Genomic DNA, 57,671 nt, shown 5'->3' on the forward strand with positions numbered 1-57,671 from the left:
AAAATATTTATATAAAGACTGATCATTTGCTTCTATATCTACCTGCGAATTCATTTCAGAGAATGTCAACAATATTGTCGGTTCCTGAAACTGCGATAATATTTTTTTTTCATATTCGTACATCGTCATATTCTTTGGCAGTTCTTTAAGCATCATCAGGCGTAAAGAAATCCCTGTTTTCTTATAAAGCGTACTCCCTAAGGTTTCCACCTCTTCCGTGAATTTTGGGTTGTGTATCACTTCATCTTTATATAAATACTCTGCAAATAAATGTGTTTGAAATAACAGTATGAGGGTGAGGGCATAAAGCCCTCTTCTTAAAAGTTTCAAATAAACTTCCTAACCAACATAAAGATGATTTGGAGTTACAACAGCCCAAAGAGTATATGCAGCCATAATTACAAGGCCCCAAGAAATAATTTTTTCCATTCTAAACTCCTTACTTCACATCAACAACATGCTTAGCATTTTCAGTACTAAACATCTTAATTGATTTTTCATCTTTTATCTTATAAAAGTTTTCAGCTTGAGCATGTTGTACACTTACAGCATTGACACTTAAAAAAGCCAATATGCTAAGTAGTAAAACAGTTGCAATCAGCATACCCGTTACACCGTCAAGAGCAAAAACACTTCTATTTTCATTCATGCTACTCTCCTTTACTTAAGCTCATCACATATGCTGCAATAGCTTCTTTTTGTTTAGGGTTCAGTCTGTCCATTGCTGGCATTTTACCAATAGCCCCTGTTTTACCGTTATCAAGAACATTGATGATCAGTTGTTGATTCCAAGTTGCAATATCCGGAGCAACGTATGCCATGCCTTTTCCGTCAGGACCGTGACATGCAGCACATACATTAGCAAATACTGCCGCACCTGCACTGTTTGCATCTTTTAATCCGCCTGCAACATAATCAGCCACTTCATCAATCTCTTTGTCTGTAATCAATGCACCGGTTGCTGCATTGAAAAGACCGTTTCTATCAGGCATCGGCATCTCTGTTCCTAAAAGTTTGTTGTTTGAACCGTGATTGATAACATACTTCACACTTTTAGCAGATATTCTGCGGTTTAAATCTGCCGCATCAACTTCATTATTGCCGTCAGCATTCAAACCGTGACAAGCAACACACTCAACAAGGTAAACTGATTCACCCATATTTACAAGTTGCTCGCCTTTGATGTTTGCATATTGTTTTTCAAATTCAGCATTTTTTTCTGCAACTTCTTCATTGTACTGACCGATTTGAGAAAATGCATTTACCGGATACCCGATTGTAAAATACCACATACCCCAAATCATTGTACCTAAAAACATAATTGCCCAACCAAAAGGTACCGGGTTTTTATATTCACCTATGTTGTCCCATGACTCATCTGCCAATTCACCAGTTGCCTGATCAACCTGCATCTGACGAACATACTTGATAACCACAAATACTGTAATTATTACAAGTGCCACAGCCCCTGCAATAGCAAGCATATTGACGATATCATCATTGAGACCGCCTTTTTGGTATCCAACTGTTACATATGTTGCAGCCAACATTGCAACAGTTATGATAATTCCCCAAAGATAAAGCTTATTCATATATCTCTCCTATTTTTCTTCTGTCTTTGATACAGGTTTTACCGGAGTATCCCCTATATCATCCTTCAGTGCCATATTACTATAGTGTTCATAATCAACTCCGGTAGCATCTTTCTTTTTTGTATAAAGATGATAAACATAAGAGTATGTCCCGACAACCAAAAATACTATTAAAAAGAAGTACGCATACGCTGCAAATTCATTAAAGTCCACTATATACACCTTTGCTATTTAAGACTGTTTAAATATGCAATTAATGCAACTATTTCAGGTATTTCACCACGTGCCACTGCATCTTTAACGTCTTGATCTTTCATTTTCGCTGTAATTTTTTTCGCTTCTTCCAGTGCCATAGCATGTGCTTGAGCAACAGAATCTGCCATTTTAACTACTGTAGTTGAGCCGTCTTTCATAGGAACAGGCTTGTTATACGGTACACCAAAGAACTGAGCATTTGTCAATTGTGTTGCATACGCAGTATCTATGTCTGCAGTATTTGCAAACATCCACGGATAACCAGGCATAATACTTGAAGGCATTACAGACTTTGGATCTTTCATGTGGTTTTCATGCCACTCCGTTGTTCTGTAATTTCCTACTCTATGTAAATCCGGACCTGTTCTTTTTGAACCCCAAAGGAATGGTCTGTCATACGCATACTCTCCACTTAAAGAGTAGTGACCGTAACGGTCAGTCTCCGCTTTAAACGGACGAATCAGCTGTGAATGACAGGCATTACAGCTGTTTTTGATATAAACATCACGACCGGCCTGTTCTAACAGACTTATCGGTTTAGTTCCGATAACAGGACGAGAAGCCTGTGCAAAGTTTGGAACGATTTCAATCAAACCTGCAAAAGCAATTACTACAAATACACCTACCGCAAAAAAGAACGGGTGTTTTTCTAACCAATGAAACATAATATAATCCTCCCTTTCTTAAGCGCCCATAGGCGAAGCATTTTGTAATTCAGACTCTTCCACAGGACGAGACGACATAGTTTTGTAAATATTATAAGCAAACATAAAGAAACCGATAAGATATAACAATCCACCTGTACCGCGAAGTGCGTAGTATGGATGCAATACATCAACAGTATCCATAAATGAATATGCCAGGTTTCCAAACTCATCGTGAGCACGCCACATCATACCCTGTGTAATACCTGCAATCCACATAGAAGTAAAGTAAAGAACGATACCTAAAGTTTGAATCCAGAATTGTGCAGCCATAAGACTTTTAGAATACAGTTCACGTTTGAATACACGCGGAGCCATATGGTAAAGCGCAGCAATAATCATAAATCCGACCCAACCAAGAGTACCGTCATGTACGTGACCGACAATCCAGTCAGTAAAGTGTGCAATAGCATTAACAGATTTAATCGCCTGGATAGGACCTTCTAGTGTAGAGAACATATAGAAAGTTGAAGCAAGAACCATAAACTTAATCAATGGAGATGCTGCAACCTGTTGCCATTCACCCTTCATTGTCAAAAGCATATTGATCGCTGAACCCCAAGACGGTAAAATCAAGACTACTGAGAAGATAGAACCCATAGTTTGCATCCAGTCAGGAACAGTTGAATAAAGAAGGTGGTGACCACCTGCCCAAAGATAAACAAACATTAAACCCCAAAATGATAGTAAAGACAATTTGTATGAATAAATCGCCTGTCCGGACTCTTTTGGTAAAAAGTAGTAAATCATAGCAATAATAGGCACTGTAAATACAAATGCAACCGCATTGTGTCCATACCACCACTGTACAAGCGCATCATTTGTACCTGCATACATTGAAATTGAATGGAACCAATCACCAATGTTTGTCTCACCTGCAGCAGAAGTTGCCAGCATTGTAGGTATTTCCATATTGTTAAAAAGATACAACATAGCCACACCTAAGAATGTAGCAATATAATACCATACAGAGATATATAAACTTTTCTCACGGCGAATACCGATAAGACCAAAAATACTTACACCCCACAGTACCCATACAACAACAATGGCAATGTCAATAGGCCATTCAAATTCTGCATACTCTTTTGAAGATGTATAGCCCATAAAAAGCGTTACAACTGCTGCTGCAACACCGATAACATATAACCAAAATTGAAGTTTACCGATAAACATCAAAAATTTTGATTCTGCCATAGATACTTTCAGTACCCTCTGACCAACATAAAACCAAGTAGCAAAAATACCACTTACTGTAAAACCAAATGCAACACTGTCTGTGTGCAATGGACGAAGACGACTAAAGTTTGTATATTCAGCCAAACCAGCACCAAAGATTGTATTCAATCCCGGGAATGCAAGTTCAAATGCAATAAATACACCGATGGTCATGCCAACAATTCCTAAAACAATTGTTGTCAACATGAACATCTTTGCAACCGTATAGTCGTACTCTAATGGACGATTCTCCATATATAGCCTCCTTAAGATTCAAAGCAATTAAGTCTTTTAAATGTATAAATACACTCAAAAGACTAATCAACATTTGTATATTAACAATAGATTTGTTTAATCTATCTTAAAAGTGACATAAAAATGACACTTTTTTTAATATCATTCTAAAAGGAAGCAATTAATTAGGAATTATGTGTTTGCTATAAGAAAATTACGAGAAAAGAGAGAGTTTTATCTTCTTATCAAAGATAAAAACTCACTGAATATATAGCGGCTCTCTTTGGGACCGGGGGAAGCTTCCGGGTGATGCTGGACTGAAAATACAGGCGCTTCATGATAACGTAAGCCTTCAATGGTTCCGTCAAAAAGATTTGTATGTGTCACCTCTGCAATCTCTGTAATAGTGTCCGGAACATTATAGTTATGGTTTTGTGCTGTAATCTCAACCAGTCCGGTTTTTTCGTTTTTGACAGGATGGTTGCCGCCGTGATGTCCGAACTTTAATTTAAAAGTATCATACCCGTGAGCAATTGAGAGCAGTTGATGCCCCAGACATATTCCAAACATCGGCACTTTTGCATCTATAAGCTTTTTAATCTGCTCCTGTTCGCGTTTAAGCACCAGAGGATCTCCGGGACCGTTTGACAAAAAGACGCCGTCAATTAATTTTGCATGATATTTTTCTATCAGGTCTTCGGCTATAAAATCATTTGGGATGACTTCTGCCTCGATGCCTGCACTCACAAGTTCATTTAAAATATTACGCTTGACACCAAAGTCAATGACAACGATTTTTGCTTCTGCTTTTGGTGCTTCGTCATACTTGAATGCTCTGTATGAAAAAGTGCTTGAAGTATGCTGATACGGCTCTTTTGTGCTGACCTGTTCTATATAGTTTACATCTTCAATGCGGGGAGCGTTTTGGAGAATCTGTTTCAGCTCTTCTTTGTCGCTTATTTGTGTTGAAGCAACCATCATCATGGAACCTTCGCTTCTGAGCATTTTTGTCAGATAGCGTGTGTCAATATCACAAATACCCATCACACTGTTCTCAATCAAAAAATCATGCAAGGAGTTTTGTGCACGAAAATTTGAATAACGCCCCTGGTATTTTCGCACTATCATTCCCTTGGCATGCGCCTTGGCGCTCTCCATATCCTGCTCATTCACACCGACATTTCCGATCTCCGGCATTGTAAAAGTAACAAACTGTCCGGCATACGAGGGATCACTCATTATCTCCTGATAGCCGCTCATTGAGGTATTAAAAACGATTTCGCCGACCTCTGTTTTGTCTGCACCAAAACTGTTTGCTTCCAAAAAAGTACCGTTCTCCAAATATATCCAGGCTTTTTTCAATGAATAACTCATACGCTTACTCCATTCCTCTTTTCATTAATTCTTCTCTGTAAAGTTTTTCATGCAAGATGTCAAACTCATCTGTTCCGGGAATAAATTTTCTCTTGTACGAACGAATTTTGTCCATTACAGCATCTTCAATTTCCGACGCATCCGCAATAAAAGAAGTAATGGCATTGTAAATAATATTTTTAATACGATTTTCCGTTACTTCAAAATGAATCAAATCTTCTTCATAAAGTTCATCAAGAATTTTGTGCGATATATCCGAGTACCGCTCCTCATAATCTAAAATCACCCCGTATTCGGGAGCCAGTTTTTTCTTAATCATAAAGAAAAGCTGTCTCTCGTCTGCAAGCATAAACTCAATCTCTTCTTCATTGTCCATACAGATCTCATCTACTTTTTTCTCAAGAGCCATCTCCTGCTTGACATTCTCTTCCAATACTTTCTGTGCCTCAAGTGCGACATTTTCAAGCCCTTTTGTCATTGTAACAGCACCGCTTTTGTTTAAATCAACAGCAATTTTATTTGCGATATGGGGAATAGTTTTAAGAGATATTTTCATAGATTCAGCCTGCTTATAAATTAAATTTAAGTATTTTACAATTATTTAGCTAATAGTTGCGTTAACTTTGATGCTTTTTTTGGATCCATCTTGGTTAATATTTTTCCTACTACTTTTGGTTTGAGAGACTGCAAAATAGCCACTGCTTCTATTTCGTCCATGTCCGAGAGTACATTTGCCGCAGCCCCTGCTTTCATTTTTGCAAATGTTTGCGATATTTTATTCATCTTTGTCGATTTCAGCTCTTTGAGAATTTGCGCATCTTTTTCAAGCATTGCTTTTATTTTCTTCTCTTTTTCGCTGATCTGCTCCAGTTTGGCATTCACTTCCTCTTCTTTCAAAGAAAGTTTTGCCTCTTTTTGTTTCAATAACTCTTCAGTAGCCGTTTTCAAGGCATTTAATGCCTGTTTTTGCTCATCTATACGTTCAAGTTCAACCAAAAGTTCATTTTTTCTTTCGTTGAATATTTGTGTGCATTCAAAAAGTTTGTCACTGTTTTGTATCGAAAAAAGTGAAGAGCAGAGAAATGCTGTAAGTAAAAGATATCTCAAGAGGCTTCCTTGCTTTTGTTTGTATAGGTCATTAGAGCAATTTCATCCAAATCTTTTGCCTCTTTGATTTTTATTTTTTTGAGTGCTTTTTTTATCTCTTCATATTCTAAATATTTATACTTTTCATACTCTGTCATGTTTTTTTTCAATGCCTCTTTTGCCTGTTCTACTTCGTTTTTTGCATATTGCAACCATTCCTGGTTATGCTGTATCACGGCTCTTTGTGCATCCAAAAGTGCCCTTCCTGCCATAAATTCTGCTATTTTTCCATGTGAGGGGAGAGAAATTTCCTGCAAAAACACCAGAGAGTCTTCCAGCGCTTTTTTTGCTTTTTGCAGGTTTGTATTTGCCTCTTGCAAAACACGTTCACTCTTTTGCATAATGTTTTTCTTTACATGTACCAAAGAGGTAAAACGTGTTTTCACGGCGTATCCTTATAAAATTATTGTATCTTCTCTTTCCGGTGATGTAGAAATTATACCGACTTTTGTTTTACTTATCTCTTCAATAAGTTTCACATAATCCTGCGCAGATGCCGGCAACTCTTCAAAAGTTCTCACGCCCACTGAATTGTCCCAGCCTTTAAAAGTTTTGTAAACCGGTTTGACATTTTCCAGATCAATCGGTACATAATCTATAGTCTTGCCCTTATATTCATAGGCAACACATACTTTTACCTCATCAAAACCGTCAAGAACATCAAGTTTCATCAGTGCAAGTTCGTCACATCCGTTCAGACGGCTTGCATAACGGGTTGCAACCGCATCAAACCAGCCACAGCGTCTTGCCCGGCCTGTAGTCGTTCCAAACTCATTCCCCTGTTCACCAAGACGTCTACCGGCTTCACCAAGGTCTTCACTCGGAAAAGGCCCGTTGCCTACACGGGTACAGTAGGCTTTTACAATACCTGTCACCTTCCCGATATCTTTGGCATTTAAACCCAGACCTGTACATGCTCCCGCACTTACGGTAGACGAAGAGGTCACATACGGATAGGTTCCGTGGTCAATATCAAGCATTGTTCCCTGGGCACCCTCAAGCAACACACGTTTGCCTTCACTGTCCAGAGCCCGCCATACCATCTGTGTTGTATCCGTAATATAAGGTGCCAACTTTTCTTTATAGCCTTTAAGCTCTGCCAAAAGTTCCTCTTTTTTCGGTGCATGCAGATCCATAACATCAAAAATAGGCTTGTTAAGCGCAAAATAGTCCAAAATAGTCTGACACAACTTCTCAGGATCCAGCAGTTCGCCCACACGATGTCCGATGCGGTTGATTTTGTCAGAGTAGGCAGGTCCTATCCCTTTTCCTGTTGTTCCAATTGCTTTATCGCCTTTGAGCTTCTCTTTTGCCTGGTCAATCTCTGCATGGTATGCAAGATTGAGATGTGCTTTATCTGAAATATAAAGACGTCCCTCAAGATTTTCAAACTGCTCCATCTCTTTGATAATAGAAACAGGAGAGAGAACAACACCGTTACCCACTACATTGACGGCTTTTGGATTCAAAACACCCGAAGGAATGAGATGCAGTGCATATTTGACTCCGTCCACCCAAATCGTATGTCCCGCATTGTGCCCGCCCTGGGAGCGACAAACCATATCATATTCCATTGCAAGTTTATCAACAATCTTGCCTTTGCCTTCGTCTCCCCACTGGATTCCGACAATCACATCTGCTTTATTTGTATACATATTTTCTTTTCCTCTTTTTCTATTGCTCTAATGCTTCACACAAAGTATCTGTATAAATTGCAAACCCTACAGATGTTAAATCTGAATCTTTATATCTTCCGCCCCGTGCATAGACTTCATTGCCTACTATGCATCTGAAAAACAGCTCATCATAATAAAGCATTTTTGCATAATACATTGGTGCCAAAACAGCATTTTCACAGGCAATTTCCGCGCACAGTTCTTTCATCTTCAAGAGTTCTTTTTTGATTGCTTCGGGTACCTTATGAAGCACATCATCTATCTGCTCCACATACTGCAGATAAACAAGTTCGCTCAGCCATTCGACTTTGAGATTCAAAAACTTGTCAATGTTGATATGTCTGAAATCATCTATAGTCAGTTCATCAAACATTGCAACCAGCAACTCGGGTATCTTAATATTGGAAATCTGCATCAGAGGCTTTACATGTAAGCGTTCAAAAATCTCTATTGCCAGTGTTGCCACACAAGAGAGTTTTTTCTCCCCCATAAATTCCACACCGACCTGATACTGTTCGTTTGTCGGGTAGGTAAACACAGGCTGGATATAAAACCACTTTTTCTGTTTCGTATTGCTTCCGAGTCTTTTTTTTATAATGCGTACAACATCTATTGTCGAGTCTGCACGTAAAGAAAGCGCATTGTTCTTTTCATCATTTATACGAATCAGCTCTCTTTGATCTGCAATACTTTGATGCTGATGGTAGGAAAACACAGGAGTTACTATCTCTTCGTAGCCATTTGCATCAAGAATATCACTTGCAGTTTTTTCTATCTGGCGTTTTATCTTGGCGGATTTGCCAAAATAAAGCTTTGAACCATTGGGTATTTCATGTTCAAGTATCATTTATATCTCTTTTTTTTCTAATGCGGTTTTAAAATAAACCTCATTATAAACTTTTGAAGCAATGCCCGCATACTCCAAACGTCCCAAACGGTGCAAGATCAACTCTATCGCATTGACAACCCAGAGAGATTCATGCGGTGCAATCAAGCCCATCTGGTTTATACGGAATATTTTACCTTTTAAATGGTCCTGTCCGCCGGCTACATTTACCCCGTACTCCTCTTTTAAAGCGGAGCGGATTTTTGCCGCATCTTTGTCATCAATGGTTGTCATGCTTTTAGCAGGCACTTTGGGGTAAGAGTGCAGACCTATCGCTTCGAGTGCTGCTCTTGTCGCTTTGGCACGTCTGGCTGTATTGCAATACAGCACGCCGAAACCACCCTCTTTTTTTATTGTCTCCAAAACTTCCAAAAGACCGATAACAAGTGTCGTAGCAGCAGTATAGGCTGTCGTGTTCTGGCGCTGCTTTTTGATTTCGGACGCAAGGTTAAAATAGTAGCCTTTGCCCTCGCCGATTTTATCTATCGCGGCATTGCTGAGTCCGATAATGGCAAGTCCCGGAGGCAGCATAAGTGCTTTTTGACTGCCTGCAATCAACGCATCAATATTTGTCACATCTATACGTTCAACACCGACAGCGGTAATCCCGTCCGCAATAATCATAATATCCGGATTGATTGCCTTGAGCGCCTCTGCTATCTCTTCCACGGGATGTCTCAGTCCGCCCGCACTCTCAGAAATCTGCACAGCCACAGCATCAATGTCGCTGTTGGATTTTACAACGGCAACAACATCTTCAACACTGACAGGTGTGTCCCACTCATTTTTTATCTCAATATTTTTGAGTCCGTGTGCTTTGGCAATTTTTCCAAAACGCTCGCCGAATTTTCCTGAATTGACACTTAAAAGTGTATTTTTACACAGGTTGACTACTGTTGCTTCCATAGCGCCTGTTCCGCTTGATGCAATCATAACAACTTCATCAGTAGCAAAAAGTTCAAAAAGATGTTTTCGTGTTTTTTCAAAAATAGCTTCAAATTCAGGGGTACGATGGTGCATTGTCTCATCAGCCATGGCATTTCTAACATTTTGCGGTACTGGTGTAGGACCGGGTGTAAAAAGTAACATATGTAATTTCCTGTGAGTTTTAGGTTGTTTAAAAATAAAACCTCGTATTATATCGAAATAAGTTTAAATTTTAAAAAAGAAGGTTCTTTCATGACATTGTCTGACTCTGTTTTACTAGGTATAATTGAAGGTTTTACCGAATTTCTTCCCATATCTTCAACCGGTCATCTGATTGTAGCGAGTCAATTTTTGGGTATAGACCAGACAAATGTCACCAAAGCGTATGAAGTTATCATCCAGTTTGCAGCTATTTTGGCTGTTGTTCTCAACTACAGAGAAAAATTTACATTCAAACATATTTCATTATGGACAAAAGTTTTTCTTGCCTTTTTGCCTATCGGTGCCGTCGGTTTTGTCTTCTCACATCAAATCAAAGAACTTTTTAGCATTACTATCGTTGCAACTATGTTCATTATAGGCGGATTTATCTTTTTATTGGTTGAAAAATTTTATATACCCAAAGAAAAAGAGCTCATAACAAATGTTGAAGATGTAACGCTCAAACAATCACTCTGGATAGGAATTGCTCAAATTTTTGCTCTCATTCCCGGAACTTCACGTGCGGGAGCAACAATCATCGGGGCCTTACTGGTCGGTTTGAACAGAAAGGCCAGTGCGGAATTCAGTTTTTTGCTTGCTTTTCCCGTAATGAGTGCCGTGAGTGGATATGATCTGCTCAAACATTATCATGAATTTTCTTCTGCAAACATCGAAGCTTTGGCGGTCGGCTTTGTTGTTGCTTTTGCTGTTGCCTATCTGACAATCAAGCTCTTTTTGAAATTTTTGGAAAAATTCACCTTTGTTGCCTTTGGTGTATACAGAATTCTTTTTGGTGTGATACTTTTAACGCTATTTAACTAATGGTACACTTTTTGCTGAGTCTCTCCTGTGAGACATTTTAAATCTATAAGGAGATATCATGCAAAGAATCAGCCGATACAGCGATCACTTACATGTATTGCTCAGTAAATTAGAAAAAACATTCTATCTGGCAAGCCGTAAATTCTTATAAGCTTTTTAAAATTTTACCCGCCAGTTTTAAAGCCTGGGAGCGGTGAGAAAGCTCTTTTTTGACTTTTTCATCCAACTCGCCCAGTGTTTTTTCATACCCCAGCGGTACAAACATCGGGTCATATCCAAAACCGCCTTCCCCTTTTGCCTCAGTAATCGCCTCTCCGTGCATCCATCCGTGTACTGTTTTTTCAATGCCTTTTGTTACAATGGCAATGGCTGCCGTATAATGTGCAGGAGAGTTTGTCACACCTTTTGCTTTGATATCCTGCATAAGCTTGTGCAGGTTCTCTTTGTCATCTGCCCCTTCTCCTCCGTATCTGGCACTGTAAATTCCCGGTGCACCTTCAAGCACATCCACACTTATGCCACTGTCATCAGCCAGTACAATTGCATTTTCATTACCCAAAGCCTTATAAACCGCACGTGCTTTAATCAGTGCATTCTCCTGAAAAGTATCGGCATCTTCTATAATTTCAAAAGCATCGATTAAATCTGTATAGGGCACTACTTCATATTCACTGCAAAGTTCTTTGATCTCTCTGACTTTTCCCTTGTTTGATGTTGCTAAAACCAGTTGTTTCAATTTCTTTCCTTAAATTATCTTTTAAATTATATTATTTATCTTTTGCAAATCAATTATAAATAATAGTTGCTCTATAATTACAAAATTATACACTAAAACAAAAGGATTTTTATGTTCAAAAAAGTTTTACCACTCTCCAGTATTCTTTTTCTCAGATTTTTAGGACTTTTTCTCGTTTTACCGGTTCTTTCCGTTTATGCTCTTGACCTGGAAGGGGCCACACCTTTTCTTGTCGGTGTTGTTGTCGGTGGCTATGCCCTGACACAGGCTGTTTTTCAGGTTCCTTTTGGAAGCATGAGTGATAAAATCGGAAGAAAACCGACGATACTCTTCGGTCTGATCATCTTTTTGGTCGGTTCGCTTATCTGTGCCTACTCAACAGATATATATACCTTGATGTTTGGGCGTTTTTTGCAGGGAGCCGGCGCTATCGGTTCTGTTGTCACTGCTATGATTGCCGATTTGGTTGAAGAGAAGCAGCGCGGCCATGCAATGGCAATCATGGGCGGGTTTATCGCTATGAGTTTTGCTGCTGCTATGGCACTCGGTCCGGTTATCGCCGCAGAATTCGGTATCAGTGTTATCTTCGTTATTACGGCGATCTTGTCACTTGTTGCCATTGTTATTCTATTTGTCAAAGTACCGACACCGCCAAAGATAAAACATATCTACCACGGAAAAACAAAAACGGCAGATATACTTAAAGATCCGAATCTCTTAAGTATGATTATTATCAATGCAATGCAAAAAGGTCTGATGACTGCCGCATTTGTCATCATTCCCGTTTTTTTGACCAAGCCGGAATACGGTTTTGGCTGGGAAAAGAGTGATCTGTGGATGGTCTATGTGCCTGCAATGATCGCAGGACTTATTGCGATGGGACCGGCTGCTGTATTTGGAGAAAAAAGAAATATTCCAAAACAGATATTTTTGCTTTCTATTGTGTTGTTTATCGCTTCATTTGTGATGATGGGAACAACAACTTCAAGTGCCGTATTTATCACTGCCGTTATCTTCTTTTTTGTGGCCTTTAATATGATGGAACCGCTTGTGCAGTCTATGATCAGCAAGTTTGCCAAAGTACACCAAAAAGGTGCCGCTTTGGGTATAGCAAACTCTGCGGCATATTTTGCAACCTTTTTGGGCGGTACCTTTGCCGGACTCTATCTTGATGTCAGCTCCAGAGAGACTTTGGGACTCACCATCGGTGCCATTGGTCTTTTATGGCTTCTGTGGACACTCTTGAAAATGAAAAATCCTACAAGATATTCTCATTTGATTATTCCACAAAATGAAGTCGACTTTGATAAACTCAATGCCCTGGAAAGCGAACATATTGCAGAGTGGTTCATCAATGAAACAGAGCATGTCGTCGTCATAAAATATGCAACGGAAAAACTCGAAGAAGAGACTCTCAAAGCGCAGATAATTAAATAATACTTGACATATATCATCTTCTAAAGAACAGGAATAAGTTAGAATAATCAAAAAGGGATTTGCCTATGCGATTATTCTTCTTGTCAGTCACGCTTGTTTTGGGCCTGCTGAGTATAACCGGATGTGAAAAAAAGTCTGCCGTACAGGCCCACGAAGTCCATTTTGACAGAGATATGTGTGCACGCTGTGCAATGGTTGTCAGTGACCGGAAAAACACGGTCCAGGTCATCAACCCCTCAAACGGAAAATATTACCCCTTTGATGATATTGGCTGCATGGTTCTTTGGTTTCATGATGAACAGATTCCCTGGAAGGACAAAGCTGTTATCTGGGTGACAGATGCAAAAACAGGAAAATGGATTAATGCAAGAACTGCCTACTATGACACTGAAAACATTACCCCAATGGCATACGGATTTTCTGCTCATGCTTCCAAAAATGATATAGCAAAAGATCAGGAGATTATAGATTTCAATGAAGTGCTCAGACGTGTCAAAAAGATCGGAAGATAGGTTTTTTGTCCTCCATAATTAAATCCGGCTCGATAAAAGGAGCAAGTTTGAGCAAAAAATCAAGCAGACTCATCACCGGAGCCGCGTAAAAGAACTTGACTTTGTTGTTCTCCTGCCACAGCAGATCAGCATGCTGGTAGACACGGTAGGGTGTATCGCCTATACCGTCACTGTTTGCATCAAAACCGTCATACCTGTCCCAGTAATTATACTCCACAACATTGGAAGCATCAAAATCACCTCCGATATCCTTGAGCACATCATCAATATTTCCAAAAAATTTATTATGTACAATCATGTTGTCTCTGATAGAGGCGTGAAAATGCAGTGCTTCGGCATTATAGGCTATTTCATTGTTTTTAAAAAAGCGTTTCATTCCCCGCGCTTTTTCAGCCCCTTGAATATAAATACCTTTTGCGTTATAACGCACACTGTTGCCTGTAAATACAAAATTGGAAACACTGCCTATCATCACGCCGATTCCGGCTGCTCCTGTTGAACTGTAAATTTTATTTGCAATAACCTGCGTATCTTTTGCACCCATAAACATCATGCCCACAGAATTATACATGTAGCTGTTGTTTTTAAATATATTTGCATTACTGAGTTCGAGATGTGTTGCAAACCTGTTATGTGCAAATTTATTTTTCTGAAAAAGATTATGATGCGAATAGCGCAGTGTCACATCCCGTGCATCATGAATGTTGTTTGCTTCAATGGTGTTGTAGTGCGAATAGTACAGCTTCAAAGCATTCCCGCGCAAGGCAATATCATTTTTTGCAACAGTGATATCATTTTGCAAAACCAAAGAGTTTTGCACCATATCCATGTCAATTCCATACAATACATTTTTCAGTGTACAGTGGCTGATTTCACAGTACTTTACCTGTTTCAGGCTAATTGCTGCATCAATAGAGCGCATGTTTTTTCCGCTGTTTGTGATAATTATGTTTTTTAAACGTACATGTGCGCTTTGTATCCTGACAACAGAACCTCTTCCTTCTCCCCTGATTTCAACCTGATTGCCAACCCCGATAATTGTCAGCGGTTTCTTAATAAGAATATTTCCATGATAAATACCGTTTTGAAGCTTAATGACGGCACCCGCGGATGCCTGATCAACAGCTTCCTGCAAGGAGTTTGCAAAAAGAGAGGAGATAAAAATTACAAAAAGTATGAGGAATTTCATTCTGTTTTGTACCTCAACATCAGTAAAACTTGTGAATCTCTTCCATAATATCTGCAAATTCTATTGTTTCGCCTTTTTCTTTTAAAAACGAGATAAGATATTTTTCGCTTGCTGCAAGACCCTCTTTTTTCTCTATTTCCAAAAGTCTGGCATACAGGTCCGCTATGATTTCAATAACATGCCTTGATATGGTCTTTCTTGAAGCATGATACCCTATGATTTTCCCGGTGTCTGTGTCTTTTCTGATTTCAAACTCGGTAAATATCCAATAGTAGCGCCCGTCTTTTGCCAGATTTTTCACAACAGCATTAATGTTTTTTCCCTGTTTTATCGTCTCCCATAACAGTTTAAATACTACTTTTGGCATATCCGGATGGCGCACAATACTGTGAGGCTGTCCCAACAGTTCTTCTTCCGTATACCCTGAAACTTCCTGAAAATAATCATTGGCATAAGTGATCTTTCCTTTTTCGTCTGTTTCACTGACGATGTATCGTTTCGGATCCAGCTGAATCTCTTCATCTATTGGTGTCGGTTTTGTCATTTTTTTCTCCTACAGGCTGTCGTTGAGCCAGTTGATAAGTCCTCTGTTAATCTCTCTGAATCCGAGAATGCGTTTTCCCTTGTGCCTTTTTGCAAACTCTTCCGCTCTTTTATATGAGTCAAAAGGCACCAGGTCATCACCCGAAGGAGAGGTCGTATCACTTCCGTACACATAAAAGGCACCTTTGGCTTTGATAGGTTCTGCCGTTGCAAAATCAGTCACATAGATGTTTTTGAAATCACTCTCCTGTTTTATGCCGTATTCAGGCCATGCGGCAGGCCGAAAATAAAATTCAAACATGGATTTTGGAGAAACAAAAAATATTTTCTTTCCGCTTGCCAGTTCTATCTTCGCGACCCATGTCGGATATTTGTAGACTTTCATCTGTCTTATCAGCCCTGTCGTATTTTTGTCATAATTCATCTCATACGAAAACAACAGTGTTGCAAACAGGACCATACTCATAATTTTTTTCATAACAGCTCCTAGACCAAATCTTTTTTCTCAAATATTTTATATCCAAGATACGCAAACCCAATCCCCAAAACAAGAGGATACCCAATAGCAAGCAGTACAAAAGTTGTCTGACTTACAGAGTCAAGTATATAATAGGCAACCGGGCCCATCACTGTCAACTGTGGATCAAACAGTGATATGGCTGCCACCCGGAAAATCTCCATAGGGTTTAACAGTGCTATGGTGATAATCAAACCTTCACTAAAACGCTCCTGCATCATCAGTGATATAAGGGCAATGTCTATAAATGCCAGTAAAAATATCCAAATAAAAAATGCGATACCCAAAGCCACTTCGGATGATTTTACAAAAGAGGAGATAAAAAAAGCAATGCCAAGAAATGTGGCACTCATCGCAAACAAAAGCCCGGTATACAAAAAGAAAATACCCCAGGGAATTTCGGCTCCCTTAAAAGCACCGTAGACAACGGCAATCACCATCGCAAAAACAACAGGCAGATAGACGGTAATAAAACGCCCGATAATCTTCCCCCAGTAATACTGCTTTAAAGAGATAGGGAAAGAGAGCATATACTCCAAAATATGACTGTCTCTGTCCCCCGAGATGGAACGAACCGTAGTAATCAAAATAAATATAGGCAAAATAACAATCGTTATCTGAATATACATCAACAGCAGACGGCTCAGCCCGCTGAATCCCATTACCTGCGATTCCGTCACCCCTGCTATAAAAAACAGGGCAATCAGACCGCCAAACACAAGGGAATAGACTAAAAACCATTTCGCCCGGATTGACTCTTTTAAATCCAAATATGCAATTAAATATAAATTTTTCATTTAAAATCTCTCATCTGATACAATTTTTCCCATATCCATATAGATCTGCCTGTTGACCAACTCTCTTACCTCTTCAAGCCTGTGCGTTACAAAGAGCAAAACTTTCTCCTGCTCATTTTGCCTGAGCAGTCTGTAAAAATCATCTCTGGCTTTTGGATCAAGGTTTGCCGTCGGTTCATCATATATGATAATGTCACTCTTCTTTGCCAAAGAGATTGCGATAAGAAGCTTCTGTTTCATTCCTCCGCTGAGTTTGAAAAATGATTTGTTCAAATTGGCATTTATATCGAGTTTCATTTCATTCGCATAATGTTTCACCAACTCTTTGTCCACCTCGGCACTCACACAGACATACTGTATCAGTTCGTCAATACTGAGCTTGATAGGCGGAGGAAGCTGCGGCACAAAACTGATATGGGACAAAACATCGACTCTCTTTTTTACAGGATTCAATCCGTTAATCAGCACCTCTCCGGCATCAGGATGGTAATATCCCAAAATCGAACGGATGAGTGTTGTTTTTCCTGCACCGTTTGCGCCCATAAGTGCTATGGATTCGTTTTTCCTAAATTCACAGCTGACATTGTCAAGGGAAATATTCTGTCCGAATTTTTTTGTTACATGGGATATCTGAATCATAATTTACACCAAACTTTTTAATCGAAAATCGAAATTGAGCGCATCTTCATGGCAAACATCTATACATCTTCCGCATAAAGTACAGTCCGCACCCGTAATGTACTCTCTTGTGATGCCTTCTTCTTCTCTCTGTTTGTCATATTTTGCCTTTGTGATTTCCAAAACCTGATTTTCAAAACAGACATCATGACAGACCATACAGTGGTCACAGTTGTCATTCCATTCAACACGCAATGCGGAGACTTTTCCTATCATACCATAGGTTGTGCCTATCGGACAGATATATGTACACCAGGCCCGGCGTGAAAAAAAGACCTCAAAAGCCAGCACCACCAAAACCCAGACAAGTGCCAGACTCCAGCCGTACGCAATTGCACGGGAGAGTATTCCCACGACATTAAATGTTTCAAAAACAAGATAGCCGCTTGTAAATGAGAGTATAAGAAAAATCACCCAAAAAGCATAACGGATTCGATGATCAAACCTTCTCTCTTTTATAATTTTTTTATGCACCAGCGTATCATGCCATTTTTCGCCTATTTCGCTCAATATTCCATAAGGACAGACCCAGGCACAATAGCTCCTGCCCCCAACCAAAATATAAAACAGCACAATTGTACTCACACCGATAATGATGTTTATATGCAGATGGTGCTCTGCCATCAGCATCTCCAAAGTTGTAAAAGGATCAATCAGGTGAAAGCCCAAAAAACGCGAACCGTTTAATGTTCCTTCAAGCATTTGAATATCCACAGCAAAAGATAAAAAGAACATCAGATGAATTACTATAACAAGAATCCATCTTTTGGCTCTGTAGCTCAGAACCTTTTTCCCCTCTTTTGTTGTGTTATAGAATGTTGACCAGAAAGTTGTTCTTTTTATCGTCTCTCTATTATGATACTTATCCATTTTTATTCCTGTTTCACTGCTTGTGCTCTTGCCGGAAACTCACCTATTTCATTGGCAAACCTGCGTAAATCCTCTTGTGTCATATGAATTAAAAGCCCTTTCATCACCAGGTTTTCTTTTCTTCCCGATTTAAAGTCTTCAAGTTTTTTGTAAATTGTCTCCGCACTTTGTCCGAAGAGCTTCGGTCCCATCAGTTTTTTCCCGTACTGCATACCGCTGCCGTCTACACCGTGACAGGAAGCACATTTGCTTTTGTACGCATCACTTACTTTAAAACCTGCAACATTGCCGGCCTTCTCTCGCAATGCACTTAATGCTTCGTTCTCTTTTTCTCTGTCACTCTTTTCCTGTGGTTGGCTCTCTTGCACAGCAGCTGTTCTGTTGCCGATATCTGCAATAATTTTTCCGTGTTCGCCTCCGTTGTATGCACCTCCGTTCATAGCCGTCCACGCCATCAGTCCAAAAATTACAAGTGTTAAGATTCCTACAATTATATTTTTCATTCTCTGCCCCTCATCTTGTTAATCTCTTTATTAAAGGCATATATTTCATCTGCCATAGCTCTAATCTGTTCGTCACTCATCATCTGGATAAGATCATTCATCAAAGGATTGGACTTCTTTCCGGTTTTAAAATCCTGAATTCTATTGTATATATAGTCCGCTTTTCTCTCCAGAAGCGACGGCCCGATAACCCCGTTTGCATAATCATTGTGACAAGGTGCACATCTGACGATAAAGTTTTTGCTTAGTTTTTTTACCAGCATCGTGACCTGAATCTGTTCATAGGGGCTGCGTACATGTAAATTGGCATCGATGTCAGTACGCTTTTTTGTATTGACTTCCTGCACACTCTCTTTCTCTCCGTAATCATAATAAAACGAGTTATTCTGTGTTTTTCCATTCTCCTGCCGGGCCACTTTCACCGCATGCGCATTTTTATTTTCAACTATTTCAATCTTTGGACTGCTCTTTTGATTTTTAGCAGACAGAGATTGCTCTTTTTGTGATCTGTCCTCTTTTGAGTCACTGCATGCGCTTAAAAGTGTCAGCAAGACCAACGACGAAGTAAGAACAAAACCCTTCATACTCTTTTTTCTTTTATCTGTTTTCATGGGATTTCCTATGTTGTTTTTTCATAATACTGTTCGTATGTTACTCTTGGTTTGACGACTATCGACGGTTTTTGCGTCGGGCAGACCTCCTGACAGGCTCCGCATCCTATACACCCGTCATATATTTCAGGGCGCTTCCCTCCCTGCGCATCCGGAACCATAGCGATGGCACTTAAAGGGTTGGGAACCGGGCACATATCGGCACACAGCGTACACTCTTTTCCCTCATACCCGTCAAATTTTTCAAGAAGCTGCAATTCCTGACTTGTCACATTGTTGACAGAGGCGGTAAAGGCTTTCATCTTGTCATTGTAGCCTTTTGGTACCGGAGTATTTGTCATTGCCAGACAGGTATCGGGAAATTCCAGTACGGCAACTCCCATCTGAATATCTTCGGGTTTTGAGCAACTGTGGTCCAAAGCACCGCTTGGACAGGCCAGCACACAGGGAACGGCATCACAGGCATAACATCCCCGGATATTTGCATCTATGTAAGGCGTCCCCTCGCCTGTTCCCTTGGCAATATCTGCCAGTTTTATAGAGTGGTACGGGCACACCTGCAGACACTGCCCGCATTTAATGCATAAACCTAAAAACTCTTTTTCAGGAACCGCCCCCGGCGGACGAAGCCGATTCTCTTTTGCCTGCAAATACGGGCTCAAAACAATACCGCCTCCCAGAACCAGTCCCAAAACACCCAATGTAGAGTACTTTATAAATTCTCTTCTGTCTGTTTTTACTTGCTTTGCCATAGTGTTCCTTTTTTGTTAACTTGAGTCATAATGGTTTTACCACTCTTGGTTTCTTGTCTTCCATCAAAAAAAGCGGTTTCGTAAAAGGTGCCAGTTTTGCCAAAAAATTAAGAAGTGAGATAACCGGTGAAGCATAAAAAAATTTCACATTAGAGTTATAAACCCACAGTTGGTCAGCATACTGATACACTTTATGCGGTGTATCGCCTATGCCGTCGTGATTTTTATCAAAACCTTCATATTTGTCCCAGTAATTTCCCGATATTTCATTTTCGTTTGTCTTGCTGCCTCTGCTGTCATTGACAATATCCTCTATATTTCCCTGTATGATATTGTTTTTAATAATATTATTCTCACTCAGGGAGTGAAAATGCATTGCCTCGGCATTGTATAAAATCTTATTGCCCACTATTGTATTGTGTGTTCCCGGCTCAAAAGGGGATCTGTCTATATAAAGTCCCTGCGCACAGTAGATGACCGTATTGTCTTTTATCGTAAAATTGGATGCATCTTTTAAGCCTATGCCCATTCCTGTGGCACCCTGAGAGCTTTTAATCACATTGCCCACGGCTATGGAGTCTTGCGAATACATAAAAAATATACCCACAGAATTGAGCTCGTAATAATTGTTTTTTATAATGTTTTTCCCCGCATACATAAAATGCAAAGAGTATCTGCCGTCTTTTCCAAAGTTCTCCTCAATCAGATTTCCGTGGGAGTACCAGACAACCATATCCCGTGATTTGATCAGTCTGTTGCCCCGGACAATATTGTCATTGGAATACCACAGCTTTAAGCCATCTCCTCTAAGCCCCAAAGCAAAAGGTTTTGAACTGATGGTATTGTTTTGAATGATAGAATTGTCGACCATTTGCAGATCTATGCCAAACAGACAGTTTTTGATTGTACAGTTGCTTATCTCGCACTGTTTGGACTCACTCATTGCAATAGCCGCATCAACATTCTCATGCCTGTCACCACTGTTGATGATCGTCAGATTTCTTAATGTCACATACGAGCTTTTGCTTGTTATGACCGTTCCGTTATTCTCTCCGTCAATAATCACACCTGCTTCCTGCCCTATGATTGAGAGCGGTTTGTTAATGACAACAGAGCCTTTGTATATACCTTTTGGGAGTTTTAAAATTGAGCCTGCAGGAGCTTTGTCTATAGCCTCTTGCAGAATATTTGCATTTAATCCGTTACAATACAAAAGCAATACAAATATTCTTAGAAGCATTTTATTTCTCTTCCATCTCTTTAAAAGCTTTCTGTTTTGCGAAAAAAGCCAAAATACTGAAAAAACTGATAAGCAACAGCATGTAAAAACCAATGGTTGGGTAGGAGTGTGTTGTAAACTGTGCTATTTTTCCGTCACCAAACACAGTCGGCATAAAAGGCTTGATTTTAAAAGCACCCCAGTCATGCAGACTGTGCCCAAAATGATACAGCCAGTAGGAGTAATCAGCTATAAAGATAAGCGGCAGTGCGGCAGGAATCAGCATAATGTAATTAAAGATTTTTTTATCATAGGCAATAAACAAAATAATTCCCAAAGAAAGAAATAAAAGAGCATAAATTCCGATTGCACGTTCTATATGACCGCCTGCCCACATAGGGTCCATACCCACATAGTGGTTGATTGTGTTCATTTCATGTACTTCTCCACTGTATCCGTCAAAATGGAAAAAGACAGGTATCCCTTCCGGAAATGCCTCTTTCGGATAATTTGGAGCTTCGAGAGAAACCGCCCAGATAGGCAGAGATGCCGGACCGATTTCAGCCCCTTCTTCTATCATCTTCTCTAAATTGTTTCTGGCGTCTTTAGGTGTTGCAACGCTTTTATATCTTCCTTTGTTGTATAGATTCCATACACTTTTACTGACCGATGAGACTTCATTTGCCTTCCCTTCTTCTATTTTATTCAAGGTTCCGTGAAAAGCTATCATTGGCAGTGTAAATGAAAATGTTAAAATCAGTAAAGCTATTGTGGCAAATATTTTGGCTTTTATGAGACTTGGATGCATATTTTATTCCTTTACTATAAGTGATTATAAACTTAAATATAGACTTAGTTAATTGTATCTAATTGTTTGGGGTAAATTTAATGATATATATCAATTTTTCATTGTGGAGGAGGAAAAAAAGCATTCCTCCTCCCTGTTGACATACTGTTGTGTTTAAAACAGATTTGCATTCTCATCGACCCATTTCAGGTATTCAATGATATTTTTGACTTCTTTTTCATTCATATGCTGATTCGGCATTTTTAGATTAAAGTAATCTATCATACTTTTCACATACGGATCATCATATTTGGATGCAGGATCCATAATGAAGTCTTTGACCCATTTCTCAGCATTTTCATGACGGAGTAAAACACCTGTGAGGTCTGGCCCAGAAGATACTTTACCGATAACATGACAACCGCCACATCCGCCTTCGCCAAATGCCCGTTCACCGGCAGCAGCAGCAGGAGACTGTTTTGTTGCAACTTTTTTCACTAACAAATCTTTGGCACGGATACCGACATCTGCCGTCTTGACCATATACTGCCAAATCATATTTTCAAAAAGAATTGCTTTTTCATAGTCGCCTTTTTTGACGGCTTCATCAGCTTTTTTCTTTTGTTCCGGAATTTTTCCGTACTGGTCAAGTGCATCTTCTACAAGTGCTTTGACTGTAGGATATTTTTCGTAATGATTTTCTTTTAGGAACTTGACAACAGACTGAATAACCGCATCTGTTGCATTGTTCACAGCTACAGTCTTTTCATACTCGGCTTTAAGCTCAGCTTTTGACATTTTTTTCATTTTAAGCTTTTGTGCGCTGACATATTTTTTGTTTGGATCTTTGACCATCAGATAACCCATCATTTCTAAGTGAAGGGCAGAACAAAACTCTGTACAGTAGTAAGGGAAGACACCCTCTCTGTCCGCTTTGAATTTAAGTTCTACAGTCTCTCCCGGTTCCAATGATCCGTGTACATTGTAGTTATCTACTGTAAAACCGTGTGTCTCATCTTCTGCTCTTTCAAGATTTGTCAGATAAAAGATTACAGTATCTCCTTTGTTCACAGTAACCCGTTCAGGATTAATATGGGAACGGACCAATGTACCGTAAATATATACTTTATTGCCTTTTCTTACAATTCTTTCCTGTCCTGCAAGCGTTTTTCCTACATGCATTTTACCCGTTTTCGGATTTGTACCCATTTTGTAGCGTACTTCAGGATGCAGTTTACTCGCACGAATTGCAACCGCCTGGTGTGGTTCACCCAACGGAATCGGCATATCATACAAAAGGTCCATTTTTCTGCCTCTGATATCAATCAGCTGGTGATTTTGCGGATGCAGAGGACCAACCGGATTAAATCTGTCAATAGCAAGTTTGTTCAAAGAAATTACATATTTTCCCTGCGGATCAGCCGATTTTCCTTCCATACTGCACAGGTGTCCAACATTATAATGCACATTGACTTTGTCAAGGACTTTCAGTGTTTTGTAGTTCCATTTTACAATTTGTGAATCCACATAAAGTGACGTATAGATTTCACCGTCTTTCCAGTTTTTGCCATACTGGTTGTGCAATGGCCCAAGACCCAACTCTACCTGACCGTGTAAAGATTTTTTCATATCCAAAATAGGAATCCCGTAAGGATCTTTTCCTGCATATTCATGGTTATCAATCAGTTTTTTGATTTTACTCCATTTAAAAACAGAAGCATGTGTATCAAGTTTTCCACAGATAGTGATGTATTCACCATCAGGAGAGACATCAACACCGTGCGGAGATTTCGGTTCAGGAATTAAAAACAGTGCATTGTTGGCCACTGCCACACTCATAGGAATAACCTTCATTCCGTTGACAACTTTTACATTTTTTTTGTTTTTAGAAAGCTGGTAGAGTTTTTTCCAGTTGTATACATGTAAAAAGTCAGTATCATTTCTTGACATTCCTGCCTCAAACGGTGGCATTCCGACTTCTATACCGCCTGTGTACATCTCTGTATTGAAAGAGTTTGTAAAACCCCATCCAAAAGAGGCGCCTTTTCCGGCATCACTCAAATCCTGCATATAAGGAGGCATCTCAATCGTAAATGAATCTTTTGGTTTGATACGACCGATTTTTGGATCAAAACTCCATACAGTCACACCGCCCCGATATGTCTCTTTGTACTCTTCTATCGGGTGATAGTTATTGTCATACGGCGCAGCGTACTGACATGCTTCTAAAATATGTTTTGAGTTTGGCGTAAAGAAAGAGCCGCCGTGTTCTGATTTGAAAACAGGATTCACAACAATCTGTTTGGTTTCAAAATCATTTAAATCAATTACAGCCAGACGAGGATTTGCCTTATCGTTGATAATAAGCCATTTTCCGTCATACACCCCTTTTGTCTCAGAGAGTGCCGGGTGGTGCGTATCTCCCCAGGTGATTGATTTTCCCCGGATTTTTCCTTGTGCCAGGATTTTTTTGGAATCCTCGTCATATCCGTAGCCCTGCCATGGTTCCGGCGTAAATACGGCAATATATTTTAATATTTTCATAGATGGAACACCGTAGACAATTATCTGTCCGGACTGTCCACCAGAACTAAATACAATAAATTCATCTCTGCCACCGCTTGGTGTGTATGTTTTTGCAGCATGAATAATATCGTTTTCCGTAAGTCCCCTTGCCTTCATTACTTTTTGCAGTTCACCGCCGATAGCTGCCGACGCAACAGTCGCCATCAGTGAAGTGCCTAAAATAAGTGAAGTCAGCTTACTTAAATGAGTAGCCATTGTATTCTCCTTTTTTCTTTCATTTTGAGAAATTTTCCCAAATGATAGAAAAATCTTAATACACAAAGGCATCTAATAATTTGACCTTGGTCAAATTATTCAATTAGTTTTATTTTTTAAAGTTGTCCAAATGTATTTTCAGAGAATGGAGTTTCTGCAGAGATGTAGTGAGTTCTTCCAAAGATTCGATAAGGATATCCTCTTTTTTTACCAAATTTTTGTCAAGTATGTTTTCTTCATCCATCACAGCAATTAATTCCAGCAAATCCTCTATACTTTTTTCTGTCTCTTCGAGTGATTTAGAAGCAGCCTGGATCGACTTGCTCGAATTTTCAATTGATTTGTCTATCTTTTGAACAAGAAAATTAAAAGCATCCGCTGCCTGTGTCACATCAGCAATACTGCTCTTTTCTTCTATCGGCTCCACACCAAGTACCGTTGATTTTTGCACAATTTTTTTAGAAGTATGGAGAAATTTCTGAATAAATCCAAGCAAAGATTTTAATTGGGAAAAAAGGTATAAAAGCAAAAGAAGCAAAACAACAAACAGCGTAACTTGAATAGTTTTATTTTTATGCTGCAGTGTGTCAAAATATTTTTTATGCATTTTTATCAGTTTGTTGAATTCTACTACAAGCTGCAGATTTGTATCATAGATATCTTTGACCAGTTTGTCAATTACAATGTTTGTATAACCGTTGTGTATCCGGGAGGCATCTCTGAATTTTTGCACAAGCAGATAAAAGTTATTCCACAGGGAAATAATTTTTTCCGACTCCTGTTTGATATCTTTTGAAAATATCTTATCGAGTATCTCATCTTTGTTGTTCATATTTTCAACAAAAGACTGTATATATTTGTCCAACTCTTCTACTGAAGCATCTTTGTTTTTATACATAAAAAAGATATTTTTCGCAATCTCCTGTGTAAATGCTTTTTGTTCATTAATCACTTTCAAAAGTCGCAAATTTGCTTCATTATGCGCAGCAATATGTTTGGAGTACAGGGCAAGCACTATGGAAAGAAAAAAAATCAATGCCCCTAGAAATTTTATTTTAGTCATCAATTTTATCCTTGTATATATTTTGCAAACCTCTTTGACTGATGATTTTTACCTGCCCGTGTATTATATCAATAATATTGTTTCGTTTTAATCTGTTAAGAACACGTGAAAGTGTTGCCGGCTGAATATGCAGCATCAGGGATATCTCATGGCGCTTGAGTTTGTTAAACATTTGCAAATCATCATAAAGCATCATGCTGACCTTCGAAACAGCATCAAAGATAAATTCCCGATTGATTAAAGATTGTAATTGTAATGATCTTTTTACAATCTCACCCGTAAATTCCTTTTGCAACAGATGTGTTTCTAAAAAATACTTCTTGAATTTTTGATAATTTATACTTAAAACCTGGGAATCTTCAATCAGCTGAATATTTGAAAAGGACCGGAGTTTTTCAGCATCAGTATCCGAAATCTCCGATATCATTGAGTCTGCATATATGTAGTGCAGCACAACTTCATTATTGTGTTTGTCAATTTTATAGGCTTTTGCCATACCCTCGCACAGAAAAAACAGTTCATTACACTCTTCATTTTCATACTGAAGCATATACTCTTTTTTATAATGATGCAGCAAGGATATGGATGCAAGTCGCTCCAGGTCTTCATCTTCCAAAGAGGAAAAAAAATTCTGAGACCGTATGATATTTTTAATCGGCATAAGAGACTTATCGACTGGTTAGATTCGGGCATTTCTCTTGAGTGATTTTAAACCTGAACAATACCCTGCCTGTTTTTTCGCTTTTGTAAACATAAAGAGTATCAATTCCGGCAAGCAAAAATTTTTCTGAAGTTTTACAGACACCTGTCGTGATTGCTTTTTGCATTCTGCTGTGGTCTTCTTTTTGAACAGTTGCATCACTTTTTTTGCCGGTATCGATAACAAATGTATATACCAGCGTGTTCTTGTCATTAATGATACTTGTGACAGTAGTATATCTGTCGACTTTTTGAGGCAGTGTTTTGGACATCTCTTTTGCCGCGAGCGCAGCAATTTGAATATTTTGTTTTTTCAATTCTTCTAAAGGAAATTCCTGTGTATCCAATTCTGGTGTTTGCGCTATTGCAAACTGGAATAAAACTCCAAACAGTATTGCTATTCTCTGTATCTGCTGCATATCTATTTCCTTTTTTAAGGAATATTATACAGAAGAAAATCCGGTGAAAAGATGATATTTATCAATAAATATTATTCTTGCAGCTGTTGCAGATCCGCTTCATCAAACTCTTGGCGAAGAGGAATAACAATACTCACAATAATAAGAACAATACCAAAAATAAAGACACTTAAATTTTCATGTCCCTGAAAGTAGGATACCAAGGTTGTTTTTCCAAGACTCTCACCCATGATTTTTTTAAAAAAATCGAAATAAACAGTAAAGACCAGCCCGCCGAATATTCCGCCGATGGCTCCCACAAGAACATCAATGCGCCCTTCTGCAATAGATACGGGACCGGTTCCCGGACATTTTCCCAGTATTGCCATAGAAATACCAAAAATCGTACCGCCTATAATCAGTCCGCCTAAGATGATCGGCTTTGGATGGTACGATGCATATCCCGCTTCTACCATAAAATAGAGTCCTATAGAGGCTAAACCTATTGCCAAAAAGAGCATTTTAGGCACCACTGTATCTCTGAGCATTGCAAAACCGGCAATTTTTTCAAACTTGTCCACCCTGCTGTACTGAATCAGTACACCAAACACAAGCCCTATCATAAAAACGACAAATACCGAACCGTGGGATTCATTGGAGACAGTCGTAAACATGTTTAAGATTCTATCAAACATCATTTGCCTCACTTTTATAAAATATTTTTCCTGTAATAATCAGACTTAAAAGAACTACTCCGCCAAAAATCATACTGCTTATAGCCGTCTGTGCCATCCCGCTTAAAAAATGTCCGCTGGTACATCCGCCTGCCAGGCGCGCACCTATTATAAGAAAAAAACCGCTGACAAAACTCCAAACAAGCCGTGATATGACTGAAGAGTTTTTATATTTTTTCCAGCCTGTGGGCATAATACTCAAACGAAAAGTTTTTGTGACAAAGACAGAGGTCAAAAAACCGCCTGTCAGAGCACCCAAAAGCATTACCCCTTCCCAGGCACCGGCAAAATGTACCTCTTTGAGATAAGGGTATTTTTCGGGACTTAAATCAAAAAGTATCCCTGCGAAATAAGGCACATAGGTTGATGCTCCAAAAGGCCTGTTTGCTCCAAATACTGAAAATGTAAACAGTACCAATAACGCCATTAAGATTCCGGCTAACCACCACGGCATACGTCTAATCATAATAATCCTTATATAATAAATTACATGTAATTATAATACTATTTTTGTTAATTGATTGTTATCTTACTGATAAGAGAAGAAAATAATAAAGCCTTTAGGCTTTATTATAGAAGAAAATTGAAAAAAAGTTACTTCTTCGGAACGACATACATATTGTAATAACGTCCTTCAAATTTTGGCGGTTTTTCCATTACGGCGATGTCTTCAACCATAGGCCATACCTGCATAAGTACCTCTTTTGCAGCTTCAGGATGTGCCATTTCACGACCACGCAAAAAGACTCTGAATTTTACATGATAGCCTTTTTCAAGGAACTCTCTTGCATGCTTGACCTTGTAGGCAATGTCATTTTCTGCAATTTTCACCGAAAGTTTAATCTCTTTGACAACAATTTTTACCTGATTTTTTCGCTGCTCTTTAAGCTTTTTCTCTTCTTGGTATCTAAACTTGCCATAATCCATAATTTTCGCAACAGGCGGCTTGGCATTTGGAGCAATCAGCACAAGGTCTAAGCCCAATTCATTTGCTTTCGTCATAGCTTCATCAGTAGAGATGACGCCTAAAGACTCACCTCCATCTACATTACATCTCACCTCTGGAACACGGATGTCATCATTCATGATGACGCGGTCTTTGTTTTTACTCAAAAATTTACCTCATTTATTTTAGTTTGTATAAGTTTCAAGAATTCCTCTTCACTTAAGTTGTACTGCTCTCTAGTTCGTCTGTCGCGAATGGCTACAGTTTTGTTTTTAATCTCTTCATCCCCGATGACAACTATCATAGGAACGCGAGTTTTTTCTGCAGTTCTGATTCTTTTGTTTAAAGAATCATTTTTCGCATAGATTTCACTATCGGCATTAATATCGATAAGTTTATCTGATAAAAGCTTAGCATATTCTTTATGTGTTTCTGCAACAGGAACAATTGCTACCTGTGTAGGGGCGATAAACATCGGAAATTCTCCGGCATAATGCTCTGTCAAAATCCCTATAAAGCGTTCAAATGAGCCTAAAATGGCACGGTGAATCATTACCGGCTGAATTTTATCATTCTCTTCGCCGTTATATTCAAGTTTAAACCGCTCAGGAAGATTAAAATCAAGCTGAATTGTCCCACACTGCCACTCACGTCCGATGGCATCGGTGATTTTGATGTCAATTTTAGGGCCGTAAAATGCTCCGCCGCCTTCGTCTATTTCATAAGCCAGTTCGTTTTTATCCATTGCATTTTTTAGTGCCTGTGTAGAAATTTCCCACACTTCATCACTGCCGACCGCTTTTTCAGGTTTTGTAGAAATCATCATTTTATAATCAAATTCAAAAGTAGACATAATTTTATCCACAAAATCAACTACTTCAATGATTTGTTCTTCAATCTGATCTGCACGACAGAAAATGTGCGCATCATCCTGTGTAAATTCACGTACACGGAAAAGCCCGTGCAAAGCCCCGCTTGCCTCATGACGATGCACAACGCCGTATTCAAAGTATTTAATCGGTAAATCACGGTAAGAGTGCAGTTCATCCTCATATACTTTGATATGCCCGACACAGTTCATCGGTTTTACCCCAAATTCAAGCTCATCTATATGGGTAAAGTACATGTTTTCACCGTAGTTTTGATAATGCCCTGATGTTTTCCATAAATCAGAACGGAGCATTTCAGGACCGCGTACAGGCTCGTATCCGCGTTTTCTGTGTGCTTTAAAAAGTAAAGACTCCAGTCTTGCACGCAGGCGTCCACCGGCAGGCAGCCAGATAGGAAAACCGGCACCGACTTCTTCACGAAAGGTAAACAGTTTCATCTCGTTGCCGAGTTTGCGGTGGTCCCGTTTTTCAGCTTCGGCCAGCATTGTCATATGCTCTTTGAGGGCCTCTTTTGTTGCAAATGCTATACCGTATATACGTGTAAGCATTTCCTTTTTGGAATCTCCGCCAAGATAGGCACCTGAGATTTTTGTCAGTTTAAAGTATCGGATAAGACCGATATTTGGCAGGTGCGGTCCGCGGCAAAGGTCTTCAAACTCACCCTGCTTGTAAATACTGACTGTATCACTCGGAATTCTTTTCATGACTTCAAGCTTTAAATGGTCGTTTTTAAACTTCTCTATCGCTTCTTCTTTTGTAATTTCATACTTTTCTATCGGGTACTTTTTCTTTGCAAAAGAGAGCATCTGCTTCTCGATTTTCTTTAAATCAGCCTCGCCGATTTCAGCAGAAGTTTTAAAGTCATAATAAAAGCCCTCTTTGACAACCGGTCCCACATAAAATTCAGCATCAGGATAAAGTGACTTAATAGCCTGAGCCATAAGGTGTGCCGTTGAGTGACGCAGAACTTCCAAAGACTCAGGAGAGTTGTCAAGGTGAATCTGCTCACCTTCAAAGCCCAGCTCTTTTGCTGTCTGTGTATCTATAATTTCACCGTCTCTTTTTATAGCAATTTCATTCAAAATATATTTTCCTTCTTATAATTCTGTTTTTAATACAGCACCGTTTGATGCGTTAGAGACGAGCAACTGATAACGTTTCAGCCATTTTGATTTTACTTCATTTTTATAAGGAACATAATGGTCTTTTCTTCTTGCAAGTTCTTCGCCGTCTACATTTAACTGTAAGATGTGTTTGTCCACATCAAGTTCTATCTCATCACCGTCTTCTATTAATGCGATCAGTCCGCCCTCGGCAGCTTCTGGAGAAACATGACCGATGGAAGCCCCTTTGGTAGCGCCAGAAAAACGCCCGTCGGTAATAAGCGCAACACTCTCGCCAAGCCCCATACCCTGAATAAGTGCCGTCGGGGCAAGCATCTCCTGCATACCGGGACCGCCTTTTGGACCCTCATAGCGAATCACTACAATATTGCCGGGTTTGACTTTGTGCGCCATAATTCCGTCTATTGCTTCTTGCTGTGAATTAAAACAGATAGCCGTACCTTTAAAGTGTCTCATAGAGTCTACAATGCCGGCTGCTTTAATAACCGCACCCTCAGTCGCAAGATTTCCAAATAAAATCGAGAGCCCGCCAACAGGAGAGTAGGCATTTTCATTTGTATGAATAATGTTTGTATCTTTTATCTCGGCATCTTTAATTCTCTCGCCGATAGTTTCACCGGTAACAGTCAGTGCATCAAGCTGCAAGACATCATTGCCTCTGTTGGAAACCTCTTTCATTACCGCATTGACGCCGCCTGCATCATCTATATCTTTCATATGAACAGTTGTTAATGACGGAGAAATCTTTGCAATGTGTGCAACTTTTTCTGCAATTGCATTAATATTTTCTATTTTAAAATCAACATCTGCCTCTTTGGCAATGGCAAGCATATGCAGTACGGTATTTGAACTTCCGCCCATAGCCATATCTACGGTAAATGCATTATGCACTGCTTTTTCATTCAAAATATTTTTAAAATTGTATTTTTCGTTATTTTCCATTTTTGCAAGCTCGACAATACGTTTTGCCGCTTTTTTCACCATTGCAATCCGCTCAGGTGTCATGGCTAAAACAGTTCCGTTACCAGGAAGTGCTATACCCATCGCCTCACAGAGAGTATTCATAGAATTTGCCGTAAACATACCCGAACAGCTTCCCCCCGACGGACAGGCTTCACACTCTATCTCATACAGCTCCTCATCCGTCATATTACCCTCGGCATGCTGACCGACTGCCTCAAATGCAGTTGCAAGGTCAATCGGCGTACCGTCTTTTTTGTGTCCCGCAGCCATAGGCCCACCGGAGACAAAAATAGTAGGAACATTCACACGGAGTGCCCCTATAATCATACCCGGAACAATTTTGTCACAGTTAGGGATACAAATCATCGCATCAAGTTTGTGCGCATTCATAACAGTTTCAATAGAATCCGCAATAATTTCACGTGACGGCAAAGAGTAAAGCATACCGTCATGCCCCATGGCAATACCGTCATCAACACCGATTGTGTTAAATACAAATGGCACACCGCCTGCTTCACGGATGGCCTCTTTTACTATTTCACCATATTCATGCAAGAAAAAGTGTCCTGGAATAATGTCAATATAAGAGTTTGCAATTCCGATAAACGGTTTGTCAAAATCTTCATCTTTTAGACCGGTAGCACGCAACAATGAACGGTGAGGCGCCTTATCAAAGCCCTTTTTGATTATATCACTTCTCATAAAAAATCCCTGTATAGTAGTTTACATCTTAAAATATGAATGCGATTATAGCACTTTTTTACTATTTTTAACTAAAAACTCTTTACAAAGCAAAAAAAAAAAGCTATAATTCCGGCTCACTTACAAATTGTAAACTGAAATTGCGGGAATAGCTCAGTGGTAGAGCACAACCTTGCCAAGGTTGGGGTCGCGAGTTCGAACCTCGTTTCCCGCTCCATTTAATTTAAGATTGTTAAACTGTGGTACACTCAATATATTGCCCGGGTGGCGAAATCGGTAGACGCAGGGGACTTAAAATCCCCCGGTAGCAATACTGTGCCGGTTCAAGTCCGGCCCCGGGCACCACTGATAATTAACTGAAACTGGTGCCATCGCCAAGTGGTAAGGCCGCAGCCTGCAAAGCTGCTATCCCCAGTTCAAATCTGGGTGGCACCTCCAGTTTTTTAATCATAACTACAAATGTGGATCTTTGGCAGAGTTGGTCGAATGCACCGGTCTTGAAAACCGGCGAGGGTAACACCTCCCAGGGTTCGAATCCCTGAGGGTCCACCACTTACAAACCCCTAAAGTAGGCACTTTCAAACAATTACACTTTAAAATATACAACACATATACAACGTTTATACAACATGGCTATTATTTTATTAATTTTATATTTTGTAGACAGTTTCTATAAAGTTAGTCAAGAAGTGTTAAAACAATTCTACTTATCTACAATTTACTAAACAATTTTTATATTTGGTCAGTGTGGCTACACTTCTTTAAAGTTAGTCAAGATTTATTACGCCAATTCTAATATCAAGTGCAATTTCCACCTAATTTAACTAGCTAACTTTTTACTCATTTCACTAAAAAACACCTCATATGGAGTTTTATATCCAAGGATTTTTCTAGGTCGATTGTTAAGTCTGTTCTGAATCATAATGATTTCATCCTTTGAGACATTTAAAAAGGTGCTTTTCTTGGGTAAATACTGCCTGATTGTCAAACGAACCCTAAAAATTTGCACTAAAAAGTAAAAAAAAGTTACAATTTGAAACTTAAACCACCACTTTGTTTTGTCCTGTTTTGTTTGAAGATTTAGCTCCAAACTTATATAAATCTGAATTGATAATTCCTGACTCTTTTTTCTCTTTTAATCTATAGCTGTCTCCTTGTATGTTGATGATGTGTGAATGATGCAGTAGTCTATCGAGGATAGCAGTTGTTACAACCTTATCACCTGCAAATACCTGTGACCACTTGCTAAAGACAAGATTGGAGGTAAGGATAGTAGAGGCTTTTTCATACCGTTTAGAGATAATCTGAAAGAAGTGATTGGCTTCCTCTTTGTTCATATTGAAATAACCTATCTCATCGATAACAAGTATTGAAGGATTGGTTACTGATTTTAAAAAGGCATCATACTTCCTCTCTTTTTTGGCTTTATTGGCATTGGCAAGTAATTCTGCAATAGTAGTAAACTTTGCTTTGTATCTGTTCTGAACTGCCTTATATGCCAAAGCAATAGCCAGATGGGTTTTGCCTACACCACACTCTCCAAGGAGAATAATGTTTTCATGCCGTTTAATAAAACCTAGAGTTGCCAACTCCTCTATTTGTTTGCGGTTAACTCCTACAGAAAAAGTATAATCAAACTGCTCAAGCGTTTTAATAGCAGGAAACCCTGCAAGTTTGGTTAGGGTGTTTTTACTTCTGTCCATTCTACTGTTATTTTCAAGCACTAAAAGTTCATGTAAGAACTGTGTATATTGCCAACTCTCTTTGGCAGCAGTGGCGGCAACAGTGTGAAACTCGTTTGCTACAGTAGAGAGTTTGAGTGATCTGCAAAGTGTTTCTATCTCCTGCTCTAGTTCCATAAAGCACCTCCCAGTTGTTGCATAGAAAAAGTTGGCAGCATACAGTAAAGCAGGGCAGCAGGGATCAGTTCATCATAACTTTGTATATCTGGTTTTGGAATATAGATAGAATCTATTGTTTGTGTTTTATTGAACTCTTGATTATTTTTTGCTACACTTTGTATTACAGCCTTTGGATGGATGCCACCATAAGGTTTAGGCAGAGAAAGCAAGTGGGGTTGCTCCTCTGCCAACAGATCAAATGGCCTTTGCAGGGTTGTTTGATGTATGCGTACATTGGCTTGCATTTCAAGCCATTTGAGTACTTCTGCATTAGCATTGTCAATATTGAGCTGATAATTTTTCATTGCAAGTTTTACACGCAGTGCGTTATGAAAACTGTAGCGTAAATAATGGTTAAATCTCTCAACTTTTCCTTTCGTCTTTGCACGGTATGGTCGACATACTTTAATAGCAAAGCCACAATGCTTGGCGAAGTCTTCAAAGAGAGGATTGAGTTTATGTTTACCTCTCCCGTACGCATTGCGTCTAATAATGACTGTGCGCATATTATCATATAGACACTCTAGTGGAACGCCTCCAAAGTATCTAAAAGCGTTCATATGGCATGCCAGCAATGTCTCTATCTTTTCATTATCAACATACTCCACATACGAAGCCCTTGAATAGCCCATTGTAGCAACGAATGCAGAGAGGTTGTCTTTTGGAAACTCTACCCAATCGACTTGCATCTGTTTGGCTGGCTCTGTTTCAAAGCGTATAAGCTTTTCACTATTTTTTATTCGCTCACGCAGTTCATATTTCTGCATTACCTGCTGGAGCCAACGCAAGCTTCCTTTGTATCCTAAAGCCTGTATCTCTTTGTAAATTACAGTGGTTGGAATAAAAGAGTTCTCCTTATGGGATATTTCCAACATCTTTGCAATATGGGGAAGATATGGATCTACAATATTTTCTACTGGTGCTCTGTTAATAACTGGTGTATACCCATCAGGAAGTTTAGAATATTTACGAACTGTCTCACGACTGATTCCCAGTCGTCTTGCTACTTCTGTTTTATTAAATCCTTGTTTTAAAAGTTTTTTTATACCCTCAAGGGGCACCCCGTCATTTGAACTTGCCTCTTATCTAACACTTGACTCCCTTCAAAAAAGATGAAACGGAGTCTATCAAAAATTAATTTGATTTTTTAAGGTTTGTGTTTAAAAAGTAACTTTTAACTCACTTCCCTTAGTGCCAATTTTAGCAGTTCGTTTGACAACACTAGCAGGAACATTGGAGATAGAGGGAAATTTTTTAGGTGAAGATAAAATTACAGCTATTTTAGATGGTAAAAAAGTTTTAGGAACTTATGAGGAAGTTCTTGAGGTAGAAGGTGCTATAAATGCTTATAAAGAGTTTGAAAATTACAAATATGATAGCTTAGATGATTTGCTGAAAGCTCACAAGATACTGATGAAAGGTATTTTAAAAACTGCTGGAAGTTTTAGAGGTGTAAATGTCGGTGTTGGTAGTAAAGATGGTGTTAATCATGTTGCACCGCCTTTTGGTGTTGTACCTGACTTGATGAGAGATCTGTTTGAATGGCTAAAAAAAAGTGATGAACACATACTTATCAAATCTTGTGTATTTCACTATGAGTTTGAGTTTATTCATCCTTTTAGCGATGGAAATGGTCGTATTGGGCGACTTTGGCAAAGTGTTATTTTGTATCATTGGAGAAAGGTATTTAGTGCTATACCTACTGAAAGTATTATCAGAGATAATCAAGAACGATATTATGATGTACTTGAAAAATCTGGTGATTTGGGAGAGAGTACACCATTTGTAGAGTTTATGCTTGAAGTTATTTTACACAGTATTAAAAGTTCGGTAAAGAGTTCGGTTAAAAGTTCGGTAAACACGGAAGATAAAATTTTAGAATATTTACAACAAAATCCAAAAACAACTATAAAAGAGTTAGCCCAACTGATAAACCTAACAACTAGAGCTATTGAAAAACAGATAGCAAATTTAAAAAATGATAATAGACTTATCAGAGTAGGAAGTGCCAGAAAAGGGTACTGGGAAGTAAAGGAATAAAATGCCAAATTTAGTAAAATGATGTTAGTTTTTTTGAAATAGAGTTGACACATCACATCTCGTTTAAAGTTGTACGCTTGACTTTAAGAAATCAATTAAGATATAATTCCAGCCCTTAAAGATTCACCGCTTTTAATTAAAGCAAAACATGGGGCATTAGCTCAGCTGGGAGAGCGCTTCGCTGGCAGCGAAGAGGTCAGCGGTTCGATCCCGCTATGCTCCACCATTAACACACCCCTTAAATACGAATCATACTTAACTTATAAGCTTTTCTTTTTTCGCTTAAGTATTGTCTTGGGTGCCACTTTAGGTGCCACTTTTTGAAAAATCATTATCGATTACTATAAGCCAATAACGACTCAACCATAATTTATAACTTCATACTTTCATCATGATTTATTTCTTGATATATTGGGATATTATCAACTATCTGCGGCATATATAAAAGAGACAAATATAGCTTATATCTGTCATCACATCTCTTTCTACTCACAACAACTTCAACATCTTTTTTGTCATTATTGTGTGTAGATGCGTATAGCGTTCTAATCGGCCACCCAACGCGGTGACATTCGGCCACCTGCCTAAGAGGATATTTTCCGTAGTGGTATTTTATCATAAAGTGGCCGGATATTGTTTTTTAATACTCCATATTTTTAGAACAGCCATCAATAACCCCAACTACAATCCACTCCCTACAGCTTCTTAGTCAATCAGACTTTTAACAACCTATGCTGATACGGCTACACTTATTCATACTCAGAACATTTAGCAATTCTGAGATAAAATATCACTATGAATAAGGATAAGAAGAAGATGAAAAACAGTAAATACACAAGAGAATTTAGAGATTCAAGCGTACAGTTGGTCATGAATTCAAACGAATCAACAGCAAAGATTGCAAAAGATTTGGATGTAAACGAAAAAACGCTTTATAACTGGGTAAGAGAGTAGGAGCTGCCCCTTGAGGGTACAAGAAAGCCAACAATATTCCCATAGAATCCAGAGGAGGATTTTCAACTAATCAGAGTATCAAAGAGACAACTGAGGAAGAGAATAAACGCCTACGTGCCGAGAACAAACTCCTTAAGCAGGAGCGTGACATTCTAAAAAAGGCAACAGCATATTTCGCCAAAGAAACTCTGTGAAATATGTGCCGTGAGCGAAGCGAGGAAATGCCCTTGGGGTGCATGGATGCGAGAACACTCAAACGAGTTTCAAATAGCAGTGATGTGTAGAATACTTCAAGTCGATAAAGCAAGTTATTACCACTGGATAAAGCAAGGATGCCAGATGCAACAGATAGATAAAAAACTTAATGAACTCATTGAAATTATCTTTATGCAGGGAAGAGAGAACTACGGTACCCGACGAATTAAAGATAAACTGGTACAAAGGTATGGATTTGTTGTTTCTCGTCGTCGCATAGGGCGTATAATGTGTGAGCTGGGACTTGTTGCAAAGACGAAAAAACGCTATAGAATCAATACAACAAACTCCAATCATAATCTACCAGTTGCACCGAATATTTTAAACAGAGATTTTTATGCTTCTTATCCTGATGAGAAATATGTTGGAGATATAACTTATATTCCAACAAATGAAGGCTGGCTATATTTAGCGACTGTAATGGATTTATACTCCCGTCGCATTGTTGGCTGGTCGATGGATGATACAATGAAAGTATCACTTGTGAATGACGCTTTAAATATGGCACTTATTGCAAGAAAGCCTCAAAAAGGTTTGATCTGGCACACTGATCGTGGTAGCCAATACGCTTCATATACTCACAAGGATTTATTACAACAGCATGGAATCGTTCAAAGTATGTCACGCAAAGGGAACTGTTGGGATTGTGCCCTGAACGAAATGAGGAAATGCCCTTGGGGTGCAGTAGCTGAGAGCTTTTTTCATACTTTGAAAACTGAACTCATTTACCATGAGATTTTTGAGACAAAAGCTCAGGCTAATCAAGCTATATTCGAGTATATCGAAGTTTATTATAACCGACAAAGAATGCACTCTGCAAATGGTAATTTATCACCTGTTGAGTTTGAAGAAAAAATGATGTTACAAGTTGAAACAGCAGCTTAGAATCTTTATGGATAAGTATGAAATAGGGTTGACACATCACTTTCGCAGATGCACTCATTTTAAACTCCATAAAACTTTCAATTTTTTATATGGGTAACTTATTTATATTCTATCCTTTTTTTTGTAAAAATGGGTAATAAAATTAGTCGATTACCCATATATTTAAAACATGGGTAATCAAATTCCTTATTTATCATTTTATGCTAAAATAAAAACATGAATTTTTATAAGAAACTATTATTATTGCCCTTACTGTCAATTTCTCTGTATGCCAACTATTGGGATGATTACAATCTTTTTGCAGAGTATATGGGATATGAAAGAGATTACAACAAAGCTGTTAACATTGCCAAAAAAGAGAATAAAGACCTTCTTGTAATTCTGGTAAGTGACGGATGTCCTTTTTGTCATCGTCTGGTAGATACTATTTTAATAAAAAAAGATATACGAGACTATATCAACAAAAAGTATATAAAGCTTATAATAAATCGCGATACAGATAAAAATATTCCCAAAAAACTTATCAGACCTTTTTCACCGGTTACCTATATTATAGATGCACCCAGTGGACAGATTATTGATGAGATTGACGGCTGGCAGGAAGAGGAAAACTACTTATGGCACCTTTAATGAAATTTTTTACTTTCAGTGCACTTGCTTTATTTGTACTTCTTACCGGATGTACCCAGCCAAAAAACCTTTCCTATGCACAACAGATAAAAGAAAGAACAAAGTATTACTCTTCACTCAGTGAAGAAGAACAAATCAAAGCGGTTACACAATACTGGTGGAAAATACAATTTATAAAAGCCCCTTCGTATAAGGTACAAAAAGCAGCACTGGAAACCTCTCCAAGAGCTATTGAAGAGATTGAAAATCCAACGAAAGAGATTCAGATTCTTGCAGTAAACAAGATTATGAAAGACGGCAGCTTTAACATAGCATTAACAAAACTGATTGAATCATTTGACGAAGAAGCACAAATAGTCGCAGTAAGACATAATCCGCAAATCATTAAATTTATCACTTACCCTTCAGAAAAAGTGCAATTAGAAGCAGTGAAACTCAATCCATTTGTTATCAAAAATATTATTAATGCAACACAAAAAGCAAAACAGGAAGCAGTCAAACGCAACCCGAGAGTTGCAAAGTTTTTACGCTGAAAGATGTAAAAAGCGCACTGCAAAATAACGACACAAGGAGGGACCTCCCCTCCCCTATTGCATATTAAAACCTAGAAGTCAAAACGATAGGCTTCATCTTCTTCTACAATGCGGTTTCCTGAACCTTCAGGCGCATAAGGATAAAGTGTTGCAGAAGCCGGTCCCACATCAACAGAATCGTTATATTTTATATTTTCTGTATAGCGCGAAACATCTGTTCTCCATGGTGAATCTTCCGGAAGCATTTGTTTTGCGTAAGTATCTACAGCATCTGCAAGTTTTGACCACTGAATCCATGAACCGTCATACATGTGTGTTTTGTATCCTAAAATCTCATACGATGCAAAAGTCACAAGCGATGCACGGGTACCTGTTCTGCAGTATGTATATACATCACTGTCACGCTTTACGCCTAATTTTCTAAATGTTCTTTTAAGTTCTCTTTTTGAGAGAAAAGTCATCGATGCATCACGCTCATCGACTATGCCGTCACCATTAAGATCTTTGACAAAGTCTTGAGTGTTAATAACACTGCGGTATTCGAGATTAACAGCACCTCTGATATGTCCTTCAAACGCGGAATAGCACTGCTGATCATGATTTACACCACACTCTTTTGTTTCTGTTTTGCTTCTTTTAACTTCGATTTCAGCATTGTATTCAGCCGCACTTCTGCCATCAATAATAACATCAGATTTTTGGTTTGCATCAACTACATTCATTATATCTTCCATACTGGCAAACAATGAGAAGTTTGGTTGGGTAGGCAGTGTTTTTATAGATTCAAAGTTCTGGCGCTGTGCCGGCGCACGACCGCTTTTTGCGTCACCAAAATCAAGTTTTCCGCCCGGAGCCATCAAATACTCAGACCCCATCTCTGTAAACATTGACTCTTTGCTCGTTACACCCGCTCTTTTTATACGAGGGTTTAACTCAGGATCAAACATATACATTGCCGTTCCGTTCATTAATGAAACATGATCCTCTTTCATTCCCCAATAACTCATTGTCCACAAAAAGCGTGATGCCAGTGCCATATTCTGAGGATCATCTGATGCGACTACAACCAAAAGCATATCTTCATTCGGATTGATATCGTATGCCCAAAAAGCACCGTCCATACCTGTCATACCGCCTGAAAAAATCGGCATAGGAATATCAGAAATTCCGTCATTGCGAATATCGCCTGTTGTAGTACACCCTGCTGTTCTGTCAAAAGTAAATACATGCACATCGTCATGCTTCACAAATGGTTTGCTTCCCGGCAAAAGTCCTACCTGCATCACAAACAGGCGCCCGTTCACACCTGCTGGTTTATTTGCTTCCCAGTCATTAATCCACTTTGCAGCAACGTCTGCATTTACAAGACCGTACTCATTATCTTTATAACTTCTTTGATCGTGGTTCAAACCCCTTACAACTTTTATAGAATGCCCTTTTTTAGAAACTCTGTCAAAAAAGTTTGAAAAAGTACCTGCTTCAAGTGATACAGCCAAAGTTGCTGCAACCAGTATAAGTGATGTTTTGTTCATTTTTACTCCATATTTTAAAAATTTACCGTAACTGTATCACGAAAATATAATTTTTATAATTTTTTGATGTTATAATATAAATTAATAATAAAAGTGAGTAAAAATTACACACTGGAAAAAGCAGTATCAGTTTTTATAAACATTTAAATAAGAAAAAATTATTTGGATAAAATGCTATAATACTCTATATGATAAACCTACCGATACATGACGTCTTAGAAGATGTAAAAAAATCACTGCAAAATAATAACAGGCTTGTTTTACAGGCTCCTCCCGGGGCAGGAAAAAGCACTGTTGTTCCTATCTCTTTGCTTGATGAAGCCTGGCTTGGAAACAAAATGATCATTATGCTTGAGCCGCGGCGCGTGGCTGCCCGGATGGTTGCTTCGCAAATGGCGAAACTTCTGGGTGAACCACTTGGAGAGCGTGTGGGCTATCAGATAAAAATGGACAGTGTTTATTCAAAAAACACCAAAATTCTGGTTGTTACCGAAGCTGTTTTAGTACGCAAACTCCAAAGCAATCAGACTTTGGATGATGTAGCTATGATTGTTTTTGATGAGTTTCATGAACGCAGTATTCACACTGATTTGTCCCTTGCGCTGTCTTTGCAGGTACAGGAACTCTTACGTGATGAGTTGAAAATCCTGATTATGTCCGCCACACTCAATGCAAACGAAATCTCCTCCCTGCTCGGTGATATTCCCGTGATAACTTCAAAAGGGAAAAGATATGATGTACAAAATATATATCTTGACATCAAAACAAAACAACCTGACGCACGCTCTTTGAATACTTTGCTTCTCAAAACGACACTGCAGGCATTAAAAAAGCATACAGGAGATATTTTAGTCTTTTTGCCAGGAGTCAAAGAGATAAAAAATTTGCAAAATGCACTTCTTAATACCGTTAGCAAAGATGTCCTCATTGTACCGCTCTACTCTTCACTCTCAAAAAAAGAACAGGACAGGGCACTCTCCTCCTCCTCAAAACGAAAAATCATACTCAGTACAAACATTGCACAGACATCTCTGACCATAGAGGGCGTGACAGTCGTGATAGACTCGGGTCTGGAGAAGCTCTCACGCTACAACCATGCCAATGCGATGAATCATTTGGAAATGTCCTTTGTCTCAGAAGATGCCGCCGTTCAAAGAGCAGGCAGAGCCGGAAGGCTCTCAAATGGAGTCTGCTACAGGCTGTGGCATGCATCAAAAATACTGCAACCGTCCACAAAACCCGAAATACTCCGGACGGATTTAACCTCACTGATGCTGGATTTGGCTTTATGGGGTGTTGATGACTTTTGCGAACTGAAATTTTTGGATATTCCGCATCCCGACACTACTCAAAAAACAAAAAAAATTTTACAGGCGCTCGCAATGCTTGATACTTCTTTCAAAATCACCGCTTTTGGCAGAGATGCTCTGAGTCTGGGACTGCATCCAAGATTTTCCTATATGATTTTAAAAGCAAATGATTTGGGCTTTGCCTATGAAGCCTGTCTGCTGGCCTCACTTTTGGGAGAAAAAGATATTTTTAAAAATGCATCAAAAGAGAGTGACATACTGCCGCGATATATACATCTTATTGAGCAAGACTTCAACAGTAGCTATATCCATACATTCAGAGCCAAAGAAGTACTCCGCGAAGCAGAGTTTTTTTATAAAAAACTCAAAAATATCAAACAGGTACACAAAAAAAACAGTTCACTTGACAAAGATATACTCGGGGTACTGCTCCTTTTTGCCTACCCTGACAGACTCGCTAGACGGCGAGACAGCAACAGTAACAAATACATACTCAGCAACGCAAAAGGCGCCATGCTTCATGACGAAGACACTTTGCGCAATGAAGAGTACCTGGTTGTGGCAAGTCTTCATGCACATGCCAAAGACTCACTTATAAATCTGGCACTGAGTATAACAATGACACAGATTGAGCAATACTTTTCTTCCTTTATGCACACCAAACAAACAATAAACTACAACAAAGAGAACAAGAAGTTTGACATAAGAGAAGAGACTTACTTTTTAAAACTGCTCCTTTTTGCAAAACCGATACAGGTTGCAAAAGGGCAAGATTTTCAAAAACTGCTTACAGAGTTAATAAAAAAAGAGGGTCTGGAACTTTTGACATGGAGCAAAAAAGCTGTAAAATTCAAAGAAAGAGTCAATTTTTTACACCATCATCAAGAGTTTGCAGACTTTAGTGATACAGCGCTGCTTGAGAGACTTGACCTTTGGCTGGAGCCTCATCTTGACAACATTACAAGCATAAAAGAGTTGGAAAGTTTAGATATTTATGCACTGTTGCGCTCACTCTTGACATGGGAACAGCAGCAGCTTTTGGACACCCAGGTACCCCAAAGTATTACAGTACCAAGCGGTTCAAGTATTCATATAGATTACACCGACGTTCACAAACCCTCTTTACATGTAAAGATACAAGAAGTGTTCGGACTTCATGAAACACCCAAAGTGTTAAACGGCACACTCCCTTTACAGATGCATCTCCTCACACCCGCTATGCGACCCATACAAATCACTTATGATTTAAAAAGCTTTTGGGAGAACTCTTATGCCGAGGTCGCAAAAGAGTTACGGGGAAAATACAAAAGGCATTATTGGCCGCAAAATCCTTTTGAAGCTGTTGCTACGAGTAAAACGAAAAAACATATGTACGGACAATGAAATATTGTTTTAGGTTATTTGTGATAATATTACAGTATGTATAAAATAATAATTCTCATCTTCTCTTTTTATGTTACTTTGCTAACGGCAAATGAGCCTATTACACCTTTACCGCAAAGTGTACAGGTCAATCAGGCAAAGGCAAAACTCGGTCAAGCGCTCTTTTTTGATCCTATTTTATCGCATGATAATACTATCAGCTGTGCAAGCTGCCACGACTTACACAATGGCGGAGATGACGGGTTAAAATTCTCTTTTGGTATTCAAGGGCAAGAAGGCTCAGTGAATGCACCTACTGTTTATAATGCTGTTTTTAATTTTCGACAGTTTTGGGACGGTCGGGCAAAAAATCTGCAGGAACAGGCCATTGGACCTATTGAAAATCCTGTTGAAATGGGTTCTAGCTTTGAAGAGATCATACCAAAACTCAAAAAAAGCAAATACAAAAAACTTTTTGATGCAATTTATAATGACGGTATTACCAAAAATAATATTACAGATGCCATCGCGGAATATGAAAAAACACTCATCACGCCAAACTCCCGCTTTGACAGATATCTCAGGGGTGACAAAAGTGCTCTCACTCAAAAAGAAAAAGAGGGATACGAACTTTTTAAGTCAAAGGGGTGTGTAAGCTGCCATCACGGAGAGAACATTGGCGGCAATCTTTATAACAAATTTGGTATTTTCAATGAATCAAATTCCGAGTGGCTGGGAAGATACAATATTACCCATAAAGAGCGGGACAAATACTTTTTTAAAGTCCCCTCGCTTCGAAATATTGTAAGGACGGCACCCTATTTCCATGACGGGCGTACCTATGATTTGAAAAAAGCGGTAGAAATTATGTCTCAGTATCAACTCGGTCGTCACATTACAAAAGAGGAGATTGCGAAAATAACTGCTTTTTTACAGTCTCTCAATGGTGAACTTCCTAAAAATATTGAGCCAGAATGATAGAAAAGTTAAAGCATACCGATAAAACTACATTCATACTCTTTGTTTTCATCCTTTTTGTTTTTATAATGTTTGTAAACGGCTACAAAATCAAAGAAAACATGAGTCATTTTTCACTCCAAAGCAATAAAATAACCCAACTGCAACTTATAGACAGAGAACTCAATGACTTTACATTCACTGCAAATAAATTCACAAATTATGATACAGTTGACCAGCAAAAAAAACAATTTGAGAAAATTTTAAAAAGCCTGCGTCAGGATATGCAAAAATACAATAAAAACACTGCACCTCTTTTAGAAAAAATTGCACAAAACTTTCAAAAAAAAGCTGATGATTTAGAATACTTCAAAGCACAAAACTCTGCTCTTATAAACAGCTCCCATTTTCTTTTTGATCTGCATACGACAATTTCCAATGCAGCTGATATTTCTCTTCAGGCAAAGAACCTTACAAATGAGGCTCTTTTTTATATCTTGCGATATGCTTCAAGTGAATATATAGATAAAAAAACCATACAAAAAAAGCTTCATGAACTTAAAATAATTGCCCGCAATAAAAACAGTCAATATCTTTATACTTTTTATATGCACGCAAAAGTAATGCTCCAAACACTCCAATCACTCAAAAAGGTTTCACAAGAAGTACAGACAAATCCGCTTTACAGGCAACTCGAAGCACTCAAGCGTCATATAACACTTGACTATGAAAAAGACTTGCAGCACCAGACATGGCTGATGATAGTATTTTTCCTTGTAACTGTTTCGATTTTATTTATACTTATTTTTTCACATCTTCAGTCAAACAAAACAAAAAAAGAACTTTTGGCATTTAAATATGCCATAGAACACAGTGACAACATTGTAGTCATCACAGATGCACAAAGAAATATCGTCTATGTCAACGAAACATTTGAAAAAACAACAAAATACAAAGCACAAGAAGTACTGGGACAAAATCCAAGAATCTTAAAATCAGATATTCAGGACCCGGCTCTCTATGAAGAACTCAATGCAAAACTTGCCAAAGGGGAAAAATGGGAGGGACAGTTTATCAACAAACGAAAAGACGGCTCTCTTTTATACGAAAAGGCTTCCATCGTTCCGATTTTTCTTCAGGGAAAACTGGTGAACTATATTGCGCTTAAGCTTGACATCACAGAATATATAGAAAAAAACAAACAACTCGCCCAGGCAGCCAGTGTTTTTGACAATACAGAAGAGTCCATCATCATAACAGATTCAGAGGGAAAAATTATCTCTATCAACCGTGCTTTTACAAATATATACGGCTACTCTTTTGCTGAAGTAAAAGGTAAAAGTCTCAAGTTTCTCCATTCGGGAATACAGGATACAAGTTTTTACAAAGATCTTTGGAATCAACTGATAGAACACGGAATATGGAAAGGAAAATTTGTCAATAAAACCAAAAACGGTGAACTGATTCCTCTTTGGTCAACAATTAAAAAAATCACAAACTCCAAAGGCGATGTTCTCAACTATACTGCAGTGCAGACCGACCTCAGAGAGATAGAGACTTCACAGGCAAAAGCGGATTATCTTGCCTATCATGATGCGCTTACGGGGCTTTCCAATCGTGTCAACTTTGAAGAGTATTTGCAACATGCACTCATAATAAGCAAAAGAAACAAGGATATTTTGGCTGTATTGTTTATAGACCTGGACCGTTTTAAAATCATCAATGATACACTCGGGCATGACATAGGAGATGAAGTTTTAAAAACTGTTGCTTCAAGACTGAAAACGACACTCAGAGAAAGTGACTTTATTTCCCGTTGGGGCGGTGACGAATTTGTTATAATTTTGGAAAACCTGACACTTGCAAGCGATGCGGCAATAGTTGCTCAAAACATTATAAAAAACCTTGAAGAACCCATACATGTAAATGAGCACTCGCTTATCACTACGGCAAGTATCGGTATAGCCGTTTATCCGCAAAACGGAGAAGATTCCCAGACACTCATAAAACATGCCGACAGTGCGATGTATCTTGCCAAAGAGTCAGGAAAAAACAACTTCCGCTACTACACACAAGAGCTTTCACGCAACATACAGCACAGACTCGACATTGACATGGCACTTCGTAACGCTTTGCAAAACAATGAACTTTATATGGTTTTTCAACCACAATACAGACTCAAAACAAAAACCATCCACTCTGTTGAAGCCCTTGTCCGATGGAAAAATCCAAAACTTGGCAATGTTACCCCTGACAAATTTATTCCTGTCGCCGAAGAAAACGGTACGATTATCCCACTTGGGTACTTCGTCTTTGAAGAGTCCTGCAAAGCATTTAAGCAAATGAAAGAAGCAAACATTCACATACACTGCATTGCTATCAATGTCTCCAGTTTGCAGTTTAAAGAAGCCAATCTTTTGGAAACTTTTTTAGCCATAGCGGCAAAACACAATGTCCAACCGCATGAGATAGAGATTGAAATCACTGAACGCTTCATAATGGAGCACACCGTTGCCAATATGGATATTTTGCAAAACTTCAGAAACTACGGATTTAAAATTTCAATCGATGACTTCGGTACAGGGTACTCCTCTATGTCCTATCTCAAACAACTCCCCACCGACACCATCAAAATAGACAAATCTTTTGTCGATGACATAGCCAACGGCAGTTCGGACAATGTCATCATCGAAGCAATTATAGCGCTTTCAAAAACACTCGAATATATGATAGTTGCCGAAGGCATCGAAACACAGGATCAGGAAGAGTTCCTGGCTGAAGCAAACTGTGATTTTGGACAGGGTTATCTTTTTTCACGACCGGTTACATGTAAAGAGATTATTGAAAGATTCTCTGAAAATATTCTGTAAATATTTTTTAACTGGCAAGCTCACTGTATAAAAAATATCTGTTTTTACCGGATTCCTTGGCTTTGTACATTGCCGCATCTGCTTTCTTCTTTAATTCATGTGCCGAAAATGTATCATTTGGATAAAGCGAAACACCTATACTCGCAGAAATTGTGATACGCTTGTTTGGACAGGTTTTGTGAAGATTTTCAACAAGTCTGTCCAATCTCTTTTTTAATTCGTCTTTTGTTTTAAATGTCATAATACAAACAAATTCATCTCCGCCCAAACGAGAGGTAAAATCAGTTATCTGCTCTATTCTTTTGGATGCTTCTACTAAAACTTTATCGCCGATGAGGTGTCCAAAAGAGTCATTTATCTCTTTAAAGCCGTCCAAATCTACAAATATCAACGCAAAGTTTTTGCCTTTTAAATATTGATATAAAACTTCGTCAAATAAAAATCTGTTTGGAAGACCTGTCAAGGGATCATGTGTCGCTTTGTAGTTGAATGTTTTCACATCGCTATGAAGTTTTTGCAGCAATTTGAAAAAATACAGAGGAATAACCAGATAAGCAATAAACCAGCCAAAACCGAGTGCTCTGTTTTGTATCCAAAATGGGCTGGTGTTGAGCAGAACAAGCCAGGTAATTAAAACTATACCATAGGTGACAAATCCTATCTTTTCTCCATACCGTACTCCGTACCCTATACAAAACCATAACAGCAAAGCAGGAAAATATGCCGAAAGCGGTCCTGTCAGATACATAACATAACCAGTTGCTGTTGTTTCAACAAAGCTCATAAAAACAATTCGTTGGTTTTGGAGAAAATAGGGATATTTGTAAACTATAAACATATATACGGCAATTAAACTCAGCATCAAAACAGGAAACAGCATAATATACTTATAGACTTCAACACTAAGCGCATGCTCAACAAAAGTATAATACGTAATGGCAATAACCGATACAGCAATAAAAAAAAGACGAAAATAGGTCTGTATATATTCATTGTAAACATACTGTTTTTGCAGATCTGTATTCAATCTTAGCCCCTTAAAGAAAAATATGCTTCAAAATCTTGAGCACTCAACGGTTTGGAAATATAATACCCCTGTATCATATCACAGCCATTCTTTTTAAGCCATTCAAGTTGCTCTTTGCTCTCAACACCTTCTGCCAAAGTTGTAACATTTAAAACCTTTGCCATCTCAATTATAATCTTTACAATTTCTCGCTCTTTGTCGCTTTGTATAATTTTATCAATAAAAGACTTGTCTATTTTAAGTGTATCAAATTCCATTTGCGTTATTTGAGACAGTGAAGAGTGTGCTATTCCAAAATCATCAATCTCTACAGATATGCCAAGCTGTTTCATAACCTGCAAAAATTTTTCTGCTGCCGCATAATTTTGTACCGCTGTTCTTTCTGTAATTTCAATTGCTATACTCTTATTGTTCAGGCCATACTTTGTCATGGTCTCTTCAAAAAAATCCAGAAATTCTTCACTCTCTACATCATAAGAAGAAATATTTACGGCAACCGTTACATGCAAACCTTTTTTTTGCCAGATCTGCTGCTGCTTCGCAACATTTGTTATAACAATCTTTGTGATTTTTTTAATAAGCCCAAGCTCTTCTGCGACATGTATCATATACTCCGGCACTATCTGCTTATTGTTTTTATCTTTAAGCCTGATAAGTGCTTCACAGTGCAGAATTTTTTCTGTTTTTACATCTGTTACAGGCTGATAATGCAGCACAAAGGCATTATTTTCTATTGCATCAATGAGTACTGTTTCCGTCTCAATGTATGTACTTAACGTCTCTTTCATTTTAGGCTCATATACTGCTATCTCTTGTTTGTGTTTGCTTGCATAAGAGAGTGCCGTCATCGCTAAATCTCTTACTTCTAAGCTGTTTTCGCTGTCTTGAGGGTATTTTGCTATGCCGAATCTGCAACTGACGGGAATGTGCCTTTGCTTGACAAAAATACTATGTGCACACTGGTTGGCTATTTTCTTGGCAATTTTTTTGAGCTGGTTCACATCTTTAATCAAAAGACAAAATTTATCACCTGCAAGATGATAAACAGAGTCGGTGACTGCCAAACTCTCTTTCATTATATCCGCCACCGCACAAAGTACTTTATTTCCGAATGAAAAGCCATACAGAAGGTTAATATTTGAAAAAGAACGTATATTGATAATCAGCAGAGCAAAAGGCTCTTTATACTTTTTTAGTTTTTTTCTAAGCGCGTTATCATTAGGATAATCGCAAAGAAACTCATGGTAGGTCAGATAATTCAGTTTTCTTGCATCCCTAAGAGCCTTCAGCCCGGTTTCCACATTGTTTTTAAACATATTCAAAATACCTTCAAAAACTTCCGGTTTTGTTATTTTGGCTTGAAAATAAAAAACAATTTTTAAAACCTCTTCTGCATAAGCAACTTTCAGATGTTTTTGCATGACAAAATCTTTTATATCATTCTCGGGATAACGGTATTTCTTTCCTGACTTTCGTGTTAAAACAACCTGCTCACAAAATTCACTCTCAACAAAATGTTTGCATATACAAAACAGGATCCGTTCTTCATCGCTTTGTGTAATAAAATGTTGATTTATTTCAGCTATTGCCTGATTTGCAAATTCATGGAGTTTCAGTACGGTTATTTCATTCCAAAAACCTAAAATATCTAGAATCATATCACCGCGATTCAGATTTACAAGCCTGTCATCAATCCAGATATAAGAGCCGTCTTTGCATACTATTCGGTACTGGTGTTGCATATACTTGTTTGCAACAAGAGCCTTCTGCGCTTTGAGCATTCTGTCTCTGTCTGCTTCATAAATATGTTCCTGCCACCAAAATAAATTTGATTCTGCTTCTTTAGAAGTAAAACCTGTTAACTTTTTTATAGCCTTTGAAACAGTTACCTGAAAACTTTTGTCTTTAAATATACGTACTTTATAGGCCACAATCGGCAAATAGTGCAGCAACTCAGAAAACTCTTCTTTTATCTCTTTAAACTTTGTATTGTCTATAAACCAGATAATACCTGCCGGTTTGCCTTTGTAGACAATAGTCTGCGAAACGGCAATAACATCTAAAATGACACCTTTTACATTTAATCTCAGTTCGTAGTTTTTGATACCGGTATCTTTGCTTATGAGGTCTTTGCGAACATGCTGCGGGGTACTTTTGTCAAGGAGCATCTCTGGAGTATAGGAAAAAAGCTCTTTTGCGTCTATTTTAAAATGCTGCAGTGTGTAGTTGTTTGCATAGACAATATTGGGCTGATATATAAAAATACCTATCGGCACACTGTTGAGTACAAATTTAAGGATTTTTAAATTATCCTGTATGGTACCTATCAGATTTTCAAATTCCTGTTCTTCAAATTTTGGCAAAATTTCTGCTTTACTGTTTTCAATCATTTGTGCATGCTCTATGGATTGTTTTCATCTTTATTGCAAAAAGTACAGCTAAACAGCGTTTCCGCTTTTCCGGTAATGTCATAATCCGTATCCAAAAAACACAAGGTTGTGCATTCTAAGATAAATTTAATAAAAAAGAGTTGAAAGAAGTGATTTTGAGAATCAGGCCCAAATGGACCTGGAAGATTAACACAGAACTTTAAACGGTCTCACAATTTTTCTATTAAATTTTAAAAGTTGTTAATTTCATATTAAGTTCATCTGTCATTACATTAAGATGTTCTGCCGCAGCAGCTATTTCTTCCACACTGTGCGCATTTGTTGATGATATTTCATTAATTTCTTCGACTTTTCCTACAATTTCACCTACATTTCTACCTGTATCTTCGAAATCTTTAACCGTTCTATCACTTGCATCCACCGCCTTATTCACAGTCGTGACAGTAGAATTAATTCTTTCTTCCACATCTTGAGCGATTGTTACCAACTCCTGAATTTCATCAGAATTGGAAATCATCTTATTTGAAGCATCAATTATAGACTGGACAACAACATTTATTGTAGCATTAATTTCAGAGAGTGTTTTTTGAGTTCTCTCTGCTAGTTTTCTGACTTCATCAGCTACAACAGCGAATCCACGTCCATGTTCACCCGCTCGTGCTGCTTCTATAGCAGCATTTAAAGCAAGCAAGTTTGTCTGATCTGCTATATCAGAAATAATAGTTAATACATTTTTCACTTCACTCGCATCATGAGAAAGAGTCTCCATATTTTGTGCTAAATCTGACTCAGATTCTGCTGTTGTTTGAATTTTTGATGCTAAAGAAATAATATTGTTTTTCGCCATTTCTAAATTTTCATTTGCATTTATAATATCATTTTTCGATTCTTGAGCCTCTGTGATTGCCGTAGCTATTTCATTTTGTATCTCTTTTGCATTTGATGTTGTTTCTTTTACTATTGCCACTGAACTCTCAACATTTTTGCCCACACTTATAGCCCTTTGTGAAAGTTCTTGTGAAATTGAAGCATTTTCTTCTGATGTTACTTTAACCTCAGAGAGTAAATCTCTTAACTGTGACATAACACGAGAAAGGTTTTGTGCAATAATCGAAACTTCATCATCCCCTTTCATTTTCAACTCTTTTGTCAAATCAATATTTTCACCATTGGATATATGCTGAATATATTGCACAATTTTATTTAAAGGATTGATAATAATTTTATAGATCATAAACAGTAATATTCCAACAGAGATAATAATGATAATTAAAGATATAATTAAAAGATAATTTCTTAACTTGTAGGCAGGGGCAAAGGCTTCTGCTTCATCAATCTCAGCCACAACTACCCATTTTCCCTGTCCATTAAAAATACTTAATTCTTCGTAAACGCTAAGAACCGAAATACCTCTGTAATCTTTTATAATCCATTGCCCGCGTTTGCGTTCTCCAGTTATTACTGCCTCAGTTGAAGGCGTTTTTACTTTCCATACTCCTATCGTAGTCCCTAATTCCTGTACTACTTTATCTTTTATCTCTTTTTGAAACCTGGAATTACTTCGCATATAATAATCACTGCCAACGAGATAACACTCCCCACTTTTTCCTAACCCTGCTTTTTCAAAATCATCATTAAAACGCATAATAGAATTTATAACATCCACAGGCATTTGAAAAATCAAGACACCTTTTTTGGTACCATTTATAAAAATTGGTGTTGCTATGAAAGATGCCGGAGAATTGTAACTTGGCTCATAAGGAGAAAAATCATCAAATGCAATTTCACCTTCTTTCATCCTTAAGGCTTTTTTGTACGCTTTAGCAAGCCCTGTATCTGCATAAACACCCTTTTTGAGATTTGTCGCGAAATCTTTTTCTTTAAAATCTGTATAAACAACATCTCCTCTCATATTTACCAAAAAGATATCATACAGGCTAAAAGAATTTAAAAACTTATCAAAAGAAGTATGGTATTTTTTATGGGCGCGCATATAACTGCTGTCATATTTTGGATTAAAAGCCATTTTATTTTTTTCACCCAATTTCGCAGGATTTTTTACAATAAAAATATATTGTGCAACCAATGCATCATCTTCACGCGGTAAATACTCTTCTAGCGGTTTGGGTTTTGCTGCATTTGGCACATTATAATTTACTGCATTCAAATACTCATTTTTATAATTTTTCTTTAATGTAGCTTTTACTTTTTCTATATCCAGGTGCAGTTCATTTTCAAGCTTATAAAAACCATTATCTAAAGAAACAAAAGCTTCTTTTGTTCCTTCTTGCCCTGCCAAAGAAGTAAGAAGACCACCAAGATAATCAAAATAATTTGCAATTTCCCCATGCTTAGACACCTCTACACTGCTAAGCTTATCAAATTCACTCTTATCTATAGCCTCTTTGGACTTTGTAATAGATACGTAGGTAATAGCTGATGCCAATACAATAATAACCGCTATAACAACAGATACTAATTTTGTTTTGATTGTCATAAAATAATCCTTTTTTTTTACAGTTAAAGATTATATCAAAAAAAAATTCAATATACAATAAAATTAAACAGTATCTGATAAGTGTAATCAATATTAAAAACTCAGAGTGTTTAAAAATATAATATTTTATTATACTGACTTAAGATTTGAAATATAGCGTAGAGAAGATTGTAAGTAATATGTAAGTAATAACAAAAGCCCTGAAGGCTTTTGAAATAGAAGGTTATTTTGCCAATGCAGCTTTAGAAGCTTCAACAACTGCAGTAAATGCAGCCGCATCGTTCATTGCCATATCAGCAAGAATTTTACGATCAAGTTCGATACCAGACTTGTGAAGTCCGTTCATAAAAGTTGAGTAGTTCATCCCGTTTAAACGACATGCAGCATTGATACGGATAATCCATAGTTTACGGAATTCACGTTTTTTCTGCTTTCTGTCACGGAACGCGTACATTAATGAGCGTTCTATCTGTTCTTTAGCTTTTCTGAAGTGTTTACGGCGACCGCTGTAAAAACCTTTCGCTAATTTTAATATTTTTTTGTGTCTTCTTCTGCGAACAACACCTGTTTTAACTCTTGGCATATCTTTCCTTTTGTTTCTTTACCCAGCTACTTTACATGTAGTCAGGGTGCCACTCTCGGGTGGTCTTGCCCAATTACTGAAAATTGGAGATTAATGATACTCTTAGCCTAGCTAACGATCATTTCCTTAATGTTTTTTGCATCTGACTTGGCAACTACTTTTGGAGCATGTTGCTTACGACGAGTTTTTGCATCCTGCTTTGTAAGAATATGGCTTCTAAACGCTGTTCCGCGTTTGATCTGACCGTTCTTCTTCACTTTAAAACGCTTTACAGCGCCTTTTACCGATTTCATTTTTGGCATCGATAATCCTTTTCGTAAAATTTTGGAAGTGCAATTATACCCAAACTTTTCTAAAATTTTGCTATACTTCTGCCATGATGATAGATAATTCCATAAAACATATAAAAAATGCCCTCAAAGAACTCGATGACGAAGTACAAAAGATTTTACTCGACTGGAGTATTCCGCTCAATGAAAAAGACAATCTGATGCTGCCGATTTTGCAGCAAAAACGGGTACTTGACCAGACTTTAGAAGATTTAACCTACCTAAAAGAGCACCCGCCAACACCAAATCAGCCCTGCGGCATTTCAAAATATAGAGAAGATTAAGAAAAATCTGCTATAATTTCACCGCTTCTCTTTAGACCTGTGCAATGGTGCACTGAGGTAATGTGTCAGGGTAGGAATACAGCAGCACGCCTTAGTACGCTATGTGCCGCAGCCATCTGGAGAGAGGCACCTAAAGCCTAAACTATACAATAGAGAATTAAAAACTTCATCTATCATTGTAACAAAGTAACATTCATTAAAAATTTACACTACCAATTAGGTAGCTTTAAATTTTTATTAAACGCTCCTTCATCACAAGCATAGACAAATTTTAGAAATTCCTATTGTATAGTTTAGGCTTAAAAAATAAAAAAGAAAAACTATGCTCTACATAGTAACCGCTCTCAAACCTGAAGCTCAGGCCTTCGTTGACAAATACAGACTCAAAAAAAACAAACTGCAAAACTATACACTTTTTACAAACACAGATATCAGACTCATTATCAGCGGTATCGGGGTTGACAATGCCAGACTTGCGACGCAGACGCTGATTGACAATTTTGACATTACAAAAGAAGACATTTATCTCAATGTCGGTATCTGCGCGGCACCAAAGCAGTATAAAATCGGAGAACTTTTAGAAATAGGTACTGTAGTGTATCACAATACCGTTTATCCCTTTTGCGCTGACAAACATACGCTTACATGTAAAGACGAAGCAGCCGCAATACAACACGAAACACCCGTTGATATGGAAAGTTTTGGTTTTTATGAGGCGGTTGTTCATAATCCTGCCATTGAAAAATTTCATATTTTAAAGATCGTCAGTGACCATTTTGCACCACACACCATTACAAAAGAAAATACAAAATCACTTTTGTTTAATGTTATTCATGATATAAATAGAGTATTGCAAAAGCATATCTAAATCAGGATTACTTATAATGCGCATCTTTTTACTTTTTTTAAGTCTCTACATAACGCTTCATGCCACAGTGCCTACAGATACGCAACTCAAAAAAATGATAGGGCGCATGCTGATTGTCGGCTTTGATGAAAGTTATGTAGAACCGACGTCCCAAATAGTTTCAGATATACAAAAGTATGATTTGGGCGGTGTGATTCTTTTTGACCGGTTTTATAGAGACAAACAAAGAGTTAAAAATATCCTCTCACCCTATCAGCTGAAAAAACTTACCCGGCATTTACAATATTTTGCACACAAACCACTTTTTATAGCCGTCGACCAAGAAGGCGGCAAGGTCAGCAGACTCAAACCACAATACGGCTTTGTCAAAATCCCCTCTGCTGCTGCCGTTTCATGTATGCCTTTACAAAGAGCACAGCAAATTTACAAGGCTCAGGCTCAAATGCTCCAAAACAGCGGTATCAATGTAAATTTTGCCCCCGTACTCGATTTAAGCACCAACCCAGACAACAAAGTCATAGTAGGCTTGGAGCGTTCTTACGGAAGCGATCCCAAAGAGGTTGCAAAATATGCACAGACAATGATAGACGCCCAGACACGCCACAATGTCCTTTCTGTTTTAAAACATTTTCCCGGGCACGGTTCCTCACTCGGAGATTCCCATAATGGGTTTGTTGACATCACAAATACCTGGAGCAAAAAAGAACTGGAGCCTTATAAAATCCTCATCAAAGCCCATAAAGCCGATGCCATTATGACTGCACATGTCTTTAATGCACATTTGGATGACAAATATCCGGCAACACTCTCTTATAAAATAAGTACAGAACTTTTACGAAACAAATTGCACTTTCAGGGTGTCATCATCAGTGATGATATGCAGATGAAGGCTATCTCTGCAAATTATTCACTCAAAGATGCCCTGACTCTGGCAATCAATGCAGGGGTGAATATTTTACTCTTTGGCAATCAGCTTGCACACAATTCGACGCAAGAGATAGTTGAAACTATTTTCAAACAGGTCAAAAATAAAAAGATTCCGCTCAGCAAAATTATAGCATCCAATGCACGAATCACAAATCTGCATTTCAAGAACAGCCTTGTACAAAAGCCTGTCATATTTGAAAAAGAGCGTAAAGCATTAACGCGGGCATATATTCAAAAACATTACGGCTTACATGTAAAGGAGATAAAAATAAAACCAAAAATAATTGTTCTGCACTGGACTGCCGTGATGGATCTCAACAAAAGTTTTGCCAGACTTGATCCGCAAAAACTGCTCTCTGACAGAAAAGATATAGCAAATGCCTCGGCATTGAATGTCTCGGCACACTATTTGGTGGACCGAGACGGAACAATTTACCAGCTGATGCCAGATGATGTTATGGCACGCCATGTCATCGGACTCAACTACTCAAGTATCGGCATAGAAAACGTCGGCGGTGAGGCAAACAAAAAAGAGGATTTAACAGATGCGCAGGTACGTGCAAACATTGCCCTTGTAAAATATCTCAAACAAAAATATCCTGAAATTACCTACCTCATCGGGCATTACGAATACACAAAAATGCAAAACAATCCCCTCTGGCTGGAACATGATGCAGGGTACAGAACCCAAAAAGCAGATCCCGGGGTACTTTTTATGCAGGAAGTAAGAGCAGGTGTGCCAGACCTGCATCTCAGAGGTGCCGATGAGTAGCGGGTTTTCTTCTCTTGACTGGTTTGTTTTTGGTGCTTATTTTCTGGTGCTCGCCATCAGTTCCTACCTCTTTTCCCAATTCAAAATCAGTTCCTCAAGAGACTATTTTGTCAGCTCAAATACTATGCCAATGTTCGCTGTTGCCGTCTCAATCATCGCTACTTCTCAATCTGCTGCAACTTTTTTGGGTGTTCCGGAGTTTGCCTATGTTCATGATTTTACCTTTATAGGCTTTTACTTTTCTGCGCTGGTGGCTGTTATATTTATCAGCATTGTTTT

The 57,671-nt window shown here is 38.3% G+C and carries 57 protein-coding genes, 5 tRNA genes, 1 other RNA gene and 1 pseudogene (2 of these 64 only partly in view); 21 read left to right on the forward strand and 43 right to left on the reverse strand.

Features of this window, described 5'->3' with window-relative positions; all coding sequences use genetic code 11:
- From MLC35_RS10535 to MLC35_RS10595, 13 genes are all read right to left on the reverse strand, one after another.
- Positions 1-330 carry the start of a 3-dehydroquinate dehydratase gene (locus MLC35_RS10535; RefSeq protein ID WP_151899422.1) on the reverse strand. 390 nt of this gene lie to the left of the window's left edge, so only the first 330 of its 720 coding nucleotides appear in the window; the start codon lies at positions 328-330; the stop codon falls past the left edge of the window.
- A gap of 109 nt (positions 331-439) precedes the next feature.
- Positions 440-649, reverse strand: coding sequence for a DUF4006 family protein (locus MLC35_RS10540; RefSeq protein ID WP_346389726.1), 210 nt, complete (start codon positions 647-649; stop codon positions 440-442).
- Position 650: 1 nt separating this feature from the next.
- Positions 651-1,592 (reverse strand): c-type cytochrome, encoded by a 942-nt coding sequence (locus MLC35_RS10545; RefSeq protein ID WP_346389727.1) that lies wholly within the window; start codon positions 1,590-1,592, stop codon positions 651-653.
- A gap of 9 nt (positions 1,593-1,601) precedes the next feature.
- On the reverse strand, positions 1,602-1,805 hold the full coding sequence (locus MLC35_RS10550; RefSeq protein WP_346389728.1) for a CcoQ/FixQ family Cbb3-type cytochrome c oxidase assembly chaperone: 204 nt from the start codon (positions 1,803-1,805) through the stop codon (positions 1,602-1,604).
- Between the two features lie 14 nt (positions 1,806-1,819).
- Complete coding sequence (ccoO, locus tag MLC35_RS10555) at positions 1,820-2,512, reverse strand: cytochrome-c oxidase, cbb3-type subunit II (RefSeq protein WP_346389729.1); 693 nt, start codon at positions 2,510-2,512, stop codon at positions 1,820-1,822.
- A gap of 18 nt (positions 2,513-2,530) precedes the next feature.
- Entirely contained in the window at positions 2,531-4,024 is a 1,494-nt protein-coding gene (gene ccoN / locus MLC35_RS10560) for a cytochrome-c oxidase, cbb3-type subunit I (protein WP_346389730.1), read from the reverse strand.
- 213 nt (positions 4,025-4,237) lie between these two features.
- Complete coding sequence (gene carA / locus MLC35_RS10565) at positions 4,238-5,377, reverse strand: glutamine-hydrolyzing carbamoyl-phosphate synthase small subunit (RefSeq protein WP_346389731.1); 1,140 nt, start codon at positions 5,375-5,377, stop codon at positions 4,238-4,240.
- 4 nt (positions 5,378-5,381) lie between these two features.
- Positions 5,382-5,933 carry a DUF507 family protein gene (locus MLC35_RS10570; protein WP_151899416.1) on the reverse strand — a complete coding sequence of 184 codons (552 nt, stop codon included), beginning with the start codon at positions 5,931-5,933 and terminating at the stop codon, positions 5,382-5,384.
- Between the two features lie 41 nt (positions 5,934-5,974).
- Complete coding sequence (locus MLC35_RS10575; protein ID WP_151899415.1) at positions 5,975-6,484, reverse strand: MotE family protein; 510 nt, start codon at positions 6,482-6,484, stop codon at positions 5,975-5,977.
- Positions 6,481-6,909, reverse strand: a complete 429-nt coding sequence (locus MLC35_RS10580) for a flagellar export protein FliJ (RefSeq protein ID WP_434580503.1) — start codon at positions 6,907-6,909, stop codon at positions 6,481-6,483. Before MLC35_RS10580 ends, MLC35_RS10575 begins: the two co-directional genes overlap by 4 nt.
- A 9-nt stretch (positions 6,910-6,918) precedes the next feature.
- Positions 6,919-8,178 carry an adenylosuccinate synthase gene (locus MLC35_RS10585; protein WP_151899413.1) on the reverse strand — a complete coding sequence of 420 codons (1,260 nt, stop codon included), beginning with the start codon at positions 8,176-8,178 and terminating at the stop codon, positions 6,919-6,921.
- A gap of 19 nt (positions 8,179-8,197) precedes the next feature.
- Positions 8,198-9,046 carry an ATP phosphoribosyltransferase regulatory subunit gene (locus MLC35_RS10590; protein ID WP_151899412.1) on the reverse strand — a complete coding sequence of 283 codons (849 nt, stop codon included), beginning with the start codon at positions 9,044-9,046 and terminating at the stop codon, positions 8,198-8,200.
- Positions 9,047-10,174, reverse strand: a complete 1,128-nt coding sequence (locus MLC35_RS10595; RefSeq protein ID WP_434636946.1) for a pyridoxal-phosphate-dependent aminotransferase family protein — start codon at positions 10,172-10,174, stop codon at positions 9,047-9,049. It abuts the gene before it with no gap.
- 90 nt (positions 10,175-10,264) lie between these two features.
- On the opposite strand from MLC35_RS10595, the gene MLC35_RS10600 reads away from it, so the two are divergent.
- Positions 10,265-11,035: an undecaprenyl-diphosphate phosphatase gene (locus MLC35_RS10600; RefSeq protein WP_434636948.1), complete on the forward strand. Its 771-nt coding sequence runs from the start codon at positions 10,265-10,267 to the stop codon at positions 11,033-11,035.
- Positions 11,036-11,180: 145 nt separating this feature from the next.
- Here the strand turns inward: MLC35_RS10600 and rdgB are convergent, their stop codons facing one another.
- Complete coding sequence (gene rdgB, locus MLC35_RS10605) at positions 11,181-11,771, reverse strand: RdgB/HAM1 family non-canonical purine NTP pyrophosphatase (RefSeq protein ID WP_151899409.1); 591 nt, start codon at positions 11,769-11,771, stop codon at positions 11,181-11,183.
- A gap of 111 nt (positions 11,772-11,882) precedes the next feature.
- Here rdgB and MLC35_RS10610 point away from each other — a divergent pair, with 111 nt between their 5' ends.
- Positions 11,883-13,208, forward strand: a complete 1,326-nt coding sequence (locus MLC35_RS10610) for an MFS transporter (RefSeq protein WP_434580513.1) — start codon at positions 11,883-11,885, stop codon at positions 13,206-13,208.
- 65 nt (positions 13,209-13,273) lie between these two features.
- Complete coding sequence (locus tag MLC35_RS10615; protein WP_151899407.1) at positions 13,274-13,720, forward strand: hypothetical protein; 447 nt, start codon at positions 13,274-13,276, stop codon at positions 13,718-13,720.
- On the opposite strand, the gene nosD is transcribed toward MLC35_RS10615, so the two are convergent.
- From nosD to ilvD, 20 genes are all read right to left on the reverse strand, one after another.
- Positions 13,701-14,966: a nitrous oxide reductase family maturation protein NosD gene (gene nosD, locus MLC35_RS10620; RefSeq protein ID WP_434636950.1), complete on the reverse strand. Its 1,266-nt coding sequence runs from the start codon at positions 14,964-14,966 to the stop codon at positions 13,701-13,703. The two genes, MLC35_RS10615 and nosD, sit on opposite strands and share 20 nt — an antisense overlap.
- Positions 14,929-15,453 (reverse strand): PAS domain-containing protein, encoded by a 525-nt coding sequence (locus MLC35_RS10625; protein ID WP_151899405.1) that lies wholly within the window; start codon positions 15,451-15,453, stop codon positions 14,929-14,931. Before MLC35_RS10625 ends, nosD begins: the two co-directional genes overlap by 38 nt.
- A gap of 9 nt (positions 15,454-15,462) precedes the next feature.
- Positions 15,463-15,930 carry a nitrous oxide reductase accessory protein NosL gene (locus MLC35_RS10630; RefSeq protein WP_434580515.1) on the reverse strand — a complete coding sequence of 156 codons (468 nt, stop codon included), beginning with the start codon at positions 15,928-15,930 and terminating at the stop codon, positions 15,463-15,465.
- 8 nt (positions 15,931-15,938) lie between these two features.
- Positions 15,939-16,766, reverse strand: a complete 828-nt coding sequence (locus tag MLC35_RS10635) for an ABC transporter permease (protein WP_151899403.1) — start codon at positions 16,764-16,766, stop codon at positions 15,939-15,941.
- Positions 16,767-17,405: an ABC transporter ATP-binding protein gene (locus MLC35_RS10640; protein ID WP_151899402.1), complete on the reverse strand. Its 639-nt coding sequence runs from the start codon at positions 17,403-17,405 to the stop codon at positions 16,767-16,769.
- 3 nt (positions 17,406-17,408) lie between these two features.
- On the reverse strand, positions 17,409-18,314 hold the full coding sequence (locus MLC35_RS10645) for a NapH/MauN family ferredoxin-type protein (protein WP_151899401.1): 906 nt from the start codon (positions 18,312-18,314) through the stop codon (positions 17,409-17,411).
- Between the two features lie 2 nt (positions 18,315-18,316).
- Entirely contained in the window at positions 18,317-18,817 is a 501-nt protein-coding gene (locus tag MLC35_RS10650; protein WP_151899400.1) for a c-type cytochrome, read from the reverse strand.
- The gene (locus MLC35_RS10655) at positions 18,814-19,428 is read right to left on the reverse strand and encodes a c-type cytochrome (RefSeq protein WP_230973289.1); all 615 of its coding nucleotides are present in this window, start codon (positions 19,426-19,428) and stop codon (positions 18,814-18,816) included. Before MLC35_RS10655 ends, MLC35_RS10650 begins: the two co-directional genes overlap by 4 nt.
- Positions 19,429-19,436: 8 nt before the next feature.
- Positions 19,437-20,180, reverse strand: a complete 744-nt coding sequence (locus MLC35_RS10660; protein WP_434636954.1) for a 4Fe-4S dicluster domain-containing protein — start codon at positions 20,178-20,180, stop codon at positions 19,437-19,439.
- 25 nt (positions 20,181-20,205) lie between these two features.
- On the reverse strand, positions 20,206-21,420 hold the full coding sequence (locus MLC35_RS10665) for a nitrous oxide reductase family maturation protein NosD (RefSeq protein WP_151899398.1): 1,215 nt from the start codon (positions 21,418-21,420) through the stop codon (positions 20,206-20,208).
- A gap of 1 nt (position 21,421) precedes the next feature.
- Entirely contained in the window at positions 21,422-22,207 is a 786-nt protein-coding gene (locus tag MLC35_RS10670) for a cytochrome C (RefSeq protein ID WP_151899397.1), read from the reverse strand.
- A gap of 153 nt (positions 22,208-22,360) precedes the next feature.
- Entirely contained in the window at positions 22,361-24,967 is a 2,607-nt protein-coding gene (gene nosZ / locus MLC35_RS10675) for a Sec-dependent nitrous-oxide reductase (protein ID WP_434580520.1), read from the reverse strand.
- A 109-nt stretch (positions 24,968-25,076) separates the two neighbouring features.
- A complete protein-coding gene (locus tag MLC35_RS10680; protein WP_434636956.1) occupies positions 25,077-26,030 on the reverse strand; it encodes a hypothetical protein in 954 nt (317 codons plus the stop codon).
- On the reverse strand, positions 26,023-26,691 hold the full coding sequence (locus tag MLC35_RS10685; protein ID WP_151899394.1) for a Crp/Fnr family transcriptional regulator: 669 nt from the start codon (positions 26,689-26,691) through the stop codon (positions 26,023-26,025). The genes MLC35_RS10680 and MLC35_RS10685 overlap by 8 nt, the downstream gene beginning before the upstream one ends.
- Positions 26,692-26,698: 7 nt before the next feature.
- Positions 26,699-27,148, reverse strand: coding sequence for a hypothetical protein (locus MLC35_RS10690; protein ID WP_151899393.1), 450 nt, complete (start codon positions 27,146-27,148; stop codon positions 26,699-26,701).
- Between the two features lie 71 nt (positions 27,149-27,219).
- A complete protein-coding gene (locus MLC35_RS10695) occupies positions 27,220-27,825 on the reverse strand; it encodes a YeeE/YedE thiosulfate transporter family protein (RefSeq protein ID WP_230973288.1) in 606 nt (201 codons plus the stop codon).
- A complete protein-coding gene (locus MLC35_RS10700) occupies positions 27,815-28,327 on the reverse strand; it encodes a YeeE/YedE thiosulfate transporter family protein (protein WP_434636959.1) in 513 nt (170 codons plus the stop codon). Before MLC35_RS10700 ends, MLC35_RS10695 begins: the two co-directional genes overlap by 11 nt.
- Before the next feature lie 128 nt (positions 28,328-28,455).
- The gene (infC, locus tag MLC35_RS10705) at positions 28,456-28,974 is read right to left on the reverse strand and encodes a translation initiation factor IF-3 (RefSeq protein ID WP_188110014.1); all 519 of its coding nucleotides are present in this window, start codon (positions 28,972-28,974) and stop codon (positions 28,456-28,458) included.
- Positions 28,971-30,779, reverse strand: coding sequence for a threonine--tRNA ligase (gene thrS, locus MLC35_RS10710; RefSeq protein WP_434636961.1), 1,809 nt, complete (start codon positions 30,777-30,779; stop codon positions 28,971-28,973). Before thrS ends, infC begins: the two co-directional genes overlap by 4 nt.
- 15 nt (positions 30,780-30,794) lie before the next feature.
- Positions 30,795-32,486 (reverse strand): dihydroxy-acid dehydratase, encoded by a 1,692-nt coding sequence (gene ilvD / locus MLC35_RS10715; protein WP_151899390.1) that lies wholly within the window; start codon positions 32,484-32,486, stop codon positions 30,795-30,797.
- Positions 32,487-32,628: 142 nt separating this feature from the next.
- Here ilvD and MLC35_RS10720 point away from each other — a divergent pair.
- The 4 genes from MLC35_RS10720 to MLC35_RS10735 all read left to right on the forward strand — a co-directional run bounded on the left by MLC35_RS10720 (position 32,629) and on the right by MLC35_RS10735 (position 33,038).
- A tRNA-Gly gene (locus MLC35_RS10720) sits at positions 32,629-32,703 on the forward strand.
- A 41-nt stretch (positions 32,704-32,744) separates the two neighbouring features.
- Positions 32,745-32,831, forward strand: a tRNA-Leu gene (locus MLC35_RS10725).
- 19 nt (positions 32,832-32,850) lie between these two features.
- A tRNA-Cys gene (locus MLC35_RS10730) sits at positions 32,851-32,924 on the forward strand.
- 25 nt (positions 32,925-32,949) lie between these two features.
- A tRNA-Ser gene (locus MLC35_RS10735) sits at positions 32,950-33,038 on the forward strand.
- 268 nt (positions 33,039-33,306) lie between these two features.
- Here the strand turns inward: MLC35_RS10735 and MLC35_RS10740 are convergent.
- The 3 genes and pseudogenes from MLC35_RS10740 to istA all read right to left on the reverse strand — a co-directional run.
- A pseudogene (locus MLC35_RS10740) lies at positions 33,307-33,468 on the reverse strand (IS30 family transposase); the annotation flags it as partial.
- Between the two features lie 58 nt (positions 33,469-33,526).
- A complete protein-coding gene (gene istB, locus MLC35_RS10745) occupies positions 33,527-34,345 on the reverse strand; it encodes an IS21-like element helper ATPase IstB (RefSeq protein ID WP_434579842.1) in 819 nt (272 codons plus the stop codon).
- Positions 34,336-35,448: an IS21 family transposase gene (gene istA, locus MLC35_RS10750; protein ID WP_434579843.1), complete on the reverse strand. Its 1,113-nt coding sequence runs from the start codon at positions 35,446-35,448 to the stop codon at positions 34,336-34,338. Before istA ends, istB begins: the two co-directional genes overlap by 10 nt.
- 151 nt (positions 35,449-35,599) lie before the next feature.
- Here istA and MLC35_RS10755 point away from each other — a divergent pair, with 151 nt between their 5' ends.
- The 6 genes from MLC35_RS10755 to MLC35_RS10780 all read left to right on the forward strand — a co-directional run bounded on the left by MLC35_RS10755 (position 35,600) and on the right by MLC35_RS10780 (position 39,684).
- Positions 35,600-36,427: a Fic family protein gene (locus tag MLC35_RS10755; protein ID WP_434636963.1), complete on the forward strand. Its 828-nt coding sequence runs from the start codon at positions 35,600-35,602 to the stop codon at positions 36,425-36,427.
- A gap of 150 nt (positions 36,428-36,577) precedes the next feature.
- Positions 36,578-36,653: transfer RNA gene (locus MLC35_RS10760), tRNA-Ala, on the forward strand.
- A gap of 590 nt (positions 36,654-37,243) precedes the next feature.
- Entirely contained in the window at positions 37,244-37,381 is a 138-nt protein-coding gene (locus tag MLC35_RS10765) for a transposase (RefSeq protein ID WP_434580899.1), read from the forward strand.
- A gap of 204 nt (positions 37,382-37,585) precedes the next feature.
- Complete coding sequence (locus MLC35_RS10770) at positions 37,586-38,521, forward strand: IS3 family transposase (RefSeq protein WP_434636966.1); 936 nt, start codon at positions 37,586-37,588, stop codon at positions 38,519-38,521.
- A 243-nt stretch (positions 38,522-38,764) separates the two neighbouring features.
- Complete coding sequence (locus tag MLC35_RS10775; RefSeq protein WP_346389758.1) at positions 38,765-39,151, forward strand: thioredoxin fold domain-containing protein; 387 nt, start codon at positions 38,765-38,767, stop codon at positions 39,149-39,151.
- The gene (locus MLC35_RS10780) at positions 39,139-39,684 is read left to right on the forward strand and encodes a hypothetical protein (protein ID WP_434636968.1); all 546 of its coding nucleotides are present in this window, start codon (positions 39,139-39,141) and stop codon (positions 39,682-39,684) included. Before MLC35_RS10775 ends, MLC35_RS10780 begins: the two co-directional genes overlap by 13 nt.
- A gap of 71 nt (positions 39,685-39,755) precedes the next feature.
- Here the strand turns inward: MLC35_RS10780 and MLC35_RS10785 are convergent, their stop codons facing one another.
- Entirely contained in the window at positions 39,756-41,216 is a 1,461-nt protein-coding gene (locus MLC35_RS10785; protein WP_418640758.1) for a sulfurtransferase, read from the reverse strand.
- Between the two features lie 188 nt (positions 41,217-41,404).
- Between MLC35_RS10785 and hrpB the strand changes: the two genes are divergently transcribed.
- From hrpB to MLC35_RS10800, 3 genes are read left to right on the forward strand one after another with little or no spacing between them, the layout of a single operon-like run.
- A complete protein-coding gene (hrpB, locus tag MLC35_RS10790) occupies positions 41,405-43,909 on the forward strand; it encodes an ATP-dependent helicase HrpB (protein WP_434636970.1) in 2,505 nt (834 codons plus the stop codon).
- A gap of 36 nt (positions 43,910-43,945) precedes the next feature.
- Positions 43,946-44,866, forward strand: coding sequence for a cytochrome-c peroxidase (locus MLC35_RS10795; protein ID WP_434636972.1), 921 nt, complete (start codon positions 43,946-43,948; stop codon positions 44,864-44,866).
- Complete coding sequence (locus tag MLC35_RS10800; RefSeq protein WP_434636974.1) at positions 44,863-47,715, forward strand: EAL domain-containing protein; 2,853 nt, start codon at positions 44,863-44,865, stop codon at positions 47,713-47,715. The genes MLC35_RS10795 and MLC35_RS10800 overlap by 4 nt, the downstream gene beginning before the upstream one ends.
- A 7-nt stretch (positions 47,716-47,722) precedes the next feature.
- On the opposite strand, the gene MLC35_RS10805 is transcribed toward MLC35_RS10800, so the two are convergent.
- From MLC35_RS10805 to rpmI, 5 genes are all read right to left on the reverse strand, one after another.
- On the reverse strand, positions 47,723-48,742 hold the full coding sequence (locus MLC35_RS10805) for a GGDEF domain-containing protein (protein WP_434636976.1): 1,020 nt from the start codon (positions 48,740-48,742) through the stop codon (positions 47,723-47,725).
- Between the two features lie 2 nt (positions 48,743-48,744).
- Positions 48,745-51,132, reverse strand: a complete 2,388-nt coding sequence (locus MLC35_RS10810; RefSeq protein ID WP_434636979.1) for an EAL domain-containing protein — start codon at positions 51,130-51,132, stop codon at positions 48,745-48,747.
- Positions 51,133-51,355: 223 nt separating this feature from the next.
- Positions 51,356-53,629 (reverse strand): methyl-accepting chemotaxis protein, encoded by a 2,274-nt coding sequence (locus MLC35_RS10815; protein WP_346389765.1) that lies wholly within the window; start codon positions 53,627-53,629, stop codon positions 51,356-51,358.
- A 223-nt stretch (positions 53,630-53,852) separates the two neighbouring features.
- Positions 53,853-54,212: a 50S ribosomal protein L20 gene (rplT, locus tag MLC35_RS10820; protein ID WP_346389766.1), complete on the reverse strand. Its 360-nt coding sequence runs from the start codon at positions 54,210-54,212 to the stop codon at positions 53,853-53,855.
- A 107-nt stretch (positions 54,213-54,319) separates the two neighbouring features.
- Positions 54,320-54,514: a 50S ribosomal protein L35 gene (gene rpmI / locus MLC35_RS10825; RefSeq protein ID WP_151899377.1), complete on the reverse strand. Its 195-nt coding sequence runs from the start codon at positions 54,512-54,514 to the stop codon at positions 54,320-54,322.
- 74 nt (positions 54,515-54,588) lie between these two features.
- Here rpmI and MLC35_RS10830 point away from each other — a divergent pair, with 74 nt between their 5' ends.
- From MLC35_RS10830 to MLC35_RS10850, 5 genes are all read left to right on the forward strand, one after another.
- On the forward strand, positions 54,589-54,825 hold the full coding sequence (locus MLC35_RS10830; RefSeq protein ID WP_230973287.1) for a hypothetical protein: 237 nt from the start codon (positions 54,589-54,591) through the stop codon (positions 54,823-54,825).
- A 28-nt stretch (positions 54,826-54,853) separates the two neighbouring features.
- Positions 54,854-54,951, forward strand: an RNA gene (ffs, locus tag MLC35_RS10835) — signal recognition particle sRNA small type.
- Between the two features lie 196 nt (positions 54,952-55,147).
- The gene (locus MLC35_RS10840) at positions 55,148-55,693 is read left to right on the forward strand and encodes a hypothetical protein (RefSeq protein ID WP_434636980.1); all 546 of its coding nucleotides are present in this window, start codon (positions 55,148-55,150) and stop codon (positions 55,691-55,693) included.
- Positions 55,694-55,709: 16 nt separating this feature from the next.
- Positions 55,710-57,392, forward strand: a complete 1,683-nt coding sequence (locus MLC35_RS10845; protein WP_434636981.1) for a glycoside hydrolase family 3 N-terminal domain-containing protein — start codon at positions 55,710-55,712, stop codon at positions 57,390-57,392.
- Positions 57,385-57,671 carry the 5' portion of a sodium:solute symporter gene (locus MLC35_RS10850; RefSeq protein WP_434636983.1) on the forward strand. The gene runs 1,255 nt beyond the window's last position, so 287 of the gene's 1,542 nt are visible here — the first part of the coding sequence; it begins with the start codon at positions 57,385-57,387; the stop codon falls past the right edge of the window. Before MLC35_RS10845 ends, MLC35_RS10850 begins: the two co-directional genes overlap by 8 nt.

Source organism: Sulfurimonas sp. NW7 (assembly GCF_051132265.1).
Taxonomy (GTDB): Bacteria; Campylobacterota; Campylobacteria; order Campylobacterales; family Sulfurimonadaceae; genus Sulfurimonas; species Sulfurimonas hydrogeniphila.

What these genes read in the sequence shown, in the direction of transcription:
- MLC35_RS10600 (WP_434636948.1), top strand. Translation starts at nt 10,265, where the DNA reads ATGACATTGTCTGACTCTGTTTTACTAGGTATAATTGAAGGTTTTACC.
- MLC35_RS10570 (WP_151899416.1), bottom strand. Translation starts at nt 5,933, where the DNA reads ATGAAAATATCTCTTAAAACTATTCCCCATATCGCAAATAAAATTGCT.
- MLC35_RS10610 (WP_434580513.1), top strand. Translation starts at nt 11,883, where the DNA reads ATGTTCAAAAAAGTTTTACCACTCTCCAGTATTCTTTTTCTCAGATTT.
- MLC35_RS10795 (WP_434636972.1), top strand. Translation starts at nt 43,946, where the DNA reads ATGTATAAAATAATAATTCTCATCTTCTCTTTTTATGTTACTTTGCTA.
- MLC35_RS10845 (WP_434636981.1), top strand. Translation starts at nt 55,710, where the DNA reads ATGCGCATCTTTTTACTTTTTTTAAGTCTCTACATAACGCTTCATGCC.
- rplT (WP_346389766.1), bottom strand. Translation starts at nt 54,212, where the DNA reads ATGCCAAGAGTTAAAACAGGTGTTGTTCGCAGAAGAAGACACAAAAAA.
- MLC35_RS10685 (WP_151899394.1), bottom strand. Translation starts at nt 26,691, where the DNA reads ATGCCGATTAAAAATATCATACGGTCTCAGAATTTTTTTTCCTCTTTG.
- hrpB (WP_434636970.1), top strand. Translation starts at nt 41,405, where the DNA reads ATGATAAACCTACCGATACATGACGTCTTAGAAGATGTAAAAAAATCA.
- MLC35_RS10615 (WP_151899407.1), top strand. Translation starts at nt 13,274, where the DNA reads ATGCGATTATTCTTCTTGTCAGTCACGCTTGTTTTGGGCCTGCTGAGT.
- ilvD (WP_151899390.1), bottom strand. Translation starts at nt 32,486, where the DNA reads ATGAGAAGTGATATAATCAAAAAGGGCTTTGATAAGGCGCCTCACCGT.
- MLC35_RS10645 (WP_151899401.1), bottom strand. Translation starts at nt 18,314, where the DNA reads ATGGATAAGTATCATAATAGAGAGACGATAAAAAGAACAACTTTCTGG.
- MLC35_RS10665 (WP_151899398.1), bottom strand. Translation starts at nt 21,420, where the DNA reads ATGCTTCTAAGAATATTTGTATTGCTTTTGTATTGTAACGGATTAAAT.
- MLC35_RS10780 (WP_434636968.1), top strand. Translation starts at nt 39,139, where the DNA reads ATGGCACCTTTAATGAAATTTTTTACTTTCAGTGCACTTGCTTTATTT.
- MLC35_RS10540 (WP_346389726.1), bottom strand. Translation starts at nt 649, where the DNA reads ATGAATGAAAATAGAAGTGTTTTTGCTCTTGACGGTGTAACGGGTATG.
- MLC35_RS10830 (WP_230973287.1), top strand. Translation starts at nt 54,589, where the DNA reads ATGATGATAGATAATTCCATAAAACATATAAAAAATGCCCTCAAAGAA.
- carA (WP_346389731.1), bottom strand. Translation starts at nt 5,377, where the DNA reads ATGAGTTATTCATTGAAAAAAGCCTGGATATATTTGGAGAACGGTACT.
- MLC35_RS10695 (WP_230973288.1), bottom strand. Translation starts at nt 27,825, where the DNA reads ATGATGTTTGATAGAATCTTAAACATGTTTACGACTGTCTCCAATGAA.
- MLC35_RS10840 (WP_434636980.1), top strand. Translation starts at nt 55,148, where the DNA reads ATGCTCTACATAGTAACCGCTCTCAAACCTGAAGCTCAGGCCTTCGTT.
- MLC35_RS10815 (WP_346389765.1), bottom strand. Translation starts at nt 53,629, where the DNA reads ATGACAATCAAAACAAAATTAGTATCTGTTGTTATAGCGGTTATTATT.
- MLC35_RS10810 (WP_434636979.1), bottom strand. Translation starts at nt 51,132, where the DNA reads ATGATTGAAAACAGTAAAGCAGAAATTTTGCCAAAATTTGAAGAACAG.
- MLC35_RS10765 (WP_434580899.1), top strand. Translation starts at nt 37,244, where the DNA reads ATGAAAAACAGTAAATACACAAGAGAATTTAGAGATTCAAGCGTACAG.
- MLC35_RS10625 (WP_151899405.1), bottom strand. Translation starts at nt 15,453, where the DNA reads ATGACAAAACCGACACCAATAGATGAAGAGATTCAGCTGGATCCGAAA.
- MLC35_RS10545 (WP_346389727.1), bottom strand. Translation starts at nt 1,592, where the DNA reads ATGAATAAGCTTTATCTTTGGGGAATTATCATAACTGTTGCAATGTTG.
- MLC35_RS10595 (WP_434636946.1), bottom strand. Translation starts at nt 10,174, where the DNA reads ATGTTACTTTTTACACCCGGTCCTACACCAGTACCGCAAAATGTTAGA.
- MLC35_RS10690 (WP_151899393.1), bottom strand. Translation starts at nt 27,148, where the DNA reads ATGCAGCAGATACAGAGAATAGCAATACTGTTTGGAGTTTTATTCCAG.
- MLC35_RS10635 (WP_151899403.1), bottom strand. Translation starts at nt 16,766, where the DNA reads ATGAAAAATTTATATTTAATTGCATATTTGGATTTAAAAGAGTCAATC.
- MLC35_RS10785 (WP_418640758.1), bottom strand. Translation starts at nt 41,216, where the DNA reads ATGAACAAAACATCACTTATACTGGTTGCAGCAACTTTGGCTGTATCA.
- MLC35_RS10660 (WP_434636954.1), bottom strand. Translation starts at nt 20,180, where the DNA reads ATGGCAAAGCAAGTAAAAACAGACAGAAGAGAATTTATAAAGTACTCT.
- MLC35_RS10640 (WP_151899402.1), bottom strand. Translation starts at nt 17,405, where the DNA reads ATGATTCAGATATCCCATGTAACAAAAAAATTCGGACAGAATATTTCC.
- ccoO (WP_346389729.1), bottom strand. Translation starts at nt 2,512, where the DNA reads ATGTTTCATTGGTTAGAAAAACACCCGTTCTTTTTTGCGGTAGGTGTA.
- istB (WP_434579842.1), bottom strand. Translation starts at nt 34,345, where the DNA reads ATGGAACTAGAGCAGGAGATAGAAACACTTTGCAGATCACTCAAACTC.
- MLC35_RS10590 (WP_151899412.1), bottom strand. Translation starts at nt 9,046, where the DNA reads ATGATACTTGAACATGAAATACCCAATGGTTCAAAGCTTTATTTTGGC.
- MLC35_RS10650 (WP_151899400.1), bottom strand. Translation starts at nt 18,817, where the DNA reads ATGAAAAATATAATTGTAGGAATCTTAACACTTGTAATTTTTGGACTG.
- nosZ (WP_434580520.1), bottom strand. Translation starts at nt 24,967, where the DNA reads ATGGCTACTCATTTAAGTAAGCTGACTTCACTTATTTTAGGCACTTCA.
- MLC35_RS10670 (WP_151899397.1), bottom strand. Translation starts at nt 22,207, where the DNA reads ATGCATCCAAGTCTCATAAAAGCCAAAATATTTGCCACAATAGCTTTA.
- MLC35_RS10680 (WP_434636956.1), bottom strand. Translation starts at nt 26,030, where the DNA reads ATGACTAAAATAAAATTTCTAGGGGCATTGATTTTTTTTCTTTCCATA.
- MLC35_RS10700 (WP_434636959.1), bottom strand. Translation starts at nt 28,327, where the DNA reads ATGATTAGACGTATGCCGTGGTGGTTAGCCGGAATCTTAATGGCGTTA.
- MLC35_RS10630 (WP_434580515.1), bottom strand. Translation starts at nt 15,930, where the DNA reads ATGAAAAAAATTATGAGTATGGTCCTGTTTGCAACACTGTTGTTTTCG.
- ccoN (WP_346389730.1), bottom strand. Translation starts at nt 4,024, where the DNA reads ATGGAGAATCGTCCATTAGAGTACGACTATACGGTTGCAAAGATGTTC.
- MLC35_RS10585 (WP_151899413.1), bottom strand. Translation starts at nt 8,178, where the DNA reads ATGTATACAAATAAAGCAGATGTGATTGTCGGAATCCAGTGGGGAGAC.
- MLC35_RS10655 (WP_230973289.1), bottom strand. Translation starts at nt 19,428, where the DNA reads ATGAAAACAGATAAAAGAAAAAAGAGTATGAAGGGTTTTGTTCTTACT.
- MLC35_RS10800 (WP_434636974.1), top strand. Translation starts at nt 44,863, where the DNA reads ATGATAGAAAAGTTAAAGCATACCGATAAAACTACATTCATACTCTTT.
- rpmI (WP_151899377.1), bottom strand. Translation starts at nt 54,514, where the DNA reads ATGCCAAAAATGAAATCGGTAAAAGGCGCTGTAAAGCGTTTTAAAGTG.